This window comes from Streptomyces endocoffeicus (assembly GCF_016741935.1).
Lineage (GTDB): Bacteria > Actinomycetota > Actinomycetes > Streptomycetales > Streptomycetaceae > Streptomyces > Streptomyces endocoffeicus.
Genome location: NZ_JAERRG010000007.1, coordinates 400856 through 447214 on the forward strand (window position 1 = coordinate 400856; position 46359 = coordinate 447214).

General features: G+C 71.1%; 43 protein-coding genes and 1 pseudogene (1 of these 44 running past the window's edge). 22 read left to right on the forward strand and 22 right to left on the reverse strand.

Translation table 11 applies throughout. The annotated features are described in order from the left end of the window. A protein-coding gene (locus tag JK364_RS20380) for an Rv3626c family coenzyme F420 biosynthesis-associated protein (RefSeq protein WP_201852525.1) crosses the window boundary here: on the reverse strand, positions 1-597 show its 5' portion. Its footprint begins 543 nt before the window's first position; 597 of the gene's 1140 nt are visible here — the first part of the coding sequence; its start codon is at positions 595-597; its stop codon lies off the left edge, out of view. A 145-nt stretch (positions 598-742) separates the two neighbouring features. Continuing rightward, complete coding sequence (dacB, locus tag JK364_RS20385) at positions 743-2371, reverse strand: D-alanyl-D-alanine carboxypeptidase/D-alanyl-D-alanine endopeptidase (protein WP_201852526.1); 1629 nt, start codon at positions 2369-2371, stop codon at positions 743-745. Between the two features lie 86 nt (positions 2372-2457). Between dacB and JK364_RS20390 the strand changes: the two genes are divergently transcribed. Beyond that, positions 2458-2949 (forward strand): inorganic diphosphatase, encoded by a 492-nt coding sequence (locus JK364_RS20390; protein ID WP_201852602.1) that lies wholly within the window; start codon positions 2458-2460, stop codon positions 2947-2949. Positions 2950-3072: 123 nt separating this feature from the next. Here the strand turns inward: JK364_RS20390 and JK364_RS20395 are convergent, their stop codons facing one another. The 3 genes from JK364_RS20395 to JK364_RS20405 all read right to left on the reverse strand — a co-directional run bounded on the left by JK364_RS20395 (position 3073) and on the right by JK364_RS20405 (position 6722). Continuing rightward, entirely contained in the window at positions 3073-4779 is a 1707-nt protein-coding gene (locus tag JK364_RS20395) for a threonine/serine exporter family protein (RefSeq protein WP_201852527.1), read from the reverse strand. Positions 4780-4967: 188 nt separating this feature from the next. Then, the gene (locus JK364_RS20400; protein ID WP_201852528.1) at positions 4968-5693 is read right to left on the reverse strand and encodes a DedA family protein; all 726 of its coding nucleotides are present in this window, start codon (positions 5691-5693) and stop codon (positions 4968-4970) included. Between the two features lie 249 nt (positions 5694-5942). Next, a complete protein-coding gene (locus JK364_RS20405; RefSeq protein WP_201852529.1) occupies positions 5943-6722 on the reverse strand; it encodes a MerR family transcriptional regulator in 780 nt (259 codons plus the stop codon). Between the two features lie 124 nt (positions 6723-6846). Here JK364_RS20405 and leuE point away from each other — a divergent pair, with 124 nt between their 5' ends. Both leuE and gad read left to right on the forward strand, forming a co-directional pair. Continuing rightward, positions 6847-7614 carry a leucine efflux protein LeuE gene (gene leuE, locus JK364_RS20410; RefSeq protein ID WP_201852530.1) on the forward strand — a complete coding sequence of 256 codons (768 nt, stop codon included), beginning with the start codon at positions 6847-6849 and terminating at the stop codon, positions 7612-7614. Between the two features lie 89 nt (positions 7615-7703). Next, entirely contained in the window at positions 7704-9116 is a 1413-nt protein-coding gene (gene gad / locus JK364_RS20415) for a glutamate decarboxylase (RefSeq protein ID WP_201852531.1), read from the forward strand. A 93-nt stretch (positions 9117-9209) separates the two neighbouring features. Here gad and JK364_RS55345 read toward each other — a convergent pair whose 3' ends face one another. The 7 genes from JK364_RS55345 to JK364_RS20455 all read right to left on the reverse strand — a co-directional run bounded on the left by JK364_RS55345 (position 9210) and on the right by JK364_RS20455 (position 16930). Beyond that, on the reverse strand, positions 9210-11006 hold the full coding sequence (locus tag JK364_RS55345; protein WP_230992214.1) for a collagen-like domain-containing protein: 1797 nt from the start codon (positions 11004-11006) through the stop codon (positions 9210-9212). Positions 11007-11082: 76 nt separating this feature from the next. Further along, entirely contained in the window at positions 11083-11868 is a 786-nt protein-coding gene (locus JK364_RS20430; RefSeq protein ID WP_201852532.1) for an ABC transporter permease, read from the reverse strand. Then, the gene (locus JK364_RS20435; RefSeq protein WP_230992215.1) at positions 11865-12899 is read right to left on the reverse strand and encodes an ATP-binding cassette domain-containing protein; all 1035 of its coding nucleotides are present in this window, start codon (positions 12897-12899) and stop codon (positions 11865-11867) included. The genes JK364_RS20430 and JK364_RS20435 overlap by 4 nt, the downstream gene beginning before the upstream one ends. Positions 12900-13047: 148 nt before the next feature. After that, on the reverse strand, positions 13048-13677 hold the full coding sequence (locus JK364_RS20440) for a PadR family transcriptional regulator (protein WP_201852533.1): 630 nt from the start codon (positions 13675-13677) through the stop codon (positions 13048-13050). A 70-nt stretch (positions 13678-13747) separates the two neighbouring features. After that, a complete protein-coding gene (locus JK364_RS20445) occupies positions 13748-14317 on the reverse strand; it encodes a DinB family protein (protein ID WP_201852534.1) in 570 nt (189 codons plus the stop codon). Positions 14318-14518: 201 nt separating this feature from the next. Then, positions 14519-15976: an aldehyde dehydrogenase family protein gene (locus JK364_RS20450; RefSeq protein ID WP_201852535.1), complete on the reverse strand. Its 1458-nt coding sequence runs from the start codon at positions 15974-15976 to the stop codon at positions 14519-14521. Positions 15977-16066: 90 nt separating this feature from the next. Next, a complete protein-coding gene (locus tag JK364_RS20455; protein ID WP_201852536.1) occupies positions 16067-16930 on the reverse strand; it encodes a Sco1979 family transcriptional regulator in 864 nt (287 codons plus the stop codon). A gap of 305 nt (positions 16931-17235) precedes the next feature. On the opposite strand from JK364_RS20455, the gene JK364_RS20460 reads away from it, so the two are divergent. Beyond that, positions 17236-17724: an ATP-binding protein gene (locus tag JK364_RS20460; protein ID WP_201852537.1), complete on the forward strand. Its 489-nt coding sequence runs from the start codon at positions 17236-17238 to the stop codon at positions 17722-17724. 98 nt (positions 17725-17822) lie between these two features. Here the strand turns inward: JK364_RS20460 and JK364_RS20465 are convergent, their stop codons facing one another. Together JK364_RS20465 and JK364_RS20470 are read right to left on the reverse strand one after the other, a co-directional pair. Further along, positions 17823-18977 (reverse strand): site-2 protease family protein, encoded by a 1155-nt coding sequence (locus tag JK364_RS20465; RefSeq protein ID WP_201852538.1) that lies wholly within the window; start codon positions 18975-18977, stop codon positions 17823-17825. Positions 18978-19039: 62 nt separating this feature from the next. Continuing rightward, positions 19040-19273 (reverse strand): DUF397 domain-containing protein, encoded by a 234-nt coding sequence (locus JK364_RS20470; protein ID WP_230992276.1) that lies wholly within the window; start codon positions 19271-19273, stop codon positions 19040-19042. A gap of 394 nt (positions 19274-19667) precedes the next feature. Between JK364_RS20470 and JK364_RS20475 the strand changes: the two genes are divergently transcribed. The 6 genes from JK364_RS20475 (at position 19668) to JK364_RS20500 (ending at position 25535) form a co-directional block, all read left to right on the forward strand. Next, positions 19668-21356: a bifunctional 3'-5' exonuclease/DNA polymerase gene (locus JK364_RS20475; RefSeq protein ID WP_201852539.1), complete on the forward strand. Its 1689-nt coding sequence runs from the start codon at positions 19668-19670 to the stop codon at positions 21354-21356. A 352-nt stretch (positions 21357-21708) separates the two neighbouring features. Further along, complete coding sequence (locus tag JK364_RS20480) at positions 21709-22755, forward strand: rod shape-determining protein (protein WP_201852540.1); 1047 nt, start codon at positions 21709-21711, stop codon at positions 22753-22755. A 186-nt stretch (positions 22756-22941) separates the two neighbouring features. Then, positions 22942-23538 (forward strand): sigma-70 family RNA polymerase sigma factor, encoded by a 597-nt coding sequence (locus JK364_RS20485; RefSeq protein ID WP_201852541.1) that lies wholly within the window; start codon positions 22942-22944, stop codon positions 23536-23538. Beyond that, on the forward strand, positions 23535-24347 hold the full coding sequence (locus JK364_RS20490; protein WP_201852542.1) for a zf-HC2 domain-containing protein: 813 nt from the start codon (positions 23535-23537) through the stop codon (positions 24345-24347). The genes JK364_RS20485 and JK364_RS20490 overlap by 4 nt, the downstream gene beginning before the upstream one ends. A 133-nt stretch (positions 24348-24480) precedes the next feature. Continuing rightward, on the forward strand, positions 24481-25026 hold the full coding sequence (locus tag JK364_RS20495; protein WP_037955421.1) for an RNA polymerase sigma factor: 546 nt from the start codon (positions 24481-24483) through the stop codon (positions 25024-25026). Then, a complete protein-coding gene (locus JK364_RS20500; protein WP_201852543.1) occupies positions 25023-25535 on the forward strand; it encodes an anti-sigma factor family protein in 513 nt (170 codons plus the stop codon). Before JK364_RS20495 ends, JK364_RS20500 begins: the two co-directional genes overlap by 4 nt. A 154-nt stretch (positions 25536-25689) precedes the next feature. On the opposite strand, the pseudogene JK364_RS58055 reads toward JK364_RS20500, so the two are convergent. From JK364_RS58055 to JK364_RS20525, 5 genes and pseudogenes are all read right to left on the reverse strand, one after another. Next, a pseudogene (locus tag JK364_RS58055) lies at positions 25690-26097 on the reverse strand (signal peptidase II); the annotation flags it as partial. Between the two features lie 229 nt (positions 26098-26326). Then, entirely contained in the window at positions 26327-27592 is a 1266-nt protein-coding gene (locus tag JK364_RS20510) for a glycoside hydrolase family 5 protein (protein WP_230992216.1), read from the reverse strand. An 8-nt stretch (positions 27593-27600) separates the two neighbouring features. Continuing rightward, the gene (locus JK364_RS20515) at positions 27601-27945 is read right to left on the reverse strand and encodes a response regulator (protein ID WP_201852545.1); all 345 of its coding nucleotides are present in this window, start codon (positions 27943-27945) and stop codon (positions 27601-27603) included. A gap of 382 nt (positions 27946-28327) precedes the next feature. Next, the gene (locus tag JK364_RS20520; protein WP_201852546.1) at positions 28328-29401 is read right to left on the reverse strand and encodes a glycoside hydrolase family 6 protein; all 1074 of its coding nucleotides are present in this window, start codon (positions 29399-29401) and stop codon (positions 28328-28330) included. 18 nt (positions 29402-29419) lie between these two features. Continuing rightward, positions 29420-30580, reverse strand: a complete 1161-nt coding sequence (locus JK364_RS20525; RefSeq protein ID WP_230992217.1) for a S8 family serine peptidase — start codon at positions 30578-30580, stop codon at positions 29420-29422. A gap of 294 nt (positions 30581-30874) precedes the next feature. On the opposite strand from JK364_RS20525, the gene JK364_RS20530 reads away from it, so the two are divergent. The 11 genes from JK364_RS20530 to JK364_RS20580 all read left to right on the forward strand — a co-directional run bounded on the left by JK364_RS20530 (position 30875) and on the right by JK364_RS20580 (position 44122). Further along, a complete protein-coding gene (locus JK364_RS20530; RefSeq protein ID WP_201852548.1) occupies positions 30875-31384 on the forward strand; it encodes a GtrA family protein in 510 nt (169 codons plus the stop codon). Next, positions 31381-32676: a glycosyltransferase gene (locus JK364_RS20535; RefSeq protein WP_201852549.1), complete on the forward strand. Its 1296-nt coding sequence runs from the start codon at positions 31381-31383 to the stop codon at positions 32674-32676. Before JK364_RS20530 ends, JK364_RS20535 begins: the two co-directional genes overlap by 4 nt. Continuing rightward, positions 32666-34693, forward strand: coding sequence for a glycosyltransferase family 39 protein (locus JK364_RS57580; protein WP_201852550.1), 2028 nt, complete (start codon positions 32666-32668; stop codon positions 34691-34693). The genes JK364_RS20535 and JK364_RS57580 overlap by 11 nt, the downstream gene beginning before the upstream one ends. 24 nt (positions 34694-34717) lie before the next feature. Further along, entirely contained in the window at positions 34718-36310 is a 1593-nt protein-coding gene (locus tag JK364_RS20545) for a hypothetical protein (RefSeq protein WP_201852551.1), read from the forward strand. A gap of 240 nt (positions 36311-36550) precedes the next feature. After that, positions 36551-36982 (forward strand): hypothetical protein, encoded by a 432-nt coding sequence (locus tag JK364_RS20550; protein WP_201852552.1) that lies wholly within the window; start codon positions 36551-36553, stop codon positions 36980-36982. Between the two features lie 2 nt (positions 36983-36984). Next, positions 36985-38910 carry a PAS domain S-box protein gene (locus tag JK364_RS20555; protein ID WP_201852553.1) on the forward strand — a complete coding sequence of 642 codons (1926 nt, stop codon included), beginning with the start codon at positions 36985-36987 and terminating at the stop codon, positions 38908-38910. Then, a complete protein-coding gene (locus JK364_RS20560; RefSeq protein WP_182467728.1) occupies positions 38907-39596 on the forward strand; it encodes a response regulator in 690 nt (229 codons plus the stop codon). Before JK364_RS20555 ends, JK364_RS20560 begins: the two co-directional genes overlap by 4 nt. A gap of 277 nt (positions 39597-39873) precedes the next feature. Continuing rightward, positions 39874-40566 (forward strand): phosphatase PAP2 family protein, encoded by a 693-nt coding sequence (locus JK364_RS20565; RefSeq protein ID WP_201852554.1) that lies wholly within the window; start codon positions 39874-39876, stop codon positions 40564-40566. Between the two features lie 5 nt (positions 40567-40571). Then, entirely contained in the window at positions 40572-41261 is a 690-nt protein-coding gene (locus JK364_RS20570) for a response regulator (protein ID WP_037955385.1), read from the forward strand. Next, complete coding sequence (locus JK364_RS20575; protein WP_201852555.1) at positions 41258-43021, forward strand: sensor histidine kinase; 1764 nt, start codon at positions 41258-41260, stop codon at positions 43019-43021. Before JK364_RS20570 ends, JK364_RS20575 begins: the two co-directional genes overlap by 4 nt. Before the next feature lie 99 nt (positions 43022-43120). Next, positions 43121-44122, forward strand: coding sequence for a polyprenyl synthetase family protein (locus JK364_RS20580; protein ID WP_201852556.1), 1002 nt, complete (start codon positions 43121-43123; stop codon positions 44120-44122). Here the strand turns inward: JK364_RS20580 and JK364_RS20585 are convergent. The 3 genes from JK364_RS20585 to JK364_RS20595 are packed head-to-tail and all read right to left on the reverse strand — an operon-like array spanning position 44097 to position 45967. Further along, positions 44097-45404 carry a glycosyl hydrolase family 8 gene (locus JK364_RS20585; protein ID WP_201852557.1) on the reverse strand — a complete coding sequence of 436 codons (1308 nt, stop codon included), beginning with the start codon at positions 45402-45404 and terminating at the stop codon, positions 44097-44099. The two genes, JK364_RS20580 and JK364_RS20585, sit on opposite strands and share 26 nt — an antisense overlap. Beyond that, a complete protein-coding gene (locus JK364_RS20590; RefSeq protein WP_201852558.1) occupies positions 45401-45571 on the reverse strand; it encodes a hypothetical protein in 171 nt (56 codons plus the stop codon). Before JK364_RS20590 ends, JK364_RS20585 begins: the two co-directional genes overlap by 4 nt. A 39-nt stretch (positions 45572-45610) precedes the next feature. After that, on the reverse strand, positions 45611-45967 hold the full coding sequence (locus JK364_RS20595) for a PRC-barrel domain-containing protein (RefSeq protein WP_201852559.1): 357 nt from the start codon (positions 45965-45967) through the stop codon (positions 45611-45613). Positions 45968-46131: 164 nt separating this feature from the next. On the opposite strand from JK364_RS20595, the gene JK364_RS20600 reads away from it, so the two are divergent. Further along, positions 46132-46299 (forward strand): hydrophobic protein, encoded by a 168-nt coding sequence (locus JK364_RS20600; RefSeq protein WP_078642219.1) that lies wholly within the window; start codon positions 46132-46134, stop codon positions 46297-46299. The last annotated feature ends 60 nt before the right edge of the window (positions 46300-46359 follow it).

A 46359-nucleotide genomic window follows, 5' to 3' on the forward strand; every position in this document is an offset into this window, starting at 1 on the left:
GCGCAGCCAGGGCACGGCGGTGAACTGGGTGCGGTGGGTCTCCTCGTGCAGCGCGACCCACAGCCGGAAGTCGTGCGGGGCCACGTCGAGTTCGCGCTCGACATGGACGATGTTGGGCGCCACCAGCAGCAGCCGGCCGCCGCCCGGGGAGCCGGGCAGCTCGCGGGTCGAGGGCGCGAAGGTCTCGTACTGGCCGAGCACCCGGGAGGCCAGGAAGGACAGCAGCATCCCCAGCTCGACCCCGGTCACCTTGCCGCCGACCGCGCCCAGCACCGCCCCGCCGGGCAGTCCGCCGCGCCGGTCCTGCACCTTGCCGAGCAGCGGTTTGAGAATCTGCCGGAAGCCCGCCACGTTCGCCCTGATCCAGCCCGCGCGGTCCACGACGAGGACGGGGGTGTCGGAGGCCGGGCCGCCGGAGACGGCCATCCGGGTGAAGGCGCGGACGTGCTCCTCGGAGGACTTGGCGTGCCGGCGCAGCTCCGCGACGACCGCGCGCGCCTCGTCGCGGCTCACCTCGGGACCCGGGCGCACCAGCCGGGTCGCGGTCGCGACCGCGAGATTCCAGTCGACCATCTCCACACCACCGATGCTCGTCATGGCTTCACGGTACGTGGCCCGCGCCCCATCCGGGAGGACACCGGGGTCCGCACAGGCGGCCACCCCGCGTCCGGGTCACCCTCGTTGCCTCAGGGATCTCTACGGCCACCATGGCGGCCGCCCCGCGTCCGGGTCACTCCTTCGCTCAGCGGCAGCCGCAGTTGGCGAGGGCCGAGGCCATCCGGTCCAGGGCGCGCTGGGCGCCATTGGCGTCGGTGGTGCCGTTGGTCAGATACGCGAAGACCAGCAGTCGGCCGTCCGCGTCCACGACCGAGCCCGCGAGGCTGTTGACCCCGGTGAGGGTGCCGGTCTTGGCGCGGACCACGCCCCGGCCGACCGCGTCCTGGGCGTAGCGGGTGCGCAGGGTGCCGGTGAAACCGGCCACCGGCAGCCCGGTGAGCAGTGACCGCAGTTCGGGGTGGTCGTGGTCGGCGGCGCGCACCAGCACCTGGGCGAGCAGCCCGGCGGAGACGTGGTCGGCGCGGTCGAGCCCGCTGCCGTCCGCGATCCGGGCACCGCCCAGGGGCAGCTCCAGCTTGCGCAGCCGCTGGGTCACGGCCTTCGCGCCGCCCTCGAAGCTGGCGGGCTCGCCCGCGGCGAGGGCGGTCTGCCGGGCCAGTGCCTCGGCGATGTCGTTGTCGCTGGTGGTCAGCATCCGCTCGACGAGCGAGGACAGCGGCTGGGAGCGGACGGAGGCCACCGTACGGGCGCCCTTGGCGGCCTTGCCCGCCCGGGGTTCGTCCTTCACCTCGACGCCGCGGTCGCGCAGCATCGCGGCGAAGGACCCGGCCGCGTCGGCGGCCGGGTCCTCGGCGCGCGGGGCCGGGCCGTGGTCGCTGTCGTCCTTACGGCCCTCATCGGCCATCAGGGGGACGACGGGCGAGAGGTTCTCGTTGGGGCCGATGGTGTGGAGCTTCGGCCCGGCGTAGAGCGAGGTGTCGTAGCCGAGCCGGTAGGGGCCCGCGCCACGCTTCTTCAGGGCGCGGGCGGTGTCATCGGCCAACTGGCGGAGCGCGGCGGGGTGGTCGTCCCCCTTGACGGCCCGCGCGGTGAGCGTCGGGTCGCCGCCGCCGACCAGCACGATGTCGTCCTTGCCCGCGCCCGCCACGACGCTGGTCCTGATGCGGTGGTCCGGGCCGAGGGCGGAGAGGGCCGCGGCACCGGTCGCGAGCTTGATCGTGGAGGCGGGGACGGCGGCCGTGCCCGCCTTGGCGCCGAACACCTGCTGACCGGTGGTCACGTCCATCACCGCCACCGAGCGCTCATCGCCCAGCGCGGGATCCTTCAGCAGCGGTTCGAGCGTATCGGCGAGCCCCGCGCCGGTGGGCGGCGGCACGGCGTCGCCGCCGCTGTCCGGCGACCGGGGCGCGGGGCGCGTGCCGAGCGCCGCCAGGACGGGCGCCGCGCTGGGCGCGGGCCGCCCCGGGCCGCCGTGCCGCTCGCCCGGGGCACCGTCATCGGTGGCGCGGGCGCGTTCGGCCGTCCGCTGACCGCCGTCCCAGGGCCCGGCCACCAGCACCGACACCACGGCGACGACCAGGCCGGTCGCGGCGGAGACCGCCACCAGCTGCCAGGTCCGCTGCTGCTCGCGGGGCGTATTGCGCCATTCGCGCCGGATACGGGCGCGCACGCGGTTCCACTCGCGCAGCCCACGCCCGCGCACGTGGCTCCACTCGCGCTGCCCACGCCCGCGCATCCGGTCCAACTCGCGTCGCCCACGGCTCAGCCGGTGGCTCAGCCACTCCCTGACCTGCCACGATCGGGCTTCAGGCACGACCGACCAGCCCCTTTCGCCACCACACACCTGCGTGGGGGACACTTAATCACCAGACGTATGTGTTGATCATGGAGGAGCCACCCGTGGAGTTCGACGTCACCATCGAGATCCCGAAGGGTTCGCGGAACAAGTACGAGGTGGACCACGAGACGGGTCGCATCCGCCTTGACCGGCGACTCTTCACGTCGACCAGCTACCCCGCGGACTACGGCTTCGTCGAGAACACCCTCGGCGAGGACGGTGATCCGCTGGACGCACTGGTCATTCTCGACGAGCCGACGTTCCCCGGCTGCCTGATCAAGTGCCGCGCCATCGGCATGTTCAGGATGACCGACGAGGCGGGCGGCGATGACAAGCTGCTTTGCGTACCGGCCTCCGACCCCCGGGTGGAGCACCTGCGTGATATTCACCACGTTTCAGAGTTCGACCGCCTGGAAATCCAGCACTTCTTCGAGGTCTACAAGGACCTGGAGCCGGGGAAGTCGGTCGAGGGGGCCAACTGGGTGGGCCGCGCCGACGCCGAGGCCGAGGTGGAGGCGTCCATCAAGCGTCTCGAGGCCGCCGGCGGCCACTGAGTCCTGAGCGATACGGATCTACGCCGGGAGGGCGGGGCACCACGCGGGTGCCCCGCCCTCCCGGCGTTTCCGGCCCCGCCCTCCCGGCGTTTTCGACCCTGACCCCCGGCTCCCGGCTCCCGGTCAGAAGCCCCGTGTGCGCTTGGCGGCGCGGCGGCCGGAGGGGTCGTTGTCCGTGCCGGGCATCTTCAGGAACAGGCGCGCGGCCTCGCTTCCCAGGTTCACCCCTATGGCGATCGCCAGGGCCAGTGCCGCCGCCTGGGTGAGGTGCGGAATGCCGCGGTCCAGATTGCCCTGGGCCAGCGCGAGCAGCCCGAAGTAGGTCGCGCTACCGGGCAGCAGCGGCCCTATCGCCGCCGTGACGTACGGCAGCGCCGAGGCGTATCGATATCGCGAGAGCAGCTGGCCGAAGAGGCCGACCAGCCCGGCGGCCACGGTCGTGGCGGCCACCGGCGGGACGTTGGCGGTGTCGGCCAGCGCGCCGTAGACCACCCAGGCGACCCCGCCGTTGAGCGTGGCGAACAGCACGGTGTGACGTTCCTGCTGGAGCAGGATGCAGAAGGTCAGCGCGAGCAGCATCGCCGCCAGGATCTGGATGTACGGCCGCTCCACATGGCGCAGCGCCGCCTCCGGATTGAGCTTGGCGTCGAGCTGGACGCCCCCGTAGAGCACCGTGAGCACCCCGCAGACGATGCCCACGATCAGATAGCCGACCTCCAGCAGGCGCGCCGCCGCGGTGATGTAGTAGCCGGTCAGCCCGTCCTGGACGCCCGCGACCAGCGCCCGCCCCGGGATCAGGGCGAACAGCCCACCGGTGATCACGGCGGACGCCTGGAGCCCGGAGTCGGCGAGGCTGAGCGCCACCCCGATCGCGGCGGGCGGCATCGCCGCGGCCACGAACTGGTAGAACTCCGGAAGCCCGCGCCCGGAGGCCAGCCACGCCAGCCGGTCGCCGAGCATCGCGCCGAGGGCCGCCGCGAAGAAGACCGGCCAGTCACCGCCGACCAGCATGCTCGCCGCGCCGGCCAGCCCGCCGCCGGCCATGGTGAGCGCCCAGCCGGGGTAGGGGTGGCGGTTACGGCGTATCTCGGCGAGCCGCCGGTACGCCTCCTCCAGCGTGAAGTCGTCCCGCGAGGTGATGTCGTCCACGAGCCGGAAGACCGCGGACAGCCGGGTGTAGTCGGTGCCCCGGCGGCGCACGGTCCGGCTGGCGGTGACCGGGTCGTCGACCAGCGAGGGCTGGTAGCTGACCGACAGCAGGGTGAAGGTGACGGTCGGCTCGCAGCGGTCGAGCCCGTACGCGTGCGCCACGCCGAGCATGGCCGCCTCGACGTCCTCGGCCCCCTCACCGCCCGCGAGCAGCAGCTCGGCGATGCGGAGAGTGAGGTCGAGCACACGCGGCACCGCCGGGCCGGTATCGTCCTGCCGCTCGATCCGCTCGGGCGTCGGGCGATCGCTGATCGGCATGCGCAGCATCGTGCGCATCCGGTCCTGCCAGGGGGCGTCCTTGGTCAGCCGGACGACGGGGATGCCGTTCGGCGGGGTGATGACGGGGAAGCCGCCGGTGGTCTGGTTGTTCGAGGGCGTCTTCACCCCGGCGGGCGGCACGAACGCCGAGCCCTCGGGCTCGGCGTGGGCTTCCGCCGTCAGTCCGTCGGGGACGGCGAACTCCGATGTCGGATGCTCGTCCTCGGGCGGCGGCGGCAGGGGTATGCCCAGGGGTGGGGTGAAGGCGCTGTGCGCCTCGTCGGACAGCGGCTTCTGCTGCTCCCCCGTGTCCGTCTCCGCCGCGCTCACGGCACGCGGCGTCTGCTGACGGTCCGACCTCACGTCTTCTCGCTCCTCACCAGCCCTCCCCGTATCTTTCCCAGCAGCCAAGGATGCAACATCGGCGGCCACCGGAGCCCATTGTGCGGGGCGGTGACCGCCGAGTGTGAAGTGGGGGCGGTGTGTGAGAGATGTGAAGCCTGGTGAAAGGACCGCTCAGCGCCTGGCGACCGCTCAGCGCTGGCGACCGCTCAGCGCTTGGCGTGGCGCCCGCGCGGCCCCTGGGAGGGGGAAGGCCCCTGAGAGGGGGAACCCGCGGCCGGCCCCTGCGGCTCCGGCTGCGCGGCGGCCTCCTTCTTCGCCTTGCCGCGCGCCCGGAGGAACTCGATCACGATCGGGACGATCGACAGCAGCACGATCGCGATCAGCATCAGCTCGATGTGCTGATGCACGAAGTCGACCTTCCCGAGCGCCGAGCCGAGCAGGGTGACGCCGGTGCCCCACAGCACACCGCCGATGACATTGAAGATGATGAACGAGCGGTAGTTCATCCGGCTCACGCCCGCGATGATCGGCGTGAACGTCCGCACGATGGGCACGAAGCGGGCGAGGATCAGCGACTTCGGCCCGTGCTTCTCGAAGAACTCATGTGCCTTCTCCACGTTCTCCTGTTTGAAGAGCTTGGAGTCGGGGCGCCGGAAGAGCGACGGCCCCACCTTCCGGCCGAAGAGATATCCGGCCTGGTCACCGACGATCGCGGCGACCGCCACGGCCACGCACACCAGCCACAGATCCTGCTTGATCACATTGGTGGTCACCAGCAGGCCGGTGGTGAACAGCAGCGAGTCGCCCGGCAGGAAGAAGCCGATGAGCAGGCCGGACTCCGCGAAAACGATGGCCAGAACGCCGAGCAGACCGAAGGTCTCGATCAGATAGTCCGGGTCCAGCCACTGAGGGCCGAGCGCGAGGGTGGTCACGGGTGAGGCTCCTGGGTCGAGGAATGCAGGCTCGTGCGAGGCCCGGCCGCAGGTTCGGGGCGGACTGAGTGTTCTTCGCAGTGTGCCGCCCAAAGCTATCAACGCCGTGTGCGTGCCCTTGGTTCCCACCACGAAGGCGGCCCGCCCTCGGTGGCCCCGCCCAAGGGCTTCGCCCCTGGACCCCGGGGTCTGGGGGCGGAGTCCCCCGTTGTGGGAAGGGGCGGGGCGGGGAGCAGCCCGCCGCAGGTGTCACGATTCTTCGGACGCCCGGTAGCCGTGCCGCTCCGCGTTGGCGAGGATCGCGTCCCGGAGGTAGCCGGCCAGCCCCGGCCCGGCCTTGTCGATGTTCTCCGTGAAGCGGTGGTCCGAGACATACATCCGGCCCAGACAGGCGTGCATCTCATGGCCGCACTCGTAGTGGTTCCGGCCGATCCCCTGCCGGTGCTCCTCGGCGAGGTCCATCGCCGCCTCGGACGTCGGCGGGGTGCCCGCGCCCATCAGCGCGAGGAAGCGGTTGCTGAGTTCGTCCGCCTCCTCCTGGATCCGCTTCCAGTCCTCCTTGGTGTACGAGGCCGCCCTGCGCTGGGACTCCCGGTACGCCTCGGTGTTCCCCCAGCGCTGCTCGACCTCCTCCTGGTGCTCGTCCGGGTCGAAGTCCCCGAAGACCTCGAACTTCTCCCCGGGGGTCAGGTTGATGCCCATCTTCCGCGCCTCCATGGCTCGTTCGACGGCGGCGGCCATCTTCCGCAGCCGCTCGATCCGGTCGGACAGCAGCTGGTGCTGACGCCGCAGGTGGGCCTGCGGATCGATGTCCGGGTCGTCGAGCAGCACCGCCACCTCCTCGAGCGGAAAGCCGAGCTCCCGGTAGAACAGGATCCGTTGCAGCCGGTCGAGGTCGGCGTCGTCGTAACGCCGGTGCCCGGCCGCGCTTCGGGCGCCGGGGCGCAGCAGCCCGATCTCGTCGTAGTGGTGCAGCGTGCGCACCGTGACGCCGGCGAAGCTCGCCACCTGTCCCACGGAATAGCTCATGGCCGAATCCGCTCTCCTTCTGTTCGGTACGGGTTCCACGGTGCTCCCTCACGTCGCGTGAGGTGCAAGTCCGGATGGCGAAACCGACTGGGCGGCGCGGCGGACCACTGTCATCCTGCCGATCGTGCTGGGGATAACCGATCTTTCGACGTATCTGGCCGGTCTGGCGCTGATCATCCTGCTGCCGGGCCCCAATTCGCTGTATGTGGTGTCGGTCGCGGCCCGCCGCGGCCCGCGTACCGGCTATCGGGCGGCGGCCGGGGTGCTCTGCGGCGACGCCGTGCTGATGGCGCTGTCGGCGGGCGGGGTGGCCTCGCTGCTGCATGCGAGCCCGGTGCTCTTCGCGGTGGTCAAGTTCGCGGGCGCGGGCTATCTGACCTGGCTGGCGGTGGGCATGCTGCGCGGGGCGCGGGCGCTGTGGCGCCGCCGCCCGGGGACCGCGGAGGCGGCCCGGAGCGCGGACGGGACGCGGGGCGCGGCGGAGGCGCGGAGCGCGGACGGGACGCGGGGCGCGGACGGGACGCGGCGCGCGGACGGGACGCGGCGCGCGGACGGGGCCGTGGATACGGCCATGGGGTCCGCGGAGGGCGAGCGCCCGTACCGCCGGGCGCTGGTCATCAGCCTGCTGAACCCGAAGGCGATCCTCTTCTTCATCTCCTTCTTCGTGCAGTTCGTGGATCCGGACTACGCCCATCCCGCGCTGTCCTTCGTGGCGCTGGGCGCCTGGGCGCAGCTGTTCAGCATCACCTATCTGTCGGTGCTGATCTTCAGCGGTACGTATCTGGCGGCCACCTTCCGGCGGCGCCGGCGGCTGACGGCGGGGCTCTCGGCGGCCGCGGGCACGGCGTTCCTCGGCTTCGCGGCGAAGCTGTCGCTCAGCAGCGCGGGGTAGCCGTGACGCGGTAGCGCGGGGCGGGGCGGGGCACGAGGGGACGGCGCGGGGTCGGGGTTTATCTCCGATATGCCCCTAATTTAACGAAGATGGCACTTCACAAAGGCGCTCCCGGCCGACGCGACCTCGACGAAAGCCCCGATTTCTCCATCAACCCGCTCTACGGCGAGGCCAATCCGGTCAGCGGAATGACCGGCCGGCCCCCGCGCCGCTGCCTCCCGGACGAGCCGATGGCGCCCACGACGGCGTATCAGTTCGTCCATGACGAGCTGATGCTGGACGGCAACGCCCGCCAGAATCTGGCCACGTTCGTCACCACGTGGATGGAGCCGCAGGCGGGCAGGCTGATGTCCGACTGCCTCGCCAAGAACATGATCGACAAGGATGAGTATCCGCGCACCGCCGAACTGGAGCGGCGGTGCGTGACGATGCTCGGCCATCTGTGGCACGCCCCCGACCCGGACGCGGTCGTGGGCTGCTCCACCACGGGGTCGAGCGAGGCGTGCATGCTGGCCGGAATGGCCTTCAAACGGCGCTGGGCCAAGCGGAACCCGGTGCGCTATCCGGCCACCGCCCGCCCCAATCTGATCATGGGCACCAATGTCCAGGTGTGCTGGGAGAAGTTCTGCGCCTTCTGGGAGGTGGAGGCGCGGCAGGTGCCCATGGAGGGCGACCGGTTCCACCTCGATCCCCAGGCCGCCGCCGAGCTGTGCGACGAGAACACCATCGGGGTCGTCGCGATCCTCGGCTCCACCTTCGACGGCTCCTATGAACCCGTCGCCGAGGTGTGCCGCGCGCTGGACGACCTCCAGGAGCGCACGGGCCTGGACATCCCGGTGCATGTGGACGGCGCCTCGGGCGCGATGGTCGCGCCGTTCCTCGACCCGGACCTGGTGTGGGACTTCCAGCTGCCGCGGGTCGCCTCCATCAACACCTCGGGCCACAAGTACGGCCTGGTCTACCCCGGAGTGGGGTGGGCGCTGTGGCGTACGGCGGACGCGCTGCCCGAGGAGCTGGTCTTCCGCGTCGACTACCTCGGCGGCGACATGCCCACGTTCTCGCTCAACTTCTCCCGCCCCGGCTCCCAGGTGGCCGCCCAGTACTACACCTTCGTACGGCTGGGCCGGGAGGGCTACCGCGCCGTCCAGCAGCAGACCCGCGATGTGGCGCGCTCGCTCGCCGAGCGGATCGAGGCGTTCGGGGACTTCACCATGCTCAGCCGCGGCGATCAGCTGCCGGTGTTCGCGTTCACCACGGCGGAGGGGATCCGCGACTTCGACGTCTACGACGTCTCCCGGCGGCTGCGCGAACGCGGCTGGCTGGTGCCCGCGTACACCTTCCCGCCCAACCGGGAGGACCTGTCCGTACTGCGGGTGGTGTGCCGCAACGGCTTCTCGGAGGACCTCGCCGATCTCTTCCTGGGCGACCTGGAGTCGCTGCTGCCGGAGCTGCGGTCACAGCCCGCGCCCATGGGGAAGGCCGTCAAGGCGTTCCACCACTGAGCCCGGTGTCTCCGGTCCTGGGAACGACGGCGGTCAGCGCGTACGGACCCGGCGCGACGGCGGTCAGCGCGTACGGGCCGGGAACGACGGCGGTCAGCGCGTACGGGCCGGGGCCCGGAGCAGCTCGGCCCGGCGCCGGACCGCCTCCAGCGCACCGGGTCTGCGGCCGGGCACCCGGCCCCGCAGCTCGATCAGCAGCGGGGCGAGGGCACCGGCCCTGACCCGGTCCGCCACGAACTGCCACTGGTGGTGCGCCCGGTCCACGGCCCCCTCGACCTCGGGGTGCTCGGCCGGTTCCCCATTGCCCAGCCGCGCGTCGGCCACCGCGAGCCACAGCTCGCAGGCGCGGGCCGGGTCCCCGGCGATACGGGAGAGATCGGCGCGGACCTCCAGCCAGTGGATCGCGTCGTCGGACCGGGGACCGGCCGTCCGGAGCGCCTCCTGCTCCCAGGCGGCCGCCATCGAGGCCGCCTCGCTGTGCCGCCCCGCGTTGGCCGCCTCGAATATCGCCGCGTGCGTCGAGGCGAGCGGATCGGCCACGGGCGCCCACCCGGGCGGCGGGGGCAGGGGGGCGTGCGTCGGCCGGGGCGGGCGCAGTGATGGTGGCGCCGGTCGGGGGTCGGCGGGGAGGAACGATTCGGGAGGGCCCGGCGGCATGGGCGGCGGCGTGGCCGCCACCGGCCCGGCTGCCCCGGTCGGTCCGGCCTGCCTGATCGGTCCGCTCGGCCTGCTCGATCCGCTCGATCCGGTTGCTCCGCTCGGTCCGGTTGCCCTGCTCGATCCGCTCGATCCGCTCGATCCGGTTACCCCGCTCGATCCGCTCGATCCGCCCGGTCCGCCCGGTCCGCTCGATCCGGTTGCCCCGCTCGATCCGCTCGATCCGCCCAGTCCGCCCGGTCCGCTCGATCCGGTTGCCCCGCCCCGTCCGCCCCGTCCGCCCGGTCCGCCCAGTCCGGTTGCTCCGGCCCGGTCGACTGCTCCGGTCTGCCCGGTCGGCCGGATTTCTCCGGTTTGTCCAGTCGATATGGCCTGCTCGGTCGGCCCGGCCTGGTCAGCCGCCCCGACCGGTCCAGTTGCCCCGGTCGCCCCGACCGGTCCAGTTGTCCCGGTCGCCCCGACCGGTCCAGTTGTCCCGGTCGCCCCGGGCGGTGCGCTCTGCCCCGTCTGCCCGGCCCATGGGGCGGCGTCCGGGGGCGCGTACGGCTCGCCCGACCCGGTGCCGTCCAGGAGCAGTTCGGGGCCGGGGCCCAGCCCGGCCTCCAGGGCCGCGCGCTGGTGCAGGAGCGGGAGAGGCGGGCGTTCGGCGGCGGCCCGCAGCAGGCCGGCGAACGCCCGGCTGTAGTCCGGCGTCGCCAGCTGCCGCTTGGGCGGGGCGGGTGCCACCGTGCCGTAGAGGGTCAGTCCGGCCGCGAGGGCGGACGGGCCGGCGGTTCTCAGCGGCGGCCAGGCCGTCTCGTCGGCCACCAGGTCGGCGACCACGACGGTGCTGCCCGCCGGCCGCCGGCCGAGTTCGGCGGCCAGCCAGTGCCAGGGCAGCGCCGTGTAGCGGGCGGTCCTCGGCGTCGTACGGGCCAACGCCAGGTGCGGCAGCCGCTGTTTGGCGTCGAGGGTGAGCTGGCCCGCGAGATGGACCAGCACCGGGCCCGGGTGCGCGGCGGCGGTCCGCAGATGCGTCAGTACGGTTTGCGGGTCGGCCGGGTCCACGAGTTGGACGACGCTGGCGCCACCCGGCGTGCCCAGCAGCGCCGCCGGTGGCACGGCGGCGAGCTGGGGCAGCGCGGCGGCCGCGTCCATCAGTCGCTGTTTGCCGGCCGGACCGGCGGCGAGCAGCAGGGCGTATCCGGGCCCGCTCGCCGTCTCCGCCCCCGTGCCCGACCTGTCGTTCCCCATACCTGCACCGTATCCGCAACCGGTGACGACCGGTGGAGGTGTGACCGGCGCGGAATCCGGATCCGGGGGGCCGCGGTCAGCGGCTGAGCCTCCCGTAACGCCGCACCGCGACCGGGAGGAAGACCGCGATCAGCGCCAGCGGCCAGCAGACGGCGAGGAGTTGGGCGTGGTCCGCCGCCCAGGAGTCACCACCACCGCCGGGGCTGCCGAACAGTTCGCGGATCGCGGTGGCCGTCGCCGACATCGGGTTCCAGACCGCGGCGGCGCCGAGCCAGTCGGGCATGGTCTCGGGCGAGGCGAAGACGTTGGAGAGGAAGCCCACCGGCCAGACCAGGATCTGTACGGCCTGCACCATCTCCGGGCGCCCGGCGGCCATGCCCAGGAAGATGCCGAGCCACAGCATCGCGAAGCGCAGCCACAGCAGCAGCCCGACAGCGAGCAGCGCGTCGCCGAACCCGCCGTGCCAGCGCCAGCCCATCGCGAGCCCGACCCCGAGGAGGACGAGCAGCCCGAGCGCCGACTGGAGCATGTCCAGCACGCTGCGCCCGACCAGGACCGCCGAGCGGGCCATCGGCATCGAGCGGAAGCGGTCGATGACGCCCTTGTTGAGGTCCTGGGTGATGGCGAGCATCGTCCCTTCGAGGCCGAACACCATGGTGAGCGCGAACGTGCCCGGCACCAGGTAGTCCTTGTAGTCGCCGCCGCCCGGGACGGTCATCCCGCCGCCGAGGAAGTAGGCGAACATCAGCAGCATCATCACCGGGAAGACCAGCTGGACGGCCACCTGGACGGGCTGCCGGGCCCAGTGGGCGAGTCCGCGGCGGGTCATGGTCCAGGAGTCGATGAGGGTCGCGGTCGTCATACGAGGGTCTCCTCCTCGGCGGTGTCCGCCATGGCCGTGGCCACCGTGCCCGTGGCCGTGGCCGCCGTGCCCGTGTCCGCCGTGCCCGGCTTCCCGGTGAGGTGCAGAAAGACCTCGTCGAGCGTGGGGCGGCGCAGCACGATGTCCTCCGCCTCGATCCCGGCCGCCGCCAGCGCCCTTACGGTCTCCGTCAGCGCGGCCACCCGGTCGGTGACCCGCGCGCCGAGCCGCCGCCGGTCGGGGTCGGTCTCGACCTCGGCGGCGCCGGTCGCCGTGCCGACGACCGAGGCGGCGGCGGTCAGTTGGCCCGCGTCGCGCAGCACCACCTCGATGCGGTCCCCGCCGAGCCGGGCCTTGAGCTCGTCGGCGGTCCCGTCGGCGATGGCCCGTCCGCCGTCGATCACGCAGACGCGGTCGGCGAGTTGGTCCGCCTCCTCCAGGTACTGGGTGGTCAGCAGCACGGTCGTACCGCCGTCCACCAGCGAGCGGACCGCGTTCCACACCTCCGTACGGCCCCGGGGGTCGAGCCCGGTGGTCGGCTCGTCCAGGAAGAGGATCCGCGGCCGCATGATGAGGCTCGCCGCGAGGTCCAGCCTGCGCCGCATCCCGCCGCTGTACCGGCCGACCGCCTTGGTGCCGGTTCCGGCAAGGCCGAACCGCTCCAGCAGCTCGTCCGCGCGGTCCGCCGCCCGGCGTCCGCCCAGGTGGTAGAGGCGGCCGAACATCTCCAGGTTCTGCCGTCCGCTCAGCTCCTCGTCCACCGCGGCGTGCTGGCCGACGAGTCCGATGCGGTAGCGGACCTCGTCGGGGTCGCGCAGCACGTCGTACCCGGCGACCTCGGCCCGGCCGCCGTCGGGCCGCAGCAGGGTGGCCAGGATCCGTACGCAGGTGGTCTTGCCCGCGCCATTGGGGCCGAGCACGGCGTGCACGGTGCCCCGCGGGACGGTCAGGTCGAGTCCGGCGAGGGCCTCTTTGTCCCGGTAGGTCTTCCGCAGCCCCTCGACGACGATCGCGGGATCGCTGTCGGCCAAGGTCTTCCCCTCTCCCTCATGCTCTTCTCCGCACCACGTAGTCAAGTTTGACTACGCATGCCGGAAGGTACTGCCCGAGCCCCGGCTAGTCAAACTTGATTAACACAGAGGGCGACCGTCAGCCGCCCTCGAGCCGCATGGTGGTGCCTCAGTCCGCGCCGGGCGCGGCGTACGGGTTGGTGACGCCCTCCGGCAGCACCTCCACCGAGCGCTCCCCCTCGCCCGCCATCACATACGCCCCGCCCTCGAGCCGCTCGACCAGCCCACGGGTCCACTCGGCGCCACTGTCCGCGGAGTGCACCCAGAACTTCATGATCTCGCCGATATGGCCCCACTCATCGGGGGTTCCGTCCGGTGGCGTCCAGTGCCGGGTCACCTCGGCCCGCCACTCCTCCAGCGCCGCCACCCGCCGCTTGAGCAGGGCGATCGCCTCGTCCCGGGGCAGGTCCACGATGAAACCCACCCCGGCCGTCAGCTCGTCGATCTTCTGGTCATGGCGCAGCAGCGCCTCCCGCAGCAGCCGGAAGTACTCCTCCTCGCCCGCCTCGGTCAGCTCGTACTCGGTCCGCGGCGGCCCGCCGACCGTGCTCGGCGCGACGTCGTGCGCGCGCATCAGCCCCTGCTTCGCCATCTGCTTGAGCGCGTGGTAGATGGACCCGGGTTTGGCGTTGGACCACTCGTGCGCGCCCCAGAACTCCAGGTCGTTACGGACCTGATAGCCGTGCGCCCGCCCGTGCTGGCGCACGGCCCCCAGCACCAGCAGCCGGATCGCTGACATCGCCCGCTCGTCTCCATCCTGGTCCCGACCCCCGCGATGACCAGGCTAGGGGGTCGGCGAGCCGGGCGGATCACCGCTCCAGGATCGACCAGTCGGGCTCCGGCATCGCCCCCGTCTCGAAGACGAGGTCGAAGGCGCCCTTGCCGTCGATCGTCTCGCGGATGATGTCGGCGTGCCCCGCGTGCCGGGCCACCTCCTCGATCAGGTGGAGGACCGCCCAGCGCCAGGTGCGGGTGCCGCCCTCGTCCCAGGGGAGCCGGATCGCCTCGAACGTCTCGTCCAGCGACGGCAGGGCCCGTAGGGCCTCCTCGGTCTCGCGCGCCACCTCGTCGTACAGGGCGAGCAGCGCCTCCACCGTCTCGTCCTCGGTGGGCTCGAAGGTGTGCTCCCACTCGGCCATCTGGTCCTTGGCGTTCCCCGGCGCCTTGCCCTGGAGGACGCGCAGCCAGCCGCGCTCGCCGGTGACCACGTGCTTGAGCAGCCCGGCCAGCGAGAGCGCGCTCGCGCTGGGGACGCTGCGGGCCTGCTCCTCGGTCAGGCCGTACACCGACCGCCGGATGCCGCCGCGCTGTGCGTCCAGGTACGCCAGCAGCCCGCCGCACTCGCTCTCACAGGCCTCGGGGTTCACGATCACGGGCATGGCTGCCGCCTCTCATCTGGAGGGCGCCCGGGTCCGGTGCCCTTCGATGAACCCCACGCTAGGAAGGCTTGCGGTCAGCTTCTGTCCGCGAACCCGCGAACCCGCGAACCCGCAAACCCGCGAACCCGCGAACCGACTCTGTCTGCGAACCCGCGAACCGACTCCGACTCCCGCTGCCTCAGGACTCCGGCTCCCGCTGCCTCAGAACGGGAACTGGCTCCGGCCGTGCTGGATGGAGATCCACTTGGTGGTGGTGAAGTCCTCGATCATCGACTCCCCGTTGAGCCGCCCGAGACCCGAGTGCTTCTCCCCGCCGAACGGCACGATCGGCTCGTCGTGGACCGTGCTGTCGTTCACATGGATCATGCCGGTGTGGATCCGCTGGGCGAACCGCACCCCGCGCTCGATGTCGGCGGTGTGCACGGCCCCGCTGAGCCCGTAGTCGGTGTCGTTGGCGATCTGTACGGCCTCGTCGTCGCCGTCGAACGGAATCAGCGTCACCACCGGGCCGAAGATCTCCTGGCCGAGGATCGCCGAGCCCTCCGGGACCCCGCTGAGCACGGTCGGCCCCATCAGGGTGCCCTCGGTCTGCCCTCGCACCAGCGCGGTGGCGCCCTCGGCGATCGTCTGGTCCACGAGCTGGGTGATCGCCTCGGCCTGGCCCTCGTTGATCAGCGGGCCGATATGGGTGGTGGGGTCGACCGGATCGCCCACCTTCAGCGTCTCCACCTTGGCCACGAACTTCTCGGTGAACTCCCGCTCGACCGCCCGGTCCACCAGCACCCGGTTGGCCGCCATGCAGACCTGCCCCTGGTGGACGAAGCGGCTGAAGACGGCCGCGTCCACCGCGTAGTCCAGGTCGGCGTCGTCCAGCACGACCAGCGCGCTGTTGCCGCCCAGCTCCAGGACCGTGCGCTTGAAGTGGGAGGCGGCCACGGTGGCGACGTGCCGGCCGACCTTGTCCGAGCCGGTGAAGGAGATCACCTTCGGTATGGGGTGCTCGATCAGGGCGTCGCCGATCTCCGCGATGTCGGTGACCACGACATTGAGCAGCCCGGCGGGCAGCCCGGCCTCCTCGAGGATCCTGGCGACCAGACCGCCGCCGCAGACCGGGGTGTTCTGGTGCGGCTTGAGGACGACGGCGTTGCCGAGGGCGAGCGCGGGGGCCACCGATTTCAGCGACAGCAGGAAGGGGAAGTTGAACGGGCTGATGACGCCGACCACACCCACCGGCAGCCGGTAGAGGCGGTTCTCCTTGCCGTCCACCGGCGACGGCAGGATGCGGCCCTCGGGCCGCAGCGCCAGGTGGATCGCCTCGCGCAGGAACTCCTTGGCGAGGTGCAGTTCGAAGCCCGCCTTCACATGGGTGCCGCCGCACTCCGCGATGATCGTCTCGGTGAGCTCCTTGTCCCGGTCCTCGATGATCCGCAGCGCCCGCTCGAAGACCGCCCGCCGGGCGTAGGGGTTGGTGGCGCCCCACTCCGGCTGCGCCCGCTCGGCCGCCCGGTAGGCCAGGTCCACCTCCTCGACGGTCGCCACGGTGATGGAGGCCAGCTTCTCCCCGTTGTAGGGGTTGAAGTCGACGATGTCCCAGGAACCGCTTCCGCCGCGCCACTCGCCGTCGATGAACTGCAGGGCCAATTCGGAGAAGTAGGACATGCCATCCCTATCTGCAGGACGCGGTGCCGGTCCCCGACAGCCGCGCACGTGTGGGGGGTATTCCTGACAGAACGTCATCCTACTGACGGGTCAGGCGTCGCGAAGGAGCCCACGGAGCAAATCCCGGCTCTCCTCGGGAGAGAGGCTGTCCGCGCTGAGCCGGTCCAACACCCGCTCGTACTGCGTGACTTCGTCGCGCTTGTCCAGGTAGAGCGCGCTGGTGAGCTGCTCCAGATAGACGATGTCCGGGAGGTCGGACTCCGGGAAGCGCAGCCGGGTGAACGCCCCGCTCTCCCCCGCGTGCCCGCCGAAGGCGAACGGCATCACCTGGAGCGTCACATGTCGATGCTCGGAGATCGTGATCAGATGGCGCAGCTGGCCGGACATCACACCGCGCCCGCCGTACGGGCGGTGCAGCGCGGCCTCGTCCAGGACCACATGGCACGCCGGGGCGCGCTCGGAGACCAGCAGCTTCTGCCGCTCCAGCCGCAGCGCCACCCGCCGGTCCACCTCGTCGGAGCACGCCTGCGGCTGGCCGCGGGTGACCACGGCGTGGGCGTAGCCCTCGGTCTGGAGCAGACCGTGGATGAACTGGACCTCGTAGCAGGCGATATCGGAGGCGGCGCCCTCCAGGCCGACATAGGTCTGGAACCAGCCGGGGAGCACATCGCCGTAGCTGTGCCACCACCCGGCGACATTGGCCTCGCGGGCGAGCCCGAGCAGCGCCGCGCGCTCCGCGTCGTCGGTGACTCCGTACAGCGTCAGCAGATCCTCGATGTCCCGCGCCTTGAAGCTCACCCGGCCCAACTCCATCCGGCTGATCTTGGATTCGGAAGCCCGGATCGAATAGCCCGCCGCCTCGCGGGTGATGCCGCGGTCCTCGCGCAACCGCCTGAGTTGAGAGCCCAGGAGGATACGGCGTACCACCGATCCACTCGACTCGCTGCCGGCCATTTCCGCGGTCCTCCCTGTACGGAAAGCATCCTTGCGAACGGCGCCCCCGCAGTCCCTGAGGGGGAAGTCTGCCACTGATCGGGCTTCACGCCGTAGGCGCGTCGTTACTCAACCCGATGATGCACGCCAGTGTACGGAGTCAGAAATCCCAGTAAAACCGTGCGGATCGGACCAACCATCTCGCGTGCACGTGCATTTGCCCTTGCATCTGACGTGCGCATTCGGAACCATAGGGTGTGCGCACGTGCTAGCTGGTACGAAATCTGGCCAGAGTTCGTCACGGCCACGGATGCAGGAGTGCTCGCATGGGGAGCGAAGGTTCGACCCTGCTGGAACCCTTGTGGCAAGGGCTTGCCGCCATCGATCCCGCCGCCGTCTCCGGATCCGTCTCCTGCGCCCTACCCGCCCGCTATGAAGCGGTCAAGGGGGCCCGGCAGTTCACCGGCTCCACCCTGCGGCAGTGGAACATGTCCGAACTCCTCGACGAAGTGGCACTCGTCGTCTCCGAGCTGGTCACCAACGCCCTCCGGCACGCCCTGTCCGGCGCCGCGGCGGCCGGTGAGCCGGAGCGACCGGTGCGGCTCCATCTGATGCGCGGCCCCTCACGACTGGTGTGCGCCGTACGCGACCCCAGCGAGGTGGGGCCGGTGGCCGGCGAGGCGGGCTGCGGCGAGGAGTCCGGGCGCGGGCTCCATCTGGTGGAGTCCTTCACGGACGGCTGGGGCTGGCAGCCGCTGGCGGGCACCCCGCGCGGCAAGATCGTCTGGGCCGTCTTCCGGCTCCCCGACGCCTAGGGAGTTCCCCGACTCGTAGCGAACTCCCCGACGCGTAGGGATACGCCACCGCCCGTCCCGAACGCCAACCGCCCGTCCGTCCCGAACACCACCGCCCATCACGGGTGGGTGGTGGACTCCGGCGGGGCCGTGGTGATGCCCAGGCCGTGCAGCTGGAAGAGCCGGTTCACATCGTGCATCGTGACGATCCCCTCGAGCTGCCCGTGGTCCACCACCAGCACCGGCAGCGCGCCGCCACCCGGACGCGCCCGCTCCAGCACCTCGCTCAGCAGCTCATCCGGCTCGGCCACCGTGCACCGGGCCAGCGGTATCGCCACATCGCGCACCCGCCGCTCCTCCCGGGCCTCGCCCGGCACCGACGCGAGCGCGCGCAGCTGGACGACCCCGCTCGGCCGTCCCTCGAAGTCCAGCAGCGGCATCACCGAATGCCGGGCGTGGGCCGCCACCTCGTCGATGAACCGCCCCACGGTCAGCCAGTCGGCCCCGGCGGCGACCGGCGCCGACATCGCGTCCGCCACCCGCACCCCGCGCAGCGCCGTGTTGACCCCGGCCCGCTGCCGCTCCGCGTTGGCGATGATCACCATGAAGAGGCCGATGAGCGAGAGCCACAGCCCGCCGTTGTTCCCGCGCAGGAAGGAGATCCAGCCGGCGGCGATGAGCACCACACCGAGGATCTGGCCGCTGCGCCCCGCCGCCCGCTCGGCGCGCTCCCGGTCCCCGGTGCGCCACCAGATCACGGCCTGCACCACCCGTCCGCCGTCCAGCGGTGCGGCGGGCAGCAGATTGAAGACGCCCAGCAGCAGATTGGCCCAGCCCAGCCAGATCAGCACGGCCGTGGGCACTCCCCATCCGGTGAGCGCGTGCACCCCGATCCCCGCGCCGACCGCGACACCGCCGATGACCAGGCTGGTGAGCGGCCCGATGACGGCCACCCAGAACGCGACCCCGGCGGTGCGGGGCCGTCCCATCTTGGTCATGCCGCCAAGCGCCCAGAGCGTCACGTCCTCCACCGAGACGCCCCTTCTGCGGGCGGCGACCGCGTGCGCGGCCTCGTGCAGCAGCAGGCTGCCCATCAGCAGCACGGCGCCGACGACGCTGGCGACGGCGTAGACCGCACTGGTCCGGCCGGGGGTCCACGCGGGCAGCGTCTCGTGGCCGAGCCCGTAAGCGAGCAGCACGATCAGCACCGGGACGCTCCAGTGCATCCGCAGTGGTACCCCGAGTACACGTCCGACGCGGACCGAGCCGTTCATCGCCGTCTCACATGGGTCGGGTCCCCCCGATCGCCACTACCAGTGTCGCGCGTCCGCGGCGATCAGCCCAGACCTGCCGGATCGTGTGCCAGATGGTCGAACTCGCCGTCCTTGGCCCCGAGCAGCATCGCCTCGACCTCGGCCGGGGTGTAGATCAGCGCCGGTCCGTCGGGGAACCGGGAGTTGCGGACGGCCACGTTCCCACCGGGCAGCTTGGCGAACTCGACACACGACCCCTGGGAGTTGCTGTGTCTGCTCTTCTGCCAGACGACTCCCCGGAGGTCCGCGGCCGCCATGCCGTTGTAGGGGTGGTCGCGCACAGGGCTTCTCCACTGTTCGTGCATGCGTGCAGCTGTCAACTGTCCGGGATCATAGCTGCGTTCTTTTGCGAATGCATGGGCAAATGCATCTGCGTATGCGCAGGTAGATGCACAAGCAGATGCACGTGCACCATGCGTATCTGCATGATCACCCGACACCCGGGATCTTTTGCCCGGAGTGAAGAAGAGCAGTCGTCATGAATGACGTCCGGGTCCCCCTCCGGGTTGAGCGGGCCTCGTCCTCGTCACCGAAGCCTGAGTATCGGCGTCACCGGAGCCCGAGCATCGGCGTCACCGGAGCCTGAGCATCGGCGTCACCGGAGCCTGAGCATCGGCGTCGATGTCAGACCCCCCTGCCAGAATCCCGGGCATGAGATGGGCGGCGGCGGAGACGGACCACGGGGGTGTTCGTCTCTGCCCGCTCGACCCCCGGGGAAAGGCCGCCGGACCGGTCATCGAGGTCACGGCGGAGCAGGGCGGGATCGCCGAGGCCGTGCGTTCCCGCCCCGAGGCCGACCGGTGGGTGTGGCGGTCCACCGCCGAGGTCTATCCACGGCTGCTGGCCGCCGGGGCCCGGGTCGAGCGGGCCTATGACATCGAGGCGGCCGAGGCGCTGCTCCTCGGCCATGAGGGGCGCTCGGGCGCACCGCGTTCGCTCGCCGCCGCCTGGGCTCGGCTGCGCGGGCTGCCCGTCCCCGAGGACCCGCCGCCCCGGGCGGCCGGGGGCCAGCCGTCGCTGTTCGAGCCCGGTCCGCCGCCGCTGCCGCCGGGCACCGATCCGCTGGACGCGCTGCTCGAGGTGTACGCGGGCCAGCTGATCCGTACGGACGCGGCCGAGCACCCCGACCGGATGCGGCTGCTGACCACCGCCGAGTCGGCCGGGATGCTGATCGCCGCCGAGATGCGGCGCAGCGGGGTGCCCTGGCGCGCCGACCGCCACCGGGAGCTGTTGGACGAGCTGCTCGGCGAGCGCTATCCGGGCGGTCTGGAGCCGCGGCGCCTGGCCGAGCTGGCCGACGAGGTCTCGCGCGCCTTCGGCACCCGGGTGCGGCCCGATCTGCCCGCCGAGGTCGTCAAGGCGTTCGCCCGCGCGGGCATCACCCTGGGCTCGACCCGCGCCTGGGAGCTGGAGCGGATCGACCACCCCGCCGTCGAGCCGCTGCTGCGCTACAAGAAGCTCTACCGGCTGCACACCGCCCACGGCTGGGCCTGGCTCCAGTCCTGGGTGCGCGAGGGCCGCTTCCGCCCGGAGTATCTGCCCGGCGGCACCGTCTCCGGCCGCTGGACCACCAACGGCGGCGGGGCGCTGCAGATCCCCAAGGTGGTGCGGCGCGCGGTGGTGGCCGATCCGGGGTGGCGGCTGGTGGTGGCCGACGCCGACCAGATGGAGCCCCGGGTGCTCGCCGCGATCTCCCGCGACCCCGGGCTGATGGAGGTCGCGGGCAGCGGCCGGGATCTGTACGCGACGCTGTCCGACCGCGCCTTCTCCGGCCGGCGCGACCTGGCCAAGCTGGCGCTGCTGGGCGCGGTCTACGGCCAGACCTCCGGCGACGGCCTGAAGCACCTCGCGGCCCTGCGGCGGCGCTTCCCGGCGGCGGTGGCATATGTGGACGAGGCGGCCCGCGCGGGTGAGGAGGGCCGGCTGGTGCGCACCTGGCTGGGCCGCACCTGCCCGCCCGCGGGCGGCGCCGCCGAGGAGACGGCCGACGAGGCGGGGCTGCCGCGGGACCAGGAGGAGCCGTCGTACGGCAGCACGGCGGGCGCCCGCGCCCGGGGCCGGTTCACCCGGAACTTCGTGGTGCAGGGCAGCGCCGCCGACTGGGCCCTGCTGATGCTCGCCGCGCTGCGGCGGTCGCTGACCGGGGCGGGGCTGCGCGCGGAGATCGTCTTCTTCCAGCACGACGAGGTGATCGTGCACTGCCCCGAGGCGGAGGCCGACGCGGTCCGGGAGGCGATCGCCGAGGCGGGCGAGACGGCCGGCCGGATCGCCTTCGGACCGACCCCGGTGCGGTTCCCCTTCACCATGGCGGCGGTGGAGTGCTACGCGGACGCGAAGTGAGCGGCCCACGGCCCAGGTCCTGTCCCCGGAGGATCTTCGCGCCCGCGGCATCAGCGGCTGACGCCCGGGGCTTCCGGCATCCGACGCGGGGCGCGGCCCCAGCGGTCCAGCCGTAACCGGGGGGCCGGTGGCGGGCGCCGTGCCAGGCGTCGCGGGCCCGCGCGGATCCACCGCACGGAGCCAAGAAGATTCACCGCACGGAGCCAAGAAGATCCACCGCACGGGGCCCAGCGGACAGTCGCTCCCCCGACCGGCTCAGCCCCACGGGCAGCGGGCCTGATCGTCCCCACACGATGAGAGCGGAGGGCCGCCGGGCGGCGGCCCGCCACGCCGCCCACAGGGGAGACCTGCCATGACCATCAGCCTCGAGGCACTGCGCCGCTGCTCCATCGCCGTCGACCTCGGCGCGGCCAGGACGCGCGTCTACCTCAGGCGCACCGGGCTCATCGTCGACGAGCCGACCGTGGCCGCCGTGAACACCCACACCGGCGGGCTGATCGCGGTCGGCACGCCGGCGCAGCGGATGACCGGGCGGACGCCCGCGCACATCCGGGTGGTCCGGCCGGTCTCCAACGGCACCGTCGTGGACATCGAGATGGCCCAGCGGATGCTGCGGCTGCTGCTGGGCAACAAGCTGCGCCGCGCCTGGCGGCGCCGTCCGCTGGTGAGCGCCGCCGTCTGCGTCCAGCATGACGCCGACCCGCTCGCCCAGCGCGCCGCCATGGAGACGCTCATCGGGATCGGCGCCAAGCGGGTCGAGCTGGTGGACACCCTGATCGCCGCCGCCGTGGGCTGCGGTCTGCCGGTGGAACGGCCCGAGGCGACGATGATCGTGGTGTGCGGCGCGGCCACCACCCAGGTCGCGGTCCTGTCCCTGGGCTCGATCGTGGCCGCCGAGCGGGTGCCGGTGGGCGGCGAGACCGTGGACCACGCCGTCGTCCAGCATCTGCGCAACGAGCACGCGCTGATGCTGCCCAGCCAGGCCGTCCACCCGCTGCATCTGATCGTCAAGGACAGCGTGGGCGGCGCGGACGGCGCCCAGACCGTACAGAGCGCCGAGGTGCACGGCCGGGACGTGGCCACGGGGCTCGCCCGGACCGTACGGATCGATATCGAGGGCGTACGGACCGCCATCCGCACCCCGCTCACCGGGGTGCTGGACGCCATCGGCACGGTGCTGCGCCGCTGCCCGCCCGATCTGGTGGCCGACCTCGCCGACCGCGGCATCATGCTGGCGGGCGGCAGCGCGGTGCTGCCCGGGTTCGACACGATGCTGCGCGAGGCCACCGGGATGCCGCTGAACATCGCCGACCACCCCGACGTCTGCGCGGTCGAGGGGCTCGGCGCGATGCTCGACGGCAAGGTGCAGCCCCTGCTGCTGGACGCGATGGTCTCCTGACCCCTTCCGCGCCCGTACCTCACCCCTGTCCCCTGACCCCTGGTCCCTGGCCCCTGCCCCCTGACCCCTGATCGGAAATTCTTCGTGACGCGTTGAGCGGCTGCCTCCCCCCATGCGTAGTGAAGGGGGAAGAGGCCGACATGGCCGCCGATCCCCCCCGGGGCTCAGACCGGGAGTCGTCCGTTGATGTTGTCCAACTCAGGTCAGGTCCTGGAGGTTCAGGTGCACGACGACGCCGCCGTGGCCGATGAGCGTCCGTCAAGATCCGGGCGTGGTACGCCGGACGAGCGACTCATGCGCGCGCTCTACCAGGAGCACGCCGGGCCGTTGCTCGCGTTCGTACTGCGTCTGGTCGCGGGTGACCGGCACCGTGCGGAGGACGTCGTCCAGGAGACCCTGGTGCGCGCCTGGCGGAACGCCGACCAGCTGTCCCGGGCCACCGGCTCCATCCGGCCCTGGTTGGTCACCGTCGCCCGGCGGATCGTGATCGACGGACACCGCAGCCGGCAGGCCCGGCCGCAGGAGGTCGACCCCTCCCCGTTGGAACTCATGCCCGCGGAGGACGAGATCGACCGTGCACTGCGGCTCATGACCCTGACCGACGCGATGCAGGATCTCAGCGACGCCCATCGCGAGGTGCTGGTCGAGACCTACTTCAAGGGGCGGACCGTCAACGAGGCGGCCCAGACCCTCGGCATACCCAGCGGGACGGTACGGTCCCGGGTCTTCTACGCGCTGCGCTCGATGAAGCTCGCGCTCGAGGAGAGAGGAGTAACGGCATGACAGCGCAGACGCACCACCCGGGACATGACGCCGTTGGCGCGTATGTGCTCGGCGTGCTCGACGAGGCGGACGCCACCTATTTCGAGGAGCATCTGGCCGGCTGCGACCAGTGCGGACGGCAGCTGGACGAGCTGACCGGACTGGAACCGCTGCTGGCCGATCTGGCCGCCGACATCCCCGGGATCCACGGCAGCCCCGGGCGGACCCAGCTCACGGGCCACACTCCGCATGCCTTCAGCGCCACTCCCAACGCCATCGAGACCCTCACCGCGCGCCCCGGTCCGGCCCTGTTCAACCGGATGGTCGGCGAGGCCGCGGCGTCCCGCGCCAAGCGGCGGCGGCGCGGTCTCTACCTGGTCGCGGCGGCGGCCGTGCTGATCGTCGGCGGCCCGGTCGGCACGATCGCGGTCACCTCCGGCGGCTCGGACAGCTCCGTCTCGGCCACCCCCAGCGAGAGCGCCCTCTTCGCCGGAATGCCCGACAAGGTGCAGGACACCGACCCGGACACCAAGGTGAACGCGGCGGTCGCGCTGGAGGACAAGATGTGGGGCACCGACGCCGTCCTCCGGCTGAAGAACCTCAAGGGCCCGCTGGACTGCAGTCTGATCGCGGTCTCCAAGGACGGCCATGAGCAGACGATGATGACCTGGTCCGTGCCCGAGTGGGGCTACGGGATCGAGGACAGCCCCAAGGCGGAGGCGAGAGGTCCGCTGTGGGCGCACGGCGGCGCGGGCATGAAGCGCTCCGACATCGAACGCTTCGAGGTCCGTACGACCGACGGCAAGCGCCTGGTCTCCCTGAACGTCTGACCTGCCACCGAGACGTCTGACCTGCCACTCGGATCGCCGATCAACCCATGCGGCGCGGTGAGCGAGATGTTACACAGAGTGTGATATGTCGTGCTTCGCGTCCCCGGGGGGTCCGGATCCGAGGAGGCACCACGTGGCTGACCCGGACGCCCATCAGCAGCGCATGTTCGCTCAGTATGTGCTGCCCGAGGTCGAGGTGCTGCTGCGCGTGGCCATGTCACTGACCACCCAGCGAGCCGACGCCGAGGATCTCGTGCAGGACACGTTACTACGGGCGTACCGGGCAGTCGGCCGTTTTGACGGGAGACATCCACGGGCCTGGCTGCTGACGATCATGCGGCATGCGGAGGTCAGCCGGCGCCGCCAGCGCCGGCCCCGGCTGCTCGACGACCCGGACACGGAGCTGGAGCGGCTGGTCCCGGCCCGGGACGCGACACCGGAGGAGCTGGTGGTGGACACGACGTTCGACGAGGCCGTGGACGCCGCGTTCACGGCGCTTCCGCTGCGGGACCAGCAGGTGGTGCGGCTGGTGCATGTGGACGGGCTGTCGTACGCGGAGGCCGCACAGGTGCTGGACGTCCCCAAGGGGACGGTGATGAGCAGGCTGCACCGGGCGCGCAAGCGGATCCGGAACCAGCTGCTGGCCGCGGGAGTGGAATCGGAGCGAGGTGGCGCATGAGCAGATGGACATGGTGGCGGACCACACGCACCACGGGGACCACGCAGACCACCGGACGGCTCCGGACCCCACGATGTCCCCTGGGCGCGCCGATGCTCCAGTCGTATCTGGACGGGGAGCTGGACGCCCCGGCGGCGGCCCGGGTGCGCACCCATGTGGCCGAGTGCCACCGCTGCGCCCGGGAGCTCGCCGTCTACCAGCGGATCAGCGAGGCGCTGGCCGCCCGCGCGACGATCGACGAGGCGGTGCTGGACCGGCTCAGGGACTTCGCGGAGTCCCTCGCGGAGCGGGAGAGCCGGGAGCCGGGGTCGGAGGGGGCGCCGCAGGAGCCGATCCCGGGGACGGAGACGGTGCCGCCGGAGGCGATGCCGAACGAGGCGATCCAGGCCGAGCCGATCCCGGCCGAGACGGTCCCGGCCGAGGCGATGCCGACGGAGACGGTCCCCGGGACGGCGCCGGGGGCGGATCGGGACGCCGATCAGGGCGCGGTGCACAAGGCGGGAGGCTGACGGCCACCGGATCAAGCCCCGCGCCCGGGGCGCCCGTGCCGGGGCCGGACAGCGCGGTGGCCCGGTCGCGTGCCCGCGAGGGTCTGCGCAGCAGCAGGGCCGCGGTGAGCAGGGTCCCGGTGATCAGGGCCACATCGGCGAGGTTGAAGACCGGCCCGCGGGCGTCCAGCGTGATCCAGTCGACGACGGCGCCGCGCAGCGGGCCCGGCGACCGGATCATCCGGTCGGCTCCGTTGCCCATCGCTCCCCCGGCGATCAGCCCCAGGCCCAGCGCCGCGCCCCGGCCACGGACCCGCAGCCCGGCCCCGGCCGCGCCCAGCGTGGCCACCGCGCCCGCGAGCGTGATCACCACGATCAGCGCGGGCCGGCTCTGGCCCAGGCCGAAGGCTACGCCGGTGTTGCGCACCAGCAGCGCGCAGAACGGCCCGAACCGGGCCTGCGGCCCCGCGGTGCCGCTCCAGGCGGCCAGCGCCATCGCCTTGCTCAGCTGATCGGCCACGATCACGGCGAGCGCGACCAGGGGAAAGAGCAGCCGGCCGGTCGCCGGGTGGGGCTTCATCATCGGCCTCCCTGGGGGTGGGGGGCCGGTCCGCGGGCGCGGTCCGCGGCCCGGGAAGGAAACCCGCCGGGCAGCCGCCCCGCTTCCCTTCCGGGGAAAAACACACGTTCCCTTCCGGGGAAAATCCCAAGACGAGGGCCCGCAGGCGGCACTGCCTGCGGGCCCTCGCTGCTTGCCAACGCCGTGATCAGCTATGTGGTCATCGGCGGTGTACCGAAGGGGTTACTCCGACTTACTTCCCCTTCTTCGCCTCCAGGAGCGGCGTCTGGTACTTGGCCAGCATCTTCATCTTGTTCTGGTCGATCGTCTTCCAGTCGTTCTTCAGCACACCGCCGGTGTCACCCGAGTCCGGGTTCCAGGTCCAGTAGGTGTAGCTGATCTGGTGCTTCTTGAGGTAGTCCATCAGGGCGTTCTGCCAGACGGCCTCGGAGCTCTTACCGGCGGTCTTCTTACCACCGAACTCACCGAGCAGCAGCGGGGCGATGTTCTGCTTCTTGATGTACGCCCAGTGCTTCTCCCAGATGGCCGGCATGTTCTTCGGGAAGTCCTTCGCCATGAACCAGTTCTGGTTGTAGACGCCCGGACCGTAGTCGTGGGCCGAGTAGACGACCTTGTTCGGCTCGTCGAGCTTCACCGGGTGCTTCTTCACACCCTGGAGGTCACCGCCCCACCAGAACTGCTCGTTCTTGTGGCGGTCCGTACCCTCGACGAAGATCAGCCAGTTCTTGTTGACCTTGTGGATGGCGTTACCGGCCTTGGTGGCCGCCAGCTGCCAGTCGGTCTTCGGGTTGCCGTCGCCCCACGTGGCCTGGCCACGCGGCTCATTGTGCAGGTCGGCGCCGATCACCCGGTCGTTGTTCTTGTAGCGCTTGGCCAGCTGGACCCAGTCGTCCATCCACTGCTTCTCGGAGAGGCTCTGGGAGTGCCACAGCTCACTCTGGCCGTACTGGTCCGGACGGTGCTGGTCCAGGATCACCCGGATACCACGGTCGGTGGCACCCTTGACGATCTTGTCCATGATCTGCTGGGGGGTGAGGCCCTTCAGATCGGGGTTCTTGTGCCAGTCGATGCCGTTGGGCTTGGCGGACGACTTGAACATGTCGTTCGCGTACGGCAGACGCATGGTGTTGAAGCCCTGCTTGGCCATCTGGTCCAGCATCGACTCCCAGTTACGGGTCCACAGGCCGTGCGGCGCGTAGGTGCCGGTCTCGAAACCGAACCAGTTCACACCGGTCAGGACGACCTTCTTACCGTCGGAGTCGACGATGTCGCCCTTCTTGGTGGACAGGGGGCCCTCGGCACCCGCGCCGGTGGCCTTGGCGCCGGCGGCGGAGGTGGTGGTGGCGGCCGACTGGCCATCGGAGTTGTTCACCGCGAAGGCGGTGACAGTGCCACCCACGGCAGCAGCAGCGACGACGGCCGCGGCGATACCGAAGCGGAGACGCTGCGAGCGCGGCGCACGCTTGGTCTCGGTGGTCGGGGCGTTGTTCTGATCCATGGGGGAATTCATTCGGAGATGCTCCTGAGCAAATCGGGTACTGCGGTTTTCAGGACGCTGGGGTTGTTCGTCGGAGATTCCAGACATTCCATCTGCGGGTCGGAGACTGCGGTCAGCCGGACAATCCGCGCGGACGGTAGGAGTTCGCCGATCAGGCGGACCAACCGCGCTTTCCAGCTGGGCTCATCCACGTCGATCAGCACCACATCCGGCTGCATGTGATGGGCCAGAGAAATTGCTTCTCGGGCCGACCCTGCAATTCCGGATAGCTCCAGTCCGGGCTCCTCGACAACGAGATCGGCGAGAGCACTCAACACCAATGGGTGGTGCTCCACGACGAGAACTCTGTGCATCGATGGGAGCTCCTTCGGGGCTTGTCCTTTCGCTTCACGACATTAGGGAGTGACCGCGGTCGGAATCGCCGTACGCCTGGCTGAAATCTGCGTACCTCAATTGCGGGAATTCCGGGCACACCAAACGGCCGAATTCCGCCTACCTCAGTTGAGGTAGAGGAATTCGGCCGTTTTATATGGGTTATGTCCGTTTTGGGGGGCGGTTCGGAGTGCTCAGGGCGTGCTCAGGGCGTGCTTGGGGGCCGCCCAGGGGTCCTCAGAACATGCGAAAGGCGCCGGTCACGGGGTGACCGGCGCCTACGGGGTGTCCGGCGGACCACGCGGCGGAGCCGCATATCGACGCCGGACAACACACCCGAGCGGCCCGGAGAAGGGCGGAGCGTCAGCGTGTCAGCCGGTACGCGTAGCCGGGGACGAACATCCCCGCACCGGCGGCACAGCCGTCCGCCTGGCCCGGCTGCTTGACCCACAGGAAGGCATCGACCCCGGGGATGCCCGTGGCGGCGGTGGGAGGCCTGCCCAGCTTGCGGCCCGGCGGATCGCAGAAGCTGTGCTTACGCGTGGGCCCCGCCCCGTTACGGCTGGTGTCCACCACGACCCCCAGCCGGGGCCGGCGCAGCTCCCGGATCACGGACAGCCCGTAGCGCACCTCGTCGGCGGTGGCGTTGAAGTTGGAGACGTTGACCGCTATCCCGTCCCCGTACCGCTCTATACCGGCGCGCCGCAGCCGCTCGGCCATGGTCCGTGCGGGCTCCCATCCGGAGTTCCCGGCGTCGTAGTACACCCGGGCGCGGGGCGCGCCCCGCTGGAGCGCCCGCGCCGCGTACGCCAGCGCCGCGAACCGGTCCGCCCGCTGTCGCCGCTTGAGACAGCTCATATGCGCGAGCGCGTCCGGTTCGAGGATGACGATGGCGCGCCCGTCCCCTATGCCCCGGGTGAGGGCGTCGCTCCAGCGCCGGTAGGCGGCCGTGTCCCCGACGCCGCCGGAGCTCAGCTGCTGGCAGTCGCGCTGGGGGATGGTGTAGGGGACCAGCACCGGCAGCCGTCGCTGGGCGGCGGCGGTGCGGACGAGGTCGCGGGCCCGCTCCTCGATCAGGGACTCATTGGTCTCGGTGAGCCAGGCGGCCTGGGGCTCGGCGGCGATCCGCCGGGCGATGGCCGCCGCCCGCCGGTCGTGCGGATGGTCCCGCACCCAGGTCGCGGCCGGGTTGTGGGGGTCGACGTAGAAGCGCGTCGTGGCCGGGAAGAACGGCTTGGCCACGGGGAGCGACGGCTTGGTGGCGGGCGGCCGCGCCGGGCCCACGAACAGGGCCTGCACGGTGGTCGCCGCCATCACCACCTCGACCACCAGCACCATCACGATCAGCTGGGCGATGCCCCGCCCCGCCCACCGGGAGGTGCGGGTACGCACCGGCGGGCGGGGGCGGCGGTCGCGGCCGCAGAGTCTCATGCTCATGGCGAGTCCTGCCCGGCCTCAGCCGTGGTGGGAGTTGTCGGGCGGCCTGCGGCGGCTGATGAGCACCACCGCCAGGATCGCGAGCACCACCAGGACCCCGGCCACCACACCTATCGTGACCAGGGCGGATTCATCCCCCTGGGTTTTGGGGGCGGCGGCGTCCGGGGTGGCGGACGGATGGCGGCGGGGCGCGGAGAGCTCGGCGGAGGCGGGGGGCGCGGCCCGGTCCGCCAGCGCCTTGGCCGGGGCGATCACCCCGTATCCATAGCGCGGGTCATGGCCCGAGGAGCCCTTGCGGTCGGCGGTGTCGATCAGCTTCTGGACCACCTGGTTGGCGTTCCAGCGGGGGTGTGCCGAGCGCAGCAGCGCGGCGCCCGCCGCGACCCAGGGCGCCGCGAAGGCGGTGCCGTCGCCGGTCCAGTAGTCGTTGTTTCCGGAGGTGGTGAGGATGGCGACGCCGGGGGCGGCCAGGAGGGTCTTCCCGCCGTGGTGGGAGGAGGTCCAGACGGCGCCCTTCTTGTCGGTGGCCACCACGGCGACCACTCCGGGGAGGGCGGCCGGGTAGGTGGGCCGGTTGCCGATCTTGCCGTTGTCGCCCGCGCCGGCCACGATCACGGCGTCCTTGCCGACGGCGTACTTCACCGCGGACCGCAGTGCGGGGGTCGGCCGCTTGAAGTCGACGGCCAGGTCGATGACGCGCACGCCATGGTCCACCGCGTGCCGGATGGCCTTCGCGGTGGGATCGGCGAGGGGCTTTCCGTCGCGGTAGACGCCGAGCGGCATCACCTTGGCCTTGGGCGCGAGCCCGTACACCCCGTCGCCGCGGTAATTGCGGCCGGTGCCGGCGATGATTCCGGCGGCATGGGTGGCCTGTTCGGCGGCCTTGCCGCCGTCCCGGGTGCCATAGCCGCCGGTGCCGCCCGCGAAATCCTTTCCGCGGACCACGCGCCCGCGCAGATCCGGATGGGAGGCGTCGACGCCGGTGCCGATGACCGCCACGGTCACTCCGGCGCCTTTGCTGAATTTCCAGGCGCGCTCCGCCTTGAGCGCGGTCAGCGCCCATTCGGAATCGTGCAGTCCACCGGATTGGGAATCACTTGCCGCAGCCGGCGTGGCCAGTGCGAGTGTCATCATCGCGATGACCGCTCCGGCCCGGCCGGCGAATGGATGGCGTGACATCACGTGACCTGACATTACGTCACCTACTCTCTTCGCACGGGACGCAAGGCCGTCCGGCCCATTTCATCTTTGGGCATCCCCCGCAGGTACTGGCACCCGCGAGAGAGTGAGCATCCCGTCCCTTCTTTGGGGGACCGGTCCGGATGCCCCGAACCCGGCTCTCCCCAATACGGGGGATAGGAGGGGTCCGCCGAAGGTGTACCACCCGCTCCCCCGGGCGCGGGTACTACCTCCTTTTCGGGTGACGCACTCTTGGGTCAACGGCGATAAGAGCCTCCTGTCGAGGGAGTCGCGATGCAGCGTTTCCGAACGTTCAGCGAGCGCACCGGAGAGCCGGGCGAAGAGGCGGACAGCACCGACCGTAATGACCGCAGGCGGGCCGGAATGCTGTTCCGAGTCCGCCAGGTCCGGAACCCGATGGCGGGCATGCCCGGTCTGGCCCTGCGCTTCGCGGTGGTCGGCGGGGGCGGTGTGGTCGTGAACACGGTGGTCCTCTTCGTCCTCTATCACTGGGCCGGACTGCCGCTGCTGGCCGCGTCGTCGATAGCGGTGGAACTCGCCGTGGTCCACAACTATCTGCTGAACGACCGGTGGACCTTCGCGGTGGCCACTCCGTCCCTCCGGCGATTTATCAAGTTCAATGTCTCGGTCCTGGGCGGACTCGGGGTCAATGTGCTCATCGTCTGGACGCTGGTGCACACCGGAACGCATCTACTGCTGGCGAATTGTGTCGGCATCGCGGCGGCTTTCGCGGTCAACTTCGCGTCGAGTACCGGCTGGGTCTGGGGGAGGCGGAGCCGATGATTGTCTCCATCATCTACCTGGTGCTGATCGTGGTCTCGGTTCTGCTCACCGTGCAGTCGGCCCATGTCCTCTATCTCATGCTCTACACCTGGGACCGGGCGGATGCCGAACGGAGGGCCCGGGCGCCGGAAGAATTCCTGCCGCCGCAGATCTCCTTCAGTGTCCTGCTGCCCGCCCGGCATGAGGAAGACGTCATCCAGAGCACCATCGAGCGCGTGGTGCGGGCCAACTATCCGGCCGAACTGCTGGAGGTCTTCGTGATCTGCTCACAGGACGACGACGGCACGATCAAAAAGGCCGAGGAGAAGATCGACGACCTGAAGCGGAAGGGGCTGCGCAATGTGCGGGTCGTGGTGTTCGACGACAAGCCGATCAACAAACCGCACGGCCTCAACACCGCTCTCCCGCACACCGCGAACCAGGTGGTGACGATTTTCGACGCGGAGGACGACATCCACCCGGAGATCTTCAACCTGGTGAACACCGTGATGGTGCAGGAGAAGGTCAGGGTGGTCCAGGCCGGTGTACAGCTGATGAACTACGAGTCCAACTGGTACTCGACGCTCAACGTCCTGGAGTACTTCTTCTGGTTCAAGAGCCGGCTGCACTACCACGCCCACTTCGGCTCGATCCCGCTCGGCGGCAACACCGTCTTCTTCGCCCGTGAGCTGCTGCTGCGGCTCGGCGGCTGGGACGACCGCAACCTCACCGAGGACGCCGACATGGGTCTGCGGATATCCGCCATGGGCGAGCGGGTGCGCGTCGTCTACGACGACCGGTATGTGACCAAGGAGGAGACCCCGCCGACCCTCGGCCATTTCATCCGGCAGCGCACCCGCTGGAGCCAGGGCTTTATGCAGACCCTGAAGAAGGGCACCTGGAAGAAGATGCCGACGCGCAAACAGCGCTGGCTCGCCTTCTACGTCCTGGTGTTCCCGCGCGGACAGGCGCTGCTCGGCATCTATCTGCCGATCTCGCTCGGCATGATCCTCATCCTCAAGGTGCCGGTGCTGATCGCGCTCTGCTCGTATCTGCCCGTACTGCTGCTGGCCGCGCACTTTCTGGTCCAGGCGGTCGGTCTGTACGAGTTCACCGGCGCCCATGGTCTCGAAGCCTCGCCGAAGGCGATCGCGCGCATGGCCATCGCCTGGTTTCCCTTCCAGATGGTGCTGGCGTACGCCGCGCTGCGGGCCATGCGGCGCGAGATGCTCGGCCGCCACGACTGGGAGAAGACACAGCACGTAGGCGCCCACCGGGCCACCACCGAGGAGGCGGAGTCGCGTGTCGGATAACCCCACGCCCCCGCGGCCGGCGGCCGTCGGCGCGGAAGGCCGGAAGGCCGCGGCAAGCAAAAGCGCCGCGCCGGGCAAGAAGACCACGGCGAACAAGAACGCCGCGCCGGGCAAGAACGCCGCGCCGGGCAAGAGCACCACGACGCCCAAGAGCACCGAGGCGGCCAGGAACACCGAGGCGGCCAAGAGCACCGCGACGAGCAAGAGCACCACGCCTGGCAAAAAGACCGCGCCGGGCAAGAAGACCACGGCGAACAAGAGCACCGCGCCGGTCAGGAAGACCACAGCGAACAAGAACGCCGCGACGAGCAAGAAGACCACAGCGAGCAAAAACACCGCTACGGCCAAGAGCACCGCGCCGACCAAGGGCACCGAGGCCCCCGCGCGGCGTCCGCGCCGCCGCCCGCGGTTCTCCGTCGAGCGCGGCTGGTTCCCCCCGCTGGGGGCCAAGGGCAGGGTCGCCCTGGTCGTCTCCCTGCTGACCGGGCTGCTCACCCACGGCTACCACCTGTTCCGCTACCCCCTCTACCTCACCGACGAGGGCATCTACATGCAGCGGGCGTGGTCGCTGGTGCGGGAGACCAGCCTGTCCCCGTACACCTACGACTACGACCACGCCCCGCTGGGGTGGATCACCCTGGCCGGGTGGGTCTTCCCGCTGCCGAAGCAGTTCGAGACCTTCGGGAACGCGATCAACACCGGACGGTTCCTGATGCTGCTGGTGCATGTCGCCGCCGTCTATCTGCTGTTCGAGATCGCCCGGCGGCTGTCCGGCAGTGTGCTGGCCGCCACCGTCACCTCGTTCCTCTTCAACGTCTCGCCGATCGCGGTCTACTTCCAGCGGCAGGTCCTGCTGGACAACCTGATGATGCTGTGGCTGCTGCTGAGCCTGTTCATGCTGCTCAGGCGAGAAGTCACGATCAGATCGGTGTTCGGCGGCGGGATGGCGCTGGGGATCGCCCTGATCACCAAGGAGAACGCGATCTTCTTCGTGCCCAGCTTCATGTATCTGCTCTACCGGAGGGTCAAGGGCTCGGCCAGCAGCCGGTTCACCAGCACCCTCTGGCCGTTCGCCGCGGCCGCCCCGATCGGCGCCTATGTGACCTACGCACTGCTCAAGAACGAGTTGCTGCCGAGCGGTTTCGACTTCGATCTGAACAACCCGCCCGCGGACCACGTCTCGCTGCTCTACACCCTGTGGTGGCAGCTCAACCGCAACCAGGGCACCCTCTTCAGCCACACCGGGCTGCTGCAGACCAGCTGGCTGGTCCGGGACAAGTACCTGCTGATCGCCGGGGTGTGCGCGATGGTGATGTGCCTGTGGATCGGCATGCGGGACCGCAGGCGCAATCTGGGCTTTCTGATCGCCGGAATGCTGGCCCTCGGATACGCCTTCTATCTGGTGCGCGGCAGTGTGGTGCTGGACTTCTATGTCACCCCGCTGATCCCGATGCTCGCGCTCAACCTCGGCATGGTGACGGACCGGCTGCTCAAGGGCACGTTCGCCAATCGGTTCATGCGCGGCGCGCATTCTGTGACCCGGGTCGCCGTACCGTCGTTCGTGGCCATTCTGCTACTGGCGTCACCGGCCTCCGGGTATCTCGTCCACACCAATACCGAGGGCCATACGCAGATCGCCGACCAGTACCAGTCGAAGATCAATCTCACCGGAATGCAGCATGCCCAGATCGCCTGGGTGCGCAAGCACGTACCGCCGAATTCACGCATCATCATGGACGACGACCTATGGGGTGAACTGCACGATGTGCGCCCGTTCTACCCGTACGCGCATTCCCACTGGAACGCCTCGTCCGACCCGGATGTCCGCGACAAACTGTTCAAGAAGAAATGGCAGTACGTGGACTACATCATCATGTCGAACAAGATGCGCAGATCCATGATGCTCAACAATGGCGACGGCCGAGAGAACTGGATTCTCCAGGCGCTGCGAAATTCCACCCGCGTCTGGTCGGAGACCCGGGGCAATATCAAGCTGGAAATCTACCGTGTGCAGTAGCCATGGGAAGAGGAGGTGAAGGCCATGCCTGAGTACGACGACGACTGGGATGTTCCGGAGGACAGGGATGATCCCGAGAACGAGGATGAAATCCCCGAGGACGAGGAAATCTCCGAGGACGAGGACGTCCCCGACGAGGAGGAAATCCCCGAGGACGAGGATATCCCCGAGGAGGAGGACATCCTCGACGAGGAGGACATCCTCGACGAGGAAAGCACCCTCGACGAGGAGAACACCCCCGACGAGGAGGACACCCCCGCCGGTGACAAGAAGAAAAAGCTCACCTGGAAGACCGTCCTGCTCGCACTCGTGGTCTTCGCGATCGTCGGATCGCTCGTCCAGGTGGTCGCGCGCGGCGGCTTCGGAGGCGCTCTGAACACCACCGGCAGCGGAGGCGGCAGCGCCCCCAAGAAGGAGCACCACTCCCGGCAGGAGCAGGAGATACGCCCGCCCAAGCAGCCCAAGACCATCAAGCTGGGCAACCAGCGGGTCCCCCAGGCATCCGGGCCGATCATCGTGATCAACCCGGGTCTGGTGAACCCCGGCGGCAGCGCCGCGGTCGAGGGCGGTGGCTTCGACAAGAAGGCCACGGTGGACATCCTGCTCAAGGCCCGGAAGTCGGACACCAAGGGCCGCGCCATCGGCAGCGTGCGCTCGGACAAGTTCGGGTCGATCTACGCCCGGTTCACCATGCCCGAGAGCGCGGGCAACCGGCCCGCGACCCTGGTCGCCCAGCAGCGCGGCAGCACCAAGGCGGCGGAGGCCAAGGTGATCACCGGCGGCGCGGTCGGCACCGCGAAGATCAACAAGCTGGTCGGTCGCCCCGGCGACGTGGTGACGGTCACCGCCCGCGGCTTCCGCCCGGGTGAGACGATCGACGTCTTCTGGGGCCGGACCACCGGTATCCCCGTCACCACGCTGCACACCGACAGCAGCGGCGGCGTCGGCCAGGCGGCGATCAAGGTGGGCGTGGCCCCGACCGGCTCCAGCACCCTGGTCCTGGTGGGCAAGCGCAGCAAGACCACGGCCACCGCGCCCTTCCAGATGCTGGCCATGTACCCGTCGATGAAGTCCAAGCCGTACGCGCTCAAGGCCGGTCAGCGGATCACGCTGTCCGCCAACAAGTTCGCGCCCGGCGAGCGGGTGCTGGTCTACATCAACTCCACCGGCGGTCTGCCGGCCTTCACCGCCCAGGCGAACGGCATGGGCCAGATCCGCGACGTGGCGTTCAACGTGCCGTTCGGCCTCAAGGGGCGGCAGACGCTGATGGCGATCGGTGACCAGAGCCGGGCCGTGGTCCGCTCGGGCTTCACCGTGCTGCCGTACACCCCGTCCGCCGAGCCCAGCGCCTTCGGCGGCAGGGCGGGCACCACGCTCAGCTTCTATGTCGCGGGGTTCGCCCCGGGCGAGACGGTGACCGCCTACGCCGGTTCGGGCTCGAAGGCCCAGCGCAAGATCGGGACCTTCCAGGTGGACAGCCGGGGCAAGGCGGCGGCTGTGGGCTCGTACAAGATCACTCCGGCGGATGAGAGCGGTGTGTCCTTCCAGCTCATCGGCGAGAAGAGCGGTGGCGTCGCCAGGGCGAGCATCAATATGTCCCAGGGCCGCGGGGATTAGGGACCGCGAGTGGCGCCGAGGGAGAACGTGGGCCGGGCCGTGCCGCCCGCCGGAAAGCGGCGGGAAGCGCCGGGAAGCGCCGAGAAACGGCGGAAAACGGCGAGAAACGGCGGAAAGCGGCGGACACGGCCGGGAAACAGGCCCACGTTCCAGGGAGCGACCGGCCGCCGACGGCCGTGGGGCGGCTCACCCGGGCGGCTCACCAGTTCCGTAGATGTACCATGCGTCCTGGAGTGTCCTATGAGCGTAATTTTCGGCCCTAACTCACGAAGAGTCCTACAATTCCTGACCCATATCGAGGACCTCTCCCCGGAGGAGATCGACCGGGTGGCCGATCTGTGGAAGCAGACGTCCAGCCAGACCCGCGCCGAGGGCTGGGCGGTGGTCCACCGGACCACCACGCCCGAGGAGCGGTACCGGATCCTGGTCGCCGCCTCGGTGGCGCGCCGGGCCGCCCTGGACGCCGCGCAGAACCACAAGAAACACGACTGGGCCTTCTGGGCCGCGGTCTGGGACGCCGCGACCGCGGTCGCCGTCTGCGACCGCATCGGAAGCCACTACAACGTGCTGGTCGCGCCGCTGGCCGCGGTCATGCCATCGCTGGCGCACTGCCGGCGCGATGAACTCGAGCCCCGCGAACTGCAGGGTGCCGTCCTCAAGGGAGGTGGGTAGCGATGGGCGACAACCGGATCGCCGTTGTGGTGGCCGATGACGACCCGGCCGTCCGTGAGGCGCTCGCCGACCTCATCGACTCCCACCCGGACCTGGAGCTGGTGGGCCTGGCCATCAACCATGAGCAGGCCGTGCGGGCGGCGGTGGATCACCACCCGCAGGTCGTGATCATGGATGTGCACATGCCCCGGGGCGACGCCCCCAGCAGCGTCCGGGCCATCCGCGACCAGGTCCCCGGGGCCCGGGTGGTGGCGCTGTCCGCCCACGGCGACCGCGAGACGGTGCTGAACATGCTCGCCGTCGGGGCCAGCGGCTATCTGGTCAAGGGCACCCCCGCCGAGGAGATCCTCGAAGCGATCATCCGGGCCGCCCGCGATCAGTTCAGCATGTCCGCCGAGCTGCTCGCCGACTGCGCCGAGCCGCTGCGCCGCGCCGAACGCGCCTCCTGGCGGTTCGAGGACCTGGTCGGCAACCGCCTGGAGGACTCGTATCTGGAGCTGCTCGGCCACGCGCCCTGCGGAGTGCTCGTGGTCGGCCCGCGCGGCCGGATCGAGTACGCCAACGCCCACATCCGGCACATGTTCGGCTACAGCTCGGCCGAGCTGCGCGACAAGCGGCTGCGGGACCTCGTACCCGAGCGCTACCGCACCGCCTCCGAGCAGCTGATCGGCCGGGTCTTCACCACACCGTCCGCGATGAGCGGCCGCCGCCGCGACGGCAGCGAGTTCCCCGCCCAGTTCAGCGGCGGCCATCTGCAGGGCCGGCAGCCCCGCGGGGTGGTCTTCGTCGCCGACCTCAGCCAGCTGCGGGCGGCCGAGAGCCGGTTCCGCCAGCTGATCGAGTCCTCCCCGGACGCGATGCTGATCGTGGACACCGGCGGCCGGATCCAGGCGGCGAACCACCGCACCGAGGCGCTCTTCGGCTACGACCGCGACCATCTGATCGGCCGGGCCGTGGAGGCGCTGCTGCCCGACCAGCCGCTCACCGTCTCGCTGCGCGAATGGGACGACAGCCTCGAGGAGCCGGTCGGCCACAGCATGGAGCTGGTCGGGCGGCGCAGCGACGCCAAGCAGTTCCCCGCCGACGTCAGCATCAGCCCGCTGCGTACGGAGGAGGGCCTGCTCACCGTCCTGACCGTCCGCGACATCACCGAGGTGCAGCGCGCCCAGTTCGTCCTGGAGCGCAGCCTGGAGCTGCTGGAGGTCACCGACCGCGACCGCCAGGCGCTGCTCAGCCATCTGGTCCACGCCCAGGAGGCCGAGCGCGGCCGGATCGCCGCCGACATCCACGACGACACCATCCAGGTGATCACCGCCGCCAGCCTCCGCCTCCAGCAGCTGCGCCGGCGGCTGCGGGACCCGGACGAGCAGCGGGTGATGGACAAGCTGGACGAGACCCTGAAGCTCTCGCTCAGCCGACTGCGCCAGCTGATCTTCGACCTGCGGCCGTCCAGCCTGGAGCACGGCTGCCTGGCCGGGGCGCTGCGCGGCCTGCTGGAGCAGATGCGCGCCGAGACCGGCGTCACCTACCGGCTGGAGGACCGGCTCACCGCCCACCCCCCGGCCGAGACGATGGCGCTGATCTACCGGACCGCCCAGGAAGCGCTGGTCAACGTGCGCAAGCACGCCCACGCCAAGACGGTCCATGTGCAGCTGCTCGGGCTCGACGACGGCTGCCTGGTGCGGATCGTCGACGACGGCGAGGGCTACAACCCGCTCGAGGTCGAGTCCCGCCCCGGCCACCTCGGGCTCGCCCTGATCCAGGAGCGGGCCCAGATCGCGGGCGGCTGGTGCCGGATCGAGAGCGAACCCGGCTCCGGCACCACCGTGGAGTTCTGGGTGCCGCTCGGCACTGCCCCGGGCGCGCCGCTCGCCGCCCCCGGCTCCCCCGACTCCCCCGACTCCCCCGAAGGGGACCCGCAGCCGTGACCGCACCTCCCGAATTGACGAAGGTGCTGATCGTCGAGGACCACCGGGTGGTGGCCGAGGGGCTGTGGGCCCTGCTGGCCGAGTACTCGGATCTGACGGTGGTCGGCTGGGCCGACTCGGTCGCCGAGACCGTGCCCATGGCCAAGGAGATGAAGCCCGATGTGGCGCTGGTCGACTTCCGGCTGCCCGACGGCACCGGGGCCGACGCGGCCGGCGGCATCCGGGCCCATGACCCGTCCGTCGCCATCGTGATCCTCAGCGCCGACGCCAGCGACTCGGCGCTGCTGGCCGCCGTGGAGGCGGGCGCCTGCGGCTATCTGCTGAAGTCGGCGAGCGGCGACGAGATCGCGTCCGCCATCCGCTCGGCCGCCGAGGGCGAGACCCTCATCCCGGCCAGCACGCTGGTGGAGGTGCTGGCGCGGCACCGCGAGGACGCGCGGTCCACCGCCGAGCAGACCGAGCGCCTGGAGAGCCTGACCCCGCGCGAGCAGGAGATCCTCACGCTGATGAGCCACGGCCTGGACAACCGGGCCGTCGCGGAACGGCTGAGCATCAGCTACGCCACCGTGCGCACCCATGTGCGCAGGATCCTGGAGAAGCTGGAGGCGCGCTCACAGCTGGAGGCGGTCGCGAAGGCCGCCGAATTCGGCTTCAAGCCCGCGCAGCCGGAGGGGCCGGAAGAGTGAGTGCGTGGGTGCGTGGGTGCGTGGGTGCGTGACGGGCTGATCTGACCCGGGTCCGCCTTCGGTGCGGCGGTGGCCCCCTCTGGTGCGGGAGGCCGTTTGCGTTTCGCCGTACGGGTTCACCTGGACGGGCCCGTACGGATGGGGGCGGGGACCACCTGGGCGGGACCACCCGGGACTGGGGCGGGGACCACCTGGGGCGGGGAGACCGGGGGCCGAATGGGGCAAAAAGTCCCCCTTCGGATGGAATCGCGGAGCTACCGAGACGGGTTCCCTCCTCATGCGAGTCCCTGGACGGATCCGATGCCCGCTGAGCCGCGGGCACACGATCGCCTTCCTGGTGGCCGCCGCCTGTTACGCGGCGGTCCTCACGGCCGTCCTCACCGGCTCGCAGCTGGTCCGGTTCGACTGGCAGGTGGCCCTGTTCAAGCCGTACGAACAGTGGCCGCGGGTCCGGCCGGTGCTGGACGCCTTCGTCATCACGGGCCAACGCGGCCCCACCGCCCTGGCCGCCCTGGCCTGGGCCGTCTGGCGCGGCGTCCGGACCCGGAGCCCGCGGCCGCCGCTGGTCCTGGGCGTGGCGCTGCTGCTGCTCAACGCGAGCGTCGGCGCCGTGAAGATCCTCACCGGGCGGCTGGGCCCGTACGAGGCCCGGACCCCCGGATCCGCCGAGCTCTTCCACGGCGGCATGGTCTTCCCCTCCGGTCACGTCGCCAACGCCGTCGTCGTCTGGGGCACCCTCGCCTATCTCGCCGGTCACCACCGGCGGACAAGCGCGCTGGTCGCCTGTGTGATGGCCGTCGGCATCGGTCTGACCACCGTCTATCTGGGCACCCACTGGGTGAGTGACGTCCTGGGCGGATGGGCGGCGGGCGTCCTCGTCCTGCTGGCCCTCCCCCTCTTCGAACCGCTGATCGCGACCGTTTCCGCGTATGTCTCCGCTCGTGCGGCGGGGTACTCCATGGGCAGGTGAACCAAGTGGCGCTTCGCGTGCTGATAGCAGACGACCATGCGGTGGTCCGGCAGGGCCTGCGCATGATCCTTGGCCTCGACAACGACATCAAGGTGGTCGGCGAGACGACCAACGGCCGGGAAGCCGTGCGGCTGGCCCGGGAGCTGTGCCCCGACGTCGTCCTGATGGATCTGCTGATGCCGGTGATGGACGGCGTATCCGCCACGGCGGAGATCCGCCAGGACCTCCCCGAGGTCGAGGTGGTGGCGCTGACCAGCTCCCTCGACGACGCCATGGTCATGGGCGCGGTCCGGGCGGGGGCCATCGGCTTCCTGCTGAAGAACGCCGAGGCCGACGACCTCCGCAACGCGGTGAAGGCCGCGGCCGCGGGCCAGATCCATGTCTCCCCCGCCGCGATCTCCCGGCTGATGGGCCAGGTCAGGGAGCCCAGTGGCCCGGAGCAGCTCACCGAGCGGGAGACCGAGGTGCTGACCATGCTCGCGCGCGGCAAGGCCAACAAGGAGATCGCCCACGATCTGCGGATCGGCCAGCAGACGGTGAAGACGTATGTGAGCCACATCCTGACCAAGCTGGGGGTGCACAGCCGGACCCAGGCGGCGGTCTACGCGGTGCAGTCCGGCCTGGTGCCCGCGGGTGAGCTCACCCCTCCGGAAGCAGTGGAGTCGACGACGAGGGAGCAGTGGTGGTCGGCGTGATCAGTACCCGGTGGACCCCGACCCGACGGAGGCGGAGCGCCACCGCGCTCGCCGAGGTCACCCAACACATCCTGGCGGGCGAGACCGCCGACGCCGCGCTCCGGCTGATCGCCCGCCGGGTGCGGGAGCTCCTGGGCGCGGATATGGCCCGGGTGATGGTGCTGGAACCGGGCGACGTCCTGACGATACGGGCCACCGACGGCGCCCCGTGGACCGCGCCGAGCGGCCCCCTGACGCCCGGCGGCTCCTCCCCCGCCCGCCAGGCGATCCGCGCCGGACGGCCCACGGTCTCCGGCGACGAGCGGCAGCGGCAGCGGCGCCGGCGCGGCCGGGACCCCCGGCACGCGGTCCCGGCCTCGGTGCTGGACGTGCCGCTGCTGGTGCGTGGCCACCCGGTGGGGGTGATCGAGGTGGCGAACCGCGGCGGCGGGCGCCGGCTCACCCACGCCGATGTGAGCACCGTGGGGCTCTTCGCGGGTGCCGCGGGCCACGCGGTCGCCCAGATCCGGCACCGGGAGCATCTGCGGCGGCTGGCGTCGGCGGCGGCCGGACCGGGCACCAACGGCTCCGGGGGCTCGTCCGTCCCCTCGGTGTTCCCCCGTTCCTCCGGGCCCTGCGTACGCCGGACCCTGGACTCCCTGGCCGCGGGCGCGGTGGCCCGTACCGGCGCCGCGAGCTGCACGGTCTATCTGCTGGAGCCCGGCCCGTCGGCGAATCTGCGCCTGGTCGGCGGCGGTCACGGCCACACCCCGCCGTCGCGGAAACCGGCGCTGGAGGCGATCGGCGGGGCCGCGCCCGTCATCCACGGCGGCGGCCGTACCGGCACGGACGGCGAGGGCCCCGCCCGGGGCGCGGTGGCCGCGTGGCCGCTGCTGCGCGAATCCACCGCGATCGGCGCGATGTGCTGTCACTTCCCGCCCGGCCGCGACCCCGGAGAGGCGGACATCACCCTCCTGGAGGTGATCGCGGGGCACGCCTCCTGCGCGGTGGAGAACGACCGGCAGCGGGCGGCCACCCAGGACAAGGCCGTCCATGAGGAGCGGCATCGCATCTCGCGCGAGCTCCACGACTCGGTCTCACAGGCGCTCTACGGCATCGCGCTGGGCGCCCGCACCGCCCGCGAGATGCTCGAACGCGACATCGACAGCGCGGAGCCGGTGGAAGGCCGGGCCGGGACGGCGAGTCATGCGGAAGCGCCGGGTCGGACCGATCCGGCGGCGGGGCACAAGGCCGCCGGGGAGGTCGTGGACCTCGCCGAGCTGGCCGAACTCGCCGAGCCCATCGAGTACATACGGCGGCTCGCGGACGCCGCGATCGCCGAGACCCGGACCCTGCTGTGCCGGCTGCGGCCCGAATCGCTGGAGACCGAGGGCCTGGTGGCCGCGCTCACCCAGCATGTCGAGGCGCTCCGGGCCCGGTACGGGATCACCACCGAGGCGAAGCTGGACGCCGAACCGGAGACCACACCGGAGGCCAAGCACGCCCTGTACCGGATCGCCCAGGAGTCGCTGCACAACGTCGCCAAGCATTCACAGGCCCGGAACGTACGGCTCCATCTGCTCAACGAACCGGGCGCGGTGACCCTGACGGTCGCCGACGACGGCGTGGGCTTCGACTGCAAGGGCTCCTTCCCCGGCCATCTCGGGCTGCTCTCCATGCGGGAGCGGGCCCGCGAGGTGGGCGGCACGCTCAACGTGGACAGCCGCCCCGGCCAGGGAAGCCGCATCCGGGCCAGGATCCCGGCCGCGCCGGACTCCTGATCCGTCGCCCTGGGACCACTCGCTGACGACGTCCTGAAACCAGCCGCCGATGACACGCCCTCAAGCCCACCGCTGACGACATATGAGACATTTCTGTCCATGCAGCCGACCGTGCGGGACCACGCGCTGGCGGACGGCCTCCGGGCCGGCCAAGCGGCGGTGGAAGAGGGCCTGTTGCGGGCCACCAAGAGCGATGTGCCGTTCATCACCGAGACCGCGCGGGAGCTGACGCGCACGGCCGGGCGACGGCTCCGGCCGCTGCTGGTGCTGCTGGCGGCGCGGTTCGGCGACCCCGGCGCCCCGGGCGTGGTGCCCGCCGCCGTGGTCGTCGAACTGACCCATCTGGCCATCCACTACCACGACGACGTCCGGGACGAGGCGGCCGTACGGCGCGACGCCCCGCGCCCGGACGCCAACTGGGACAACACGGTGGCGGTGCTCACCGGCGACTTCCTCTTCGCCCGCGCCTCACACATCCTGGCCGACCTGGGGCCGGAGGCCGTACGGATCCAGGCCCAGGCGTTCCGGCGGCAGGTCACCGGCCAGATCCTGGAGACGACCGGACCGCGCGACGGCCGCGACCCCGTCGAGCACCATCTGGACGTGCTGGCGAGCCGGACCGGCTCGCTGACCGCCGTCTCCGGACGGCTGGGCGCACTGGCCTCGGGGGCGGACCCGGACATCGCGGACGCCCTCGCCCGGTACGGCGAACGGCTGGGCGTGGCGAGCCATCTCGCCGACGAGGTGGCGACCCCCACCGCCCGCCGCCCCACCCTGCCCGTCCTGCTGCTGGCACGGGTCGCGGACCCCGCGGACCACTCCGACCCCGCAGACCCCGCGGACCACTCGGACCACTCGGACCACTCGGACCGGGAGCTGTACGGGCTGCTCACCGGGCCCGCCGAGCGTGCGGGGCACGCGGAGGCGGTGGCGCGGCTGCGCACCCATCCGGTCATGGAGCGGGCCCGCGAGGAGACCGCCCGTCAGGCCGACGCCGCCCGCGCGGCCCTGTCGGCACTGCCCGACTGCCCGGCGCGGGACGCCCTGGAGTCGCTGTGCGAGACGGTGGCCGCGCCTACGGCACCCAGTAGTTGTGGCTGACCACCAGCATCGACTGGAGCCCCACCCCCGCCGCGTAGGCGCGGGCCGGATCGGGCGGGGAGGCGCACATCCGCGCCCACAGCGCGTCCAGCCAGCCCTGCGCCCGCGCCCCTTCGGCCCGTGAGTCGTCCTCGCCGCCGTCCTCACCGTCGCCGTCGCCGTCGCCGTCGTCCTCGCCCTCCGTCAGCGCGGCGACCGCGAAGGGCGCGAAGAAGGCGGGCGAGCCCGGGTCCCCATAGGCCGTGCCGTCGAGCCGGTATCCGTTCCGGATCCGCCCGGGATCACCGCCCGTCGCCGCCCTCGCCCAGCGGCTGAGCCCCCGCGCGGCCTCCCGGGTGCGTACGTCACCGCTGGTCACCGCGTCGGCGCCGAGCCGCCAGGGGGCGCGGCAGGCGTTCCAGTGGTAGTCGCCGTCGTGCGGGCTCTCCAGGACCTGCCCCGGCGCGGGCCCCGGCTCGCCGGACGTGGTGTCCACGACGAAGTCGGGGAGCAGCCCGGTGGCCGGGGCATGGCGGGCGCGCAGCGCCCCGGCCAGCGACAGATGCGCGTCCAGCACCTCGTCCCACCGCGGATCGCCCGTGGCCGCCCGGAACGCCCGGAAGTGGTCCGGCATCCAGTCCGACGTACGGGAGACCTCGTCATAGCGGCCCGAGGACCAGTCGCCGAGCTTCGTCAGCCGGGTGGTGGGGTGCACCTCGCACTCCATGACGGCGTCGATCCGCCGTACCGCGAGCGCCTCGTAGTCGTAGTCGCCGTGACCGCCGTAGTCGCCGTGACCGCCGTGGCGCCCGCGACCGCCGTGACCGCCGTGGCCGCCGTGACCGCCGCCCCACTGCCGGGCCGCGAGCAGCAGCCCGTACGCGATGTCGAGGTCGCCGTCGGTCGCCGAGTCCCGTCCGCCGACGTCCCGGCCCTCGGCGTCCTGCTGGGCGGCGTGCAGATCGGGGTGGTTCACGGAGGGGTGGGCCAGGACGTGCCGGAGGATGCCGTCGAAGAGGGCGTGGGCGTCGGGGTCGGCGCCCGCCATCAGCGCGGTGATCACCAGTCCGTAGCCCTGGGCCTCGGCCACGAACGGGTGCGCCGCGTCGGGGGTGAACACCGCACACCGGCCCCGGCCGCCCACCGCGTCGCCCGACCGCAGGAAGTACGCCTTCCACAGCTCGTAGTGGCCCAGGACCCGCCGGTCGGCCACCGCCGGGTCGCCGGAGGGCCGGAGCGTGCCGGGGGCGTACGGGATGGCATGCGCCCCGAAGGGGACGCGGGCCTCGGCGCGTCCCGTCATCGGATCCGGCGCCGCCGGGACCTCCGCGCCAGCCGCACCAGCCCGAGGACGATGTCGACCACCAGCACCACCACACCGATGATCAGCAGATAGCCCAGCCCGTGCACCACCCAGCCGATGAGGCCGAGCACGATGGCCACGATCACCAGGAACAGGAAGAGCGCCACCGCCGACACCTCTCCTCGATCGTCAAGCGTCCTCGGCCGTCAGCGGCGCGCGAGCTGCCGCCCGCCGCCCGGACCCGACTGGTACGCCTTCCCGTAGTACTGGAAGATCGCCCCCTCCTGCTCCGCGGGCAGCACATCGTCCACGCCGAGCGAGGGTGCCTTCTTCACCAGCGACCGCGCGTAGCAGACCCTCACATAGCCGGGCCCGACCACCGCGTCGTCCACGGGGACGAACACCAGACGGTGCCGGGTGGGCAGTCCGGTGCGGACGGTGGCCATGGCGGGTTCGTCGGTGGACGTGGCCACGTAGATCGCCTCGAGCACCCCGATCTTGCGGCCCTGCTCATCGACGACATCCTGGTCGCGCCACTCACGGATATCGGCTGGCTGGATCATGACGTATCACCCTCTGACCTCTGCCCTTCCAGCCTGCCTCCGCTCACCGTGGGACGCCACGCCACCCGGCCACCAGGAGTAACCGAGTGTTCGAAACAGCATGAATTGATCAGGTGTGCCGGATTCCCGAAGGGGTACCCGGCGCGGCGAGGAGGTTGGTAATCATGGTCCCCCTGCTTGTCGTTCTTCTTCTCGCTCTGCTGCTCTTCGGCGCCGGATTCGCACTGAAGGCTCTGTGGTGGATCGCGGTCATCGTGCTCGCCGTCTGGCTGATCGGGTTCGTCGCCCGGCCGACGGTCGGCGGGCGACGAGGGCGGTGGTACCGCTGGTAACCCGAAGACGGCACGGATAAACCACAGAACACGACCGAAGGGGCCCGGCCGGAGAATTCT

Excerpts from the sequence above, each read along its gene's own strand:
- JK364_RS20545 (WP_201852551.1), top strand. The coding sequence starts at position 34,718 with ATGCCTGAGTACGACGACGACTGGGATGTTCCGGAGGACAGGGATGAT.
- JK364_RS20485 (WP_201852541.1), top strand. The coding sequence starts at position 22,942 with ATGTTGTCCAACTCAGGTCAGGTCCTGGAGGTTCAGGTGCACGACGAC.
- JK364_RS20490 (WP_201852542.1), top strand. The coding sequence starts at position 23,535 with ATGACAGCGCAGACGCACCACCCGGGACATGACGCCGTTGGCGCGTAT.
- JK364_RS20475 (WP_201852539.1), top strand. The coding sequence starts at position 19,668 with ATGAGATGGGCGGCGGCGGAGACGGACCACGGGGGTGTTCGTCTCTGC.
- JK364_RS20600 (WP_078642219.1), top strand. The coding sequence starts at position 46,132 with ATGGTCCCCCTGCTTGTCGTTCTTCTTCTCGCTCTGCTGCTCTTCGGC.
- JK364_RS20585 (WP_201852557.1), bottom strand. The coding sequence starts at position 45,404 with ATGACGGGACGCGCCGAGGCCCGCGTCCCCTTCGGGGCGCATGCCATC.
- JK364_RS20515 (WP_201852545.1), bottom strand. The coding sequence starts at position 27,945 with ATGCACAGAGTTCTCGTCGTGGAGCACCACCCATTGGTGTTGAGTGCT.
- JK364_RS20445 (WP_201852534.1), bottom strand. The coding sequence starts at position 14,317 with ATGCCCGTGATCGTGAACCCCGAGGCCTGTGAGAGCGAGTGCGGCGGG.
- JK364_RS20405 (WP_201852529.1), bottom strand. The coding sequence starts at position 6,722 with ATGAGCTATTCCGTGGGACAGGTGGCGAGCTTCGCCGGCGTCACGGTG.
- JK364_RS20520 (WP_201852546.1), bottom strand. The coding sequence starts at position 29,401 with ATGAGCATGAGACTCTGCGGCCGCGACCGCCGCCCCCGCCCGCCGGTG.
- JK364_RS20465 (WP_201852538.1), bottom strand. The coding sequence starts at position 18,977 with ATGAACGGCTCGGTCCGCGTCGGACGTGTACTCGGGGTACCACTGCGG.
- JK364_RS20470 (WP_230992276.1), bottom strand. The coding sequence starts at position 19,273 with ATGGCGGCCGCGGACCTCCGGGGAGTCGTCTGGCAGAAGAGCAGACAC.
- JK364_RS20550 (WP_201852552.1), top strand. The coding sequence starts at position 36,551 with ATGAGCGTAATTTTCGGCCCTAACTCACGAAGAGTCCTACAATTCCTG.
- JK364_RS20480 (WP_201852540.1), top strand. The coding sequence starts at position 21,709 with ATGACCATCAGCCTCGAGGCACTGCGCCGCTGCTCCATCGCCGTCGAC.
- JK364_RS20525 (WP_230992217.1), bottom strand. The coding sequence starts at position 30,580 with ATGTCACGCCATCCATTCGCCGGCCGGGCCGGAGCGGTCATCGCGATG.
- JK364_RS20510 (WP_230992216.1), bottom strand. The coding sequence starts at position 27,592 with ATGGATCAGAACAACGCCCCGACCACCGAGACCAAGCGTGCGCCGCGC.
- JK364_RS55345 (WP_230992214.1), bottom strand. The coding sequence starts at position 11,006 with ATGGGGAACGACAGGTCGGGCACGGGGGCGGAGACGGCGAGCGGGCCC.
- JK364_RS20565 (WP_201852554.1), top strand. The coding sequence starts at position 39,874 with ATGCGAGTCCCTGGACGGATCCGATGCCCGCTGAGCCGCGGGCACACG.
- JK364_RS20500 (WP_201852543.1), top strand. The coding sequence starts at position 25,023 with ATGAGCAGATGGACATGGTGGCGGACCACACGCACCACGGGGACCACG.
- JK364_RS20535 (WP_201852549.1), top strand. The coding sequence starts at position 31,381 with ATGATTGTCTCCATCATCTACCTGGTGCTGATCGTGGTCTCGGTTCTG.
- JK364_RS20450 (WP_201852535.1), bottom strand. The coding sequence starts at position 15,976 with ATGTCCTACTTCTCCGAATTGGCCCTGCAGTTCATCGACGGCGAGTGG.
- gad (WP_201852531.1), top strand. The coding sequence starts at position 7,704 with ATGGCACTTCACAAAGGCGCTCCCGGCCGACGCGACCTCGACGAAAGC.
- JK364_RS20555 (WP_201852553.1), top strand. The coding sequence starts at position 36,985 with ATGGGCGACAACCGGATCGCCGTTGTGGTGGCCGATGACGACCCGGCC.
- JK364_RS20595 (WP_201852559.1), bottom strand. The coding sequence starts at position 45,967 with ATGATCCAGCCAGCCGATATCCGTGAGTGGCGCGACCAGGATGTCGTC.
- JK364_RS20580 (WP_201852556.1), top strand. The coding sequence starts at position 43,121 with ATGCAGCCGACCGTGCGGGACCACGCGCTGGCGGACGGCCTCCGGGCC.
- JK364_RS20430 (WP_201852532.1), bottom strand. The coding sequence starts at position 11,868 with ATGACGACCGCGACCCTCATCGACTCCTGGACCATGACCCGCCGCGGA.
- JK364_RS20455 (WP_201852536.1), bottom strand. The coding sequence starts at position 16,930 with ATGGCCGGCAGCGAGTCGAGTGGATCGGTGGTACGCCGTATCCTCCTG.
- JK364_RS20440 (WP_201852533.1), bottom strand. The coding sequence starts at position 13,677 with ATGTCAGCGATCCGGCTGCTGGTGCTGGGGGCCGTGCGCCAGCACGGG.
- JK364_RS20460 (WP_201852537.1), top strand. The coding sequence starts at position 17,236 with ATGGGGAGCGAAGGTTCGACCCTGCTGGAACCCTTGTGGCAAGGGCTT.
- JK364_RS20530 (WP_201852548.1), top strand. The coding sequence starts at position 30,875 with ATGCAGCGTTTCCGAACGTTCAGCGAGCGCACCGGAGAGCCGGGCGAA.